This is a genomic window from Bradyrhizobium sp. F1.4.3, from assembly GCF_040548375.1.
Taxonomy (GTDB): Bacteria; Pseudomonadota; Alphaproteobacteria; order Rhizobiales; family Xanthobacteraceae; genus Bradyrhizobium.
Genome location: NZ_JBEPRN010000027.1, coordinates 1 through 48,654 on the forward strand (window position 1 = coordinate 1; position 48,654 = coordinate 48,654).

Here is a 48,654-nt window from a genome sequence, read left to right on the forward strand (position 1 = left end):
GGCGGCTATCGCGCATTGCTACGTCCTTCGTCTCGCAAGGAGTAGAGCAGGGGTGCCGAAAATCACCGCTCGATCTTCGGCATCCCCCTAGGCACGCTGACTGCGCCATCGTGACCGTCGACGCGCGGGCCGAGCCGGCCGCGCTCCAGACGACCACGGAGCCTCGCAAATGCCCGATCCGAACGCCGGCCTGCCGCCGCGATACCTGCGCACGCCCGAAGCGGCGCGCTTTCTCGGACTATCAGGCCGAACCCTGGAAAAGCACCGCACGTATGGGACAGGCCCGACCTACCGTAAGCTCGGCGGTCGCGTTGTGTATGCGCTCGAGGACCTGAAGGCGTGGGTTGACCGCGGCGCCAAAACGTCCACCAGCGATCCCGGCACAGGCACGGTCCTGCCTGCGAAACGGCACACACCCATTCCGTATGCCGGCAAGGAGCGGCGCTGACCATGCCGGACAGCAACTCCACTGCAAGCAGCAGGCGGCGACCAGAGCGCGACCAGCTCGATCTGTTTCGCGCCCTCCCGGGAGATCTGGCGCCACGGGACGCGCAAGACCTGATGGCGTATCCGTTCTTTTCGCTGGCAAAGTCGAGGCGCATTGTTCCCATCGATTTCCGCGCAGGCACCATCACCATTCGTGTCGAAGCCGTGCCGGAACATGGCGTGGCCACGATCTGGGACGCGGACGTTCTGATCTGGGCTGCCTCGCAGATTGTCGAAGCCCGTGATGCCGGCCTGAAAACGTCCCGGCTGATGGCAGCGACCCCTTACGAGATCCTGACCTTCGTCGGCCGCGGCACCAGCGTGCGCGACTACGACCGCCTGAAGGCTGCGCTCGACCGGCTGCAATCGACCACTGTGATGACATCGATCCGCCAGCCGAGCGAACGCCGGCGGCATCGGTTCTCCTGGATCAACGAATGGAAAGAGACAGCCGATCCGCACGGGCATGCCCGTGGAATCGAGCTGATCCTGCCCGATTGGTTCTACACGGGCGTTCTCGATGAAGCGCTCGTGCTGACGATTGACCGGGCCTATTTCGATCTGACCGGTGGATTGGAGCGCTGGCTCTATCGCCTCGTCCGCAAGCACGGCGGCCGTCAGAATGGCGGCTGGAGCTTCGATCTTGTGCACTTGCATGCGAAGTCCGGGAGCCTGTCGCCGTTCAAACACTTTGCCTACGACCTGCGTCAGATCGTCCTTCGTCAGACATTGCCAGGCTATCGGCTCATCATCACGCGTCATCCGAATGGCGCAGAGCGATTGAATTTCGCACCAGTCCCAATCGGCCCGTTGAGCAAGCGACTGCGCAATCGTGGCCTCGTCCTTCCTGCTGGGGATAAGCTGTGAATGCGCTCGTGCTATCGGGGACCAGAACCCTCGTGCCATCGGGGACGCGATGCTCGTGCTATCGAGGACCGGAATCAGAGCTAAGGTTCTGCGGCGCCAAGACTTCCTGCTCCCGTAACTTTACTAACGTACTGACACTAACTTCTTGTTGTGAATCAGTGCGTTGTGAACAAGTCGATCGTGCGTGCATGTCGGTTTCCCCAAATGTGTGGACTGGGGGCCGAAAATGAGTGATCGGCTCCTTAAATCGTCGACTGGTGTTCCCTTAATTGTAAACTGGTGCAACGGTCAGCTTCCTCTTCGCGAGAACCTTGCGTCGCCTCCAAGGACCGTGCATGCGCAACAGTCGATCCGCGACATAGATCGTGATCTCGACTCCAAACCGTCGCAGCGCTTCGTTCTGCACGCGATTTGTTCGCCAGCGCGGTCCGGCCGGCGGCGCATTAGCGATCCACTCAGCAAGCTGAGCGGTTTGCGGTCCCGAAAGTTGCCCGCTCGGTCGTTCGAGCGCAGCTTCAAGTCCACCCTGCGCACCACGCTTGATCCAGCGATACAAAGTTCGCGGCCGCACGTCGGCAACTTCGGCAGCAGCCTCGACGGACAAACCATCGCGCACATCGGCGATTGCCATGAGTCTGGCGCGACGATGTGGCAGCCGCTCTCGGAGCGCTTGCACGCGCAGTTCCTCTCCAGTCTGCGGCAAGTTATCGATCCAGGCACGCCAGGAGCTGCGTTCGCCGTTGTTCCGTTCGTCTGGCCAGGCTGTGAAGAACAAGGCCTCCACTTGATCGCGTATCGCAGCATCCAGGGTTGGCCAGCGCTGCATTTGCCGGCGAGGGCGTATGGCACGCAGCATTGCGAGCGCCGCCTGTGTTCGCATCGGCCACGCTTCGAACATCCATGCCAGGATCGCCAGGCCTTGATAGCCATCGGCCAGCTCTCCCAACCGGGCTGTGCCAAAATCACGAGCGATCCGCGCAAACAGCACGTCGCGAGCGGTCGGCTTGGTATCGATCCACACAGCGCCCAGCAATACGTCGAACAGAGCCACGGCCAAAGACCAGCCGATTTTACCGATCTGCGGCAAATCGACGATGCCCGCTGGCCGGCCTTCGAGTATACGCCGCTGAAATCGCAATACAGGCTCCGCCGCGACTATGCTCGTGACGCGGGCCAAGCGATGCGCGCAGCGCCGGCATCGGTCTGGCGCGAAATACGTCGCATCCGACAATCGGGGCAAGCGCAGCTTTACCCCGCACTCGGGACAGGTTCGCACCAACACCGTGCCATGTGTTGGACAGGCTGTCAGCCAGCCAATCGTCCACGTCCGCCGTACATAAGGCACTTCATCTTCGGCGAAGCAATCAGGACAGATGCCTATCCGTCGCGATTGATGCGACGGCCGTTCGGCCGTGAAACGTTGCCGACCGAACCGGTCCGGCACAGAATCAACAACTCCGTCATCATCAGGCCAGTTGACGAAGCTCAGCGATCGGATGCAGTCGCCCAATACGCCTGTGCCGCGCGCGAGCGTCGCAACGATGAGCGCATCGGGTTTGCGCCACCAGTCGGGATTGGTTGCGAGATCCATCTCGCCGTCGCCGAGCAGCAAGGCTTCCGGCGAGATACCGAACGGTTCGGCGAACCGAAGCAGCCAGGACGCCAGCGCTTCGTCCGGCAGCGGTGCAACCCGTGCCGGCAGCGATCGCGGCGCGCGCTCCGCCGCATCGAAGAACTCAACCTCGTAACTCTCAGCCGGCGACACGTCGGCGCTCCGTGGGAGGAATGAAGCCGATGTCGTCAATCCTTTCGATGCGGAGGCGCTCTTCGCCGGCGGCAACGGCCGCCACCGCGGCAGTCGTGACCAGGCTGACCACCTCTCCGAGGATGCCCTCCGCAGCGCTTAGCAGCTTTTGCGCGAAGGCTGGTTCTTCCATGCCCGACCGTTCGCGCAGCGGCAGCATCGCCTCCAGCGTGTTGAGGAGCCGCAGATACTCCGCATCGTACCGCCATGGCGGCAAGCCGAACGGCGTGAACCGGTTGGCAAGCTGGTCATCGCTCTGGATTGCGCGCAACGCCTCCGCGGTTCCGACGGCTACCAGCGGAATTTGTAGCTCGTTGCCAAGCCAGCGCAGCAGGTTGAGGAAGCGACGTTGTTGCGCCCGCGAGCCCGACAGGATGTTGTGGACCTCGTCGATGACGAGCAGCCGCACATCCGTCGCGCGCAGTATCCGCATCGCCATATCCTGCTTGACCGCCAGCCGATCATGGTTGCGATCTGGTGCGCCTAGCGCTTCCAGCACGGCAGCAAAGAACAGCCGCTCGTCCGGCGCCGGCGGCATCTGGACCTTTAAGACGGGTATCGAGATAGCCCCCTCCGAGGCATCGACGGTATCGCGCAAATGCGCGCGCTTGAACTTCTCGACGATCATGGTCTTGCCGTTGTTGCTGGGGCCGACCAGCAGCAAGTTCGGCATACGGGTCCGCTTCGGGAACGTCAGAAGATCGTCCATCGCCGCCAGGGCGGCTTCCGCCCGTGCATAGCCGATCCACCGATCTGCGCGGATGCGCTGGATGCGAATCTCGCCAGGCGCATCGGCGAGCGCGCGAATCTGCGGCAGCAGATGCGGGTAGGAGGGATTGCTCATGTCCATTCCTCCACGTTCTTGAACAACCGCTGATCGGCGGGCAGAGGCTCGATCGTTGGAGCGGATTCAGCCGTTATGGCGGCTGGACGCCGTTCTGTCACCACGCCATCAAGGCGAAGCCGCCGCTCTCGTTGACGACGCGCAGTCTTGGTCTCCGCGCTAGCGCGCTCCGCAATACCGCGCATTGCGTCAATTGCTGTGAAGATTGCGTCCTCGTTGATCTCGGCACGGCCTTCGTCCCGCAACCGCGTCAGTGCCAGTCGATGCTCCCACAGGCTGATCGCCGGCCGACGCAGATCGCGATAGCTGAGGTCATAGTAGCGTCCGTCGGGTGCGAGCAGATGGACCCGGCTGAGATCGCGTGGATCGTACCGAACGATCATCCGCTCTCGCTCGCCGATCCAGGTGCGCAGCACATCGGCCCAATAGCCGATCGAATGCAGGAACACGCCTTCGCGGCGAACAAGCCGCCGCTCCATCGGCAGAAAGTCGATCAGGAAGCGGCGCGGATCGTTGATTGCGGTTGGCATGCCCCGTCCCGAGACCTGTCCATCGCCCAGGATTCCGCGCTCCCAGGCCGCGACCGGCGTCGTGCCGATCCCGCGATGCAAATCGTGGTGATAAACACCGACGATTGCGTGGGCGAGCCAGCGTTCGATCTCGTCAAGCGTCAATGCCGCCGTGTCTTCCGGCTTCCAATCTCCCTTGGCACGAACATCCGAGAAAGTGGTGCCAGGCAAGAGATGAACCTTGCCCATCATCGTCCCGATCAGCCGTTCGATATGGCCGCCATAGTGCGGCGTCCTCACCGGACGATAGTCGACGGCGATCCCATACTGCTCGCAGCCGCGCTTCAGCGCCTCGGAATGGAACTCCTTGGCGTTGTCGAGGTGCAACCGCTCGATCAATCCCTGGACAGGCCAATCACCGGCGACACCGCGCGCCATCAGCCGGCCGGCCTTCGGCAGAACGGCATGGGCGATACACAGCGCGACCGACGTGGCGGATGGCGGTTCGAGCGCCAAATGGAACCCCGCGACACAGCGCGAGTGGACATCGATTGCAATGGTCAACCACGGCCGCTGGATCGGCTGTCGTGTGACACTGTCGACCGCGATCACGTCTACCAACGTGTGGTCGATCTGAACAAGTGCGAGTGGCCAAGGCGCCGTCAGAGAACCCGTCGCTGGTCCGAAGCGATCACGTGCGGCCTTGCGGCCGGATCGCTTTGCCAACACCTCGACCGACGCACGTTGTCCAATCCGCAAGTTGATTGCCTTGCGGCTTGGCTTCGGCAGTCCCAGCGTCCGGCAGCGCCGTTGCACCTCGGTCACCAGATCGCTGACGCGCGGTCGTTGCCGGGTCAGATAGAACTCGTCGATGGTGGCCTGCACCACCTCATCGACCTCTGCAGCCAGCAAAAGCTGGCCGTGTCGCCGTCCGCGGCGCCCCGGCAGGAGGCTCGTTACGCGCGGATCGGCAAGATAGCGCGACAGCAGTCGATAAACGACCGTGGCACTGCAGCCAAGCGCCTCGGCAGCCGCCTCGGCATCGCCTCGCGTCCGCTCCGGCGCCTTCGCCAGAACACTGATCACCTCAAAGCGACGACGCGCCTTATGCCAATCAGCAACGGGTACGTCTGCAAGATCGGGTGTGTCAGCCGCGGGGCTCATGCCAATCCCACCGGAGAATTGGGGTGTATCGGCGCGGCGAGGTCGACTTTGAAAGCGCCCCGCGCGATGAGCCGCCAAACTACACCCAGGGCCATCGCACGGTCGCAGGACATCGCGTCGACGATGCGCTCGAAAGTCGGTTCGCAGAGTGTTCGCGCTGTTCCCAAAGCGCATTCGGATATTGCCGGATCGAGCGGTGCTTTGCGTAGCGGTAGCAGCCGTCTGGCATTGTCGAGCAACGGTCCCCGGATGCCGCGTTCGGTCGCGATGCGGAAACGTCCGCCGTTCTTCCTCGCCATCGCCCGCGCCGCAACAAAGCCTGGCCGTAGTCGCGCCCACTGGGCGCGCAGATCGACGCGGTACTTTACCTCGACCAGCTCTGAGCGTCCGTTGCTCCAGATCACGCGGAAATCCGGCGTGTATCTGCGCAGCCGCGCGCCATCCTCGAACTCGATTGTGATCGGCTGCGAGGTAATCGCGGCGCCGGCGTCGAGAAAGTTCACCAGCAGCACGAAATCCCGTTCGAGCGCACTCTCGTGCTCGACCGCCTCTCCATCGACTGGCCGAAAACCTGTGATGTGCGAACGCCGACTGAGCGGGATGCGTCTCATCGATCCCTCCGACTCACCATCGTGCAAGGTGAGTCTACGCCCAGCCGCCGCAGGCAGTCCACGATTTAAGGAGCCAGTCAATGATTCAAGGGAAATCACATCATGCGGAAAGTCGTGCAAAGACTCGAAAAGCCAGCGCCGCCCAGAATCGGATTCAAGGGAAAACGACAGTGCAACGAGGATGCTGCCTCATGCGCTTACGCTGTCACGCGCAAGACCTTCCTGCAATGCGAATCCGTTCTCCAAGATCCGCGCGTGTGCGCGATCGCGCGCAAAATCACGCAATCACCAGCATCGGCAGCACCGCATCACGCTCGTCGCTTTCCCTTGCGGGAGCTCGCTCGTCGAGGAGAACTCTCTAACGTTCGTGGTTGGCCCGACGGCCACCACAGGCCGGAATCTGGAGAATGGGCGGTCAGGCTAGCCAGCCCCCGGCTTGACGGCTTCAAAGGTGTGCATCTTGCCGCCGGCAAGAAAAGTTGCGATCTCACCCACATCCCCGTCCCCTCGGGAGACGCCGCTCCGCCGTGGCGGAAGGAGAAGGCGCGTGTGGAAGCGGCACGGTCGCGGAGGCCCTTAACCCCCCGCAGCGACCCGGCCGCACTTGCCGCCGGCGCCAAACCGGAACGTGGTGCCATCGATCCAGATCCTATGCAGCAGCACGGCGAGCGCGCGCGCCACTGCGGTCGCCGCGCGCTTCAGATCCTTCTTCCTGGCCAGCCGCAGGCCCCACAAGCGAAGTTTGAAGTCTTTCGGGATGCGGGTGAGGAGCGCGATCGCCGCCTCGTACAGCAACGCTCGCGTCAGCTCATCACCGAATTTGGAGATGCTGCCAATCCAGCCGGTCTGGCCGGATTGATAGCGCCGCGGCGTCAGCCCGAAACGGGCGCCGACATTGGTCGACTTCTTGAATCGCGCCGGATCATCGACGGCGGCGCGAAAAGACAGCGCCACGCGGTGCAGTTTTGCCAACTGCTGCCGCTTGGCGCTGCGGGCGTCCAACAGCGGCGCGACGATCGCCTTCAATTCCTTCGTCCCGGCCAAGAGATCGCACACCCGCGCATCAAAACGGCCGACCGAGATCTCGCCGACCTTGAGTCCGAATGGTCGCAACAGGCCGCGGATCATGTTCTCCATGTCCAGCACTTTGCCGAGCATCGCTTTGCGCGTGACCAGCAGTCCCCACAACGTCTGTGCGCTCTCCGAGTTGACACGAACCCCGCGGAACCAGCCAGTGCGCATCATCTGCGCAATGCCTTTGGCGTCGTTGCGGGCGGTCTTGTTCAGCATCGCGTTCAGCGCCGCCTTGGCGTGCCGGGTCTCGATGCAGATCATCGGGAGCCCCTTTTCGGCAGGCGCCGTGAACAGCCGGGCGCTGAACGAGGACGCTTCCAGGCCGACGCGTTTGAGAATCTCCCATTTCGCCTACAACAGTGCGATCGCGTCCGGATCGGTGTCCAGCTTCGCCTGTCAGGCGACATTGCCGTCGCCGTCGACCACACAAATGTTCGTCGCCTCCAGCGACAGGTCCAGCTCTGCATAGAAGTCGATCATGCGCCTCGGTTGCCGACTGCCGGAACGCACTGTGCGCTCCGTTCGCGAATCGTCGCGAGGCATCATCGTCGCAATGCGACCGGCGATGGGGCACCGGTCAGTACCCCGGCAAACCTGGAATCCTTCGGACTCCTTCTGACGAATTGGAGCACTCGGCTGCAATCCTTGACAGCAGCAGGAGCGCTACAAGGCTTGGACAAGCCGATCATCGGCGCTTCATCACAACCGTTCTGCCGAAACCAAGGCTCTGACGTCGATGCGCTAGCGACAGCGCACCCGTTGGCATGTCAAAAATTCCTCTCAAAACTATGGAGCGGCCAGGTGAGCGACCTCACAACTGTTGAACTCTTGTGGCTCGAGAAGCGGATCGAGAACCGAATCCGGTTCGGCAAGCCTGTATCGGAGAAGATCATTGACCAGCACCGGCGCATTCTCTCGTTTGTGCCCGGCAGCATCTTTGCGTTCGTGCGCTGGACGTCCAATGACTTCGGAACCATCCTGTCTCGCATCGACATTCTCCGCGCGATCACGCCGGGACAGCGGTATTCGACCGTGCCTTGGGTCAGCCCCGGCGGCGAAAGCCTGCTGCGACTGGCTGGCTGGCGAAAGGTCGAGCGCGTTCTCCAGTTGATCGACGCCGTGGAGTCACTCGGCATCGATCCAGCCGATGCAGCCCCCGAGTATTGGCATCACGTCCACAACCGTCTTTCCGTCAACGAAACGCCACGACCTTATACGCGTGCGCGCCACCAGGCGTGGCTCCGCCGGCGCAGGATGGTGTTCTGATGGGACGGCTAAGGATCATCCTTGCGATATGTGGGTCCACAACGCTCGCGCTTTGGCCGGTCACCGACACCTCACTATCGTACATCTGGAACGCTTCCGAAAGTGTGCCGATCGGCCTCTACCGTTTGCAAGGGACCGCACGATTGCACATCACTGAGCTCGTGGCCGTTCGGCCACCAGAGCCGCTTGCGAGCTTCCTCGACTTCAACGGCTATTTGCCGAGCGGTCTTCCGATGCTCAAGCGCGTGCTGGCATTGCCCGGACAAACCGTCTGCAGAACGGGACTCACAATCGTCGTCGACGGCATCGAAATGGGTCAGGCACGCGAGCGCGACCGCCGTGGCAGGCCGTTGCCGGCCTGGCAGGGCTGCCGGGTCGTCGCTGAGGACGAGGTCTTTCTCATGAACTGGCAGTCGGCGGTGTCCTTTGACGGCAGATATTTCGGACCACTCCCGAGATCAGCCGTCATAGGGCAAGCGGTACCGGTGTGGACCAGGGAGGACTGACAAATGGCGGCATTCCTCCAATGGCTTGCGCTCTCTCTAGTCGGCCGATCGCACCGTCATTTCTCCATTCCGGCCGAATTGTCAGCAATCGGCGCGCGTCGCGGCCGTCTCGCGCCGTCTCAGTGCCGGCCGGGAAGAGCTCTGTCCTTGGCGGCTGTCCGCACATTGCTATCTCGAGCCGCTGCAGGTTTTTTGGGAATTCTGCTGACGTTCGGAGCGCCATCGGCCTGCAGAGCGGAGGTTGGATCGCGCGCACAAGCTGCGCGCTCCTCAAACCTGCTTCCGGGCCTTGCATACGCCGCGTTCGTGACCGAAGCCTCGCATCGGTTCGCGGTCCCGGAGCGTTGGATCCGTGCTGTCATGCAGGCTGAAAGCGGCGGTAATGCGCACTCCATATCACCTCGCGGAGCGCTCGGGTTGATGCAAATTATGCCCGCGACCTGGGTCGAGCTTAGCGTTCGTTACGATCTCGGTATCGATCCGTTTGATCCTCACGACAATATTATGGCTGGGGCAGCATACCTTCGCGAGATGCTCGATCGTTTCGGATCGGCAGGGTTTCTCGCAGCCTACAATGCTGGACCAAAACGGTACGAGGATCACCTGGCCACCGGTCGAGCGCTTCCGGATGAAACACAGATCTACATCGCTAAACTCGCACCATTGATCGGTATTGAGCAGCGCGACAGCGATGGTTTGTCTGCCAGACGCTTCGCCGCGTGGCAGCAGGCTCCACTCGTTGTTGTGCGGTCCAAGAGCTTATCGGCTGACACCAACTCGGCATCCGGTGTCCGCACAATGAATTCGTCGAAAGCAGCGCCTAGGGCGGGTGCAACTGCACTCGTCCCTCGCGCGACGGGCCTGTTTGTGCGGCGATCAGACGAGGTGCAGGCCCGATGATCGCAATCGCATTTCGTCGCATGATGTCGAAGCCAGTCGCAACGTTGAGAGTGGTCGGCAGAGAGCCGGGAGTGAGCGACCGGGGAGGGCAGGATAAAAGCCGCAAGGTGCGGCCGGTCGGTTGTGGGCGATATTGCTCAGATTTCAATGATCCGGAAAACATTGCGAATGGGCGACGCAACTTGCGATTTGCGGCAACTCCCCGTTGTCGCTCGGTTTTCGACACGTTCCGGCGGGCAAGGTGACTGGTAACGACGATTTCCGCATCCGCCCAGGCCGCATCCGTTCGACGCGCGCGCCTCGGACGAAGCCGTTCTTGGCGCAGGCGCTCAAGGCTGCTCAGAAGGCCGGCGGTCTGTCGCGGGGTAGCCGCAGCCGTGGCAGCAAGTTTGGGCGCGGTCGCGCGGCGAGCCTTGCCGCGACGCGGCTCCTCAACAACCGTGCGCGATCCGCCATGGTCAAGGCGCGGGTCGTGCGCCGGATGCGTTCGCCGGGCGCGCTGCGCGCGCATATCGGTTATCTCCAGCGCGACGGGGTCACCCGCGATGGGACACCGGGCAAGCTCTTTGACGCAGCGGGCGATGACGCCGATGGCCGCGCGTTCGCCGAGCGCTGCGAGGGCGACCGGCATCACTTCCGGTTCATCGTCTCGCCCGACAATGCGGGCGAGCTCGCGAATTTGCGCAGCTTCACGCGTGAGCTCATGGATCAGGCCTCTCGCGACCTCGGTACTGGCCTTGATTGGGTTGCGGTCGATCATTGGAACACTGAGCATCCGCACATCCATATTCTCGTGCGCGGCCGGGCCGATGATGGAGAAGACCTCGTGATCAGCCGCGACTATATCGCAACCGGCTTGCGCGCCCGCGCTGGCGATCTCGTCACGCGCGAGCTTGGCCCGCGATCGGAGCTCGAGATCCGCCAAGTCCTTGAAGCGGAGGTGACGGCCGAACGCTGGACCAGGCTTGACCGGGCGCTGGCTCGGGAAGCTGGCGCGGCGGACGGAGTGATTGATTTAAGGCCAGACCGGGATGCCGGGGGCGACCCGTTACGGGAGATTCGGATCGGGCGGTTGCGGACACTTGAGCGGCTCGGCTTGGCGGAGCCTGCGGGGCCTGCACGCTGGGTACTCCCCGGGGACGTGGAACCGCGTTTGCGTAACCTGGGCGAGCGCGGCGATATCATCAAGCGGCTTCACAAGAGCCTTGCGAAAGACGGCGCCCCGCGCGCACCATCATCCTGGGCGCTTGAAGCCGAACGCCACGGCGAGCCGATTGTCGGCCGTCTCCTCGCACGCGGCCACGATGACGAGCTGAAGGGCACAGCGTTTGCCATCGTTGACGGTGTCGACGGTCGCGTGCATCACCTGAAGCTTTCGGAGATCGAGGCGGCCGGCGATGGGCCGATCGGTGGGATTGTGGAGCTCCGGCGGTTCGAGGACGCGCGTGGCCGAACACGGATCGCGCTCGCGGTACGCTCCGAACTCGCCATTGACCAGCAGGTCGCAGCCGAAGGCGCGACGTGGCTCGACCGGCAGCTTGTGGCGCGGCAATCTGCCGATTTCTCGCGCGCTGGTTTTGGTGCCGAGGTGCGGCATGCGCTTGATCGGCGCATCGACGTGTTGGCAGGACAGGGGCTAGCACGCCGGGCGGGAGACAAGGTGACGCTCGGCCGCAACTTGATCGAGACACTCCGCCGCCGTGAACTCGAGGGGGTAGGCCGGCGTTTGGCCTCCGAGACGGGGCTAACGCACTTGCCTGCGGAGGCTGGCGAATCTGTTTCGGGAATCTATCGCCGGAGGTTATCGCTTGCGTCGGGCCGCTTTGCCATGATCGACAACGGCCTCGGCTTTCAGCTCGTGCCCTGGGTACCCAAGCTAGAGCACGAACTGGGTCGCCAGGTGAACGGTATTGCTGGTCTCGGAGGGGTGGACTGGAGCTTTGGTCGGAAGCGCGGACTTTCGATTTGATCCGCCGATCTCTGCGGGGATCCGTGATCTGGCGCGCAATGGCTCAGTTTAACATCGCTTTGAAACGCTCGACGGCACCAGTACGAGCACCAAGCTCCTCCAGGCGCGCTCTGCCGGCGTCGGTCACGCGGAAGACCTCGACCTGCCCACCACAAGCCGGATCTCTCACCTTACGCTTGAGCACGATCCAGCCTTTCCTCAACGCGCGCTCCTTGGCAGCAAGACGATTCAGATTTTTGTCCGGAACCGGGTTAGCCACCTCGTCTTCGCGCGACGCGGCCAAAAACAGCAGATCGGCCATTGCATCGTTCATTACTTTCGTCTCCGTGCTGCTTTAGGTGCGGTGGTCGCCTTCACGAGTCCTGTTTCATCTGCGATCGTCGAAGCAAGATGCGGGCCATTTTGGAACTCCTGCTCCGGCACAAAGGGCGCACCAGGAACGTCGGTTGGAGCCGCTGCTTCTGCTCCGCCAGAGTGAGAGCCGTCGTCGCATCCAGCGAGGACACCAAGATCGACAAACGATCGTGTGGCGATCGCCAGCTCAGGCAAGAGCGGCCTTTCACTTTGACGCGCTAATTCTGTGGCGCGGTGTGCGCGCCACCGCGACCCCGGGGCCGCGACCAACGAGCCATCTCGACGTTCGTCCCGGCCGAGGCCGCCGGTACCAAATGCACAACCCGATAGCCCTGGTCACGCAGGTAACGCAGGTAGCCCCGTATCATCGCGGCGGTCCAGGCCTGGGCATCGTGCAACAGAATGACGCTCTTGCAGACTCTAGCCGCTCGATCACGTTTCTTAGCTTCTGGTCTGGACTTGTGTCCTCCCAGCCGGTCAGCTCCGAGCACGTTTCACCCCGACCCGCCGAAGGCTACAGTTTTATGCGCGGGACTGCGACATCCCGGCGCTGTGGTTGCGCTCAGCTCATGGATGCCGTCCAGATCTCCACATGTCCGCGACAAAGATCATTTGGCATCAGGTCATCCTGGTCTGTCTGGTCGTGCTCGCCTTCATGTGGGCGGCGACCGAATGGACCGCTTGGCGGCTTGCCTTCCAGCCGCAGCTTGGACCCGCCTGGTTCAGTCTCGGGCGTTGGCCGATCTATCAGCCGGCTGCCTTCTTCGCCTGGTGGTTCAAATTCGATGCTTACGCGCCTGTGATCTTCCTTGAGGGCGGCGTCATCGCCGCAAGCGGCGGAATTGCGGCAATCGCGCTGGCAATGATGCTCTCGGTGCTCCGGGCCCATGAGGCGAGGGACGTCACCACCTACGGCTCAGCGCGCTGGGCCGATTCGCGCGAGGTCAGGCGCGCAGGGCTCTTGGGGCCTGATGGCGTCGTGCTCGGACGTTTTGAGGGGCGCTATCTACGGCATGACGGACCGGAGCATGTGCTCTGCTTTGCTCCGACGCGCTCGGGCAAGGGCGTGGGCCTTGTCATCCCGACTCTTCTGACCTGGCCGGCCTCCACGATCGTTCATGACATCAAGGGCGAGAACTTCCAGTTGACTGCCGGCTGGCGTGCGCGATTTGGGCCAGTGCTCCTATTCGACCCGACCAATCCGGCCAGCGCCGCCTACAACCCACTTCTCGAGATCCGTCGTGGTGATTGCGAGGTGCGAGATGCCCAAAACATCGCCGATATCCTCGTCGACCCGGAAGGGGCACTCGAACGCCGCAACCACTGGGAAAAGACCAGCCACTCTCTGCTTGTCGGCGCAATCCTGCATGTCCTGTACGCCGAAACCGACAAAACCCTCGCAGGCGTCGCCAATTTCCTGTCCGATCCCTCCCGCCCGATCGACGCTACACTCACCGCAATGCTCGCAACCCCGCATCTTGGAGGTAGCGTTCATCCCGTTGTCGCTTCGGCCGCGCGCGAGCTTCTCAACAAGAGCGAGAACGAGCGCTCCGGCGTGCTCTCAACCGCGATGAGCTTCCTGGGGCTCTATCGCGATCCGGTGGTTGCGAAGATCACCGCGCGAAGCGATTGGCGCATCCGCGACCTCGTCGACGGCGCCGAACCCGTCTCACTCTATCTCGTGGTGCCTCCATCCGACATCGTCCGCACCAAACCCTTGATGCGGCTCATCCTCAACCAGATCGGGCGGCGGTTGACCGAAAGCCTGGATCCAGACCGGCGCCGGCAAAAACTCCTTTTGATGCTCGATGAATTTGCAGCGCTGGGCCGGCTCGACTTCTTCGAGAGCCAGCTCGCCTTCATGGCAGGCTATGGCATCCGCAGCTTTCTGATCACCCAGAGCCTCAATCAGCTCGAACGCGCTTATGGGCCGAACCACGCCATTCTCGACAATTGCCACGTCCGGATCGCCTTCTCGACCAACGATGAGCGTACCGCCAAGCGCGTATCCGATGCGCTCGGAACCGCGACCGAGTTGCGCGCCATGAAGAACTATGCCGGGCACCGATTGAGCCCGTGGCTTGGACATCTCATGGTGAGCCGTCAAGAGACCTCCCGGCCGCTGCTGACGCCAGGTGAGGTCATGCAACTTTCGCCGAAAGATGCAGTCGTGATGATTTCCGGGGTGCACCCGGTGCGCGCCACCAAAGTCCGCTACTATGAGGATCCGCAGTTCCAGCGACGTGTGTTGAAGCCGCCCCGCTTCGAACCGCGTACCTTGTCCGCAGGACCGGATGACTGGTCGGCCGGCGCTCCAATTCCGCCATCAGTCGAGCTACGGACCAGACGCAAGCGCAGGAGCGACGAGGCGAACGGTGGTTTGCGTCGCGAGCCGGAATTGCCGGAACATGAGGAGATCGAGATCAAGGCGCCGCTCGGCGAACACGAGTTCGACACCGACCTCGATGAGGGTGATGCCGATGCCGTCCAGGCACAAGCTCTGAGCCGCTCGATGCAGGGCGTCGCGCGGACCGTCAGCCTCGACGCGGACGATGGGATGGATCTGTGAGCTGGGCAGCGTGAAAAAGATCCAGCTCAGCATCTATCTCGATCCGGAAACCTTCAAAACCCTCGAGGCCTTCGCACAACGCCGAGGTCAGCCCAAGTCCCTGGTCGCCGAGGCCGCGATTGCCGCCTTTCTTTCTCCCGATGATTCCGATCGACGCGAGGCCGCGATCGCCAAGCGGCTGGACCGGATCGCGCGCCTGCTTGAGCGCCTCGATCGCAATGATGGCATCACGCTTGAGACCATCGCGCTCTTCATCCGTTTCTGGCTGACCTCAACGCCGGCGCTCCCCGAACATTCGACGCCCGCCGCACGCGCCAAGGGCGCGGAACGTTACGATCGCTTTGTTGAGGCGCTCGGACGGCGGCTTGCAAGCGGATCCACCGTCCTGAAAGAGGTGAGCATCGACATGCACGCCTCTGAGAAGCCCGAGTAATCAGTACGCGCGCCCCAATGCGCCCTGGCAGCTCCTGGCGATGGGTGCAGCGCTGAGTCAGATAAGTCGACCCGCAGATCGGCAGCATGCCACGAAGCGCGCAAGCGATGGGCGCGTCACTCAAGGCGCCCGGGCCCGCTGCAACAGACCGTTAGCTGCCCGCGAATGACACAGGCTTACAAATCCCGCTCTTCTTGAGACCGCCTTGTCTTTCTTTGGCTACGCCAGACTACGACGCAGATGTCGGTGCGGTTGAAGTGACGTTCGGATTGGCCCTTGTGTCAAGTCCATCATCGCTGGGGGCGATTCAGTCGTTTCGATTCCGAAATCGACGCTGCGCGTGCCGCGGTGCGCGGGCAGGTCCCGGCCGCAAATTGGGAGTGAACAAGCAGTGCAAGTCGATGGAGAGCTTGGAGGCCAGCCCATCTCGATTGTGAATCAAGCCGACAGCGATGCGCAGCCGAGCCCAAACGAAGGAGCGCGAACCAAGAAGGTCACCGTTCAGCTCTCCGAGACCATGTTACAGCGACTTGAAGTTGCGACCGAACGCCCGGGGCTCGGCAAGAGCATGGTCGTCGAGACGGCGCTTGACCGATTCCTGAATCCAGCACCGCCCATCGAGGGGCGCGTTCATGAGGCTCTGGACCGGATAAGTGGCCAGATGGCCAGGCTCGAGCACGAGATCGCGATCATCGCCGAGACCGTAGCCCTGCATGCGCGCTATCACCTCACCGTGACGCCGCCCATGCTGCCATCCGGGCAGCGGGAGGCGTGCCTGCTCGGGCAGCAGCGTTTCAAGGTATTGGCGGAGCAAGTCGAACGGCGGGTACGGCTCGGTCAGCCATTGATCCGGGAGACGATCGATCGGCTATGCAAGGGTAGTCGACCGGGCGGTGAAGCTCTTGGCGGCGCATCACAGCGCGCGGCAGAGCAACAGTCGAGTCAGGAAGGTCTGTCAGCAGTCGCGGCGGATGGAAACTCCGAGCCGAGCGCTGCCGCCGTGGAGGGCGGCAGCGCTCCAAACTTTCGAAACCTGCCCAACTCCTTTTGTTAGGCCGGCCGCCAGAAGCGTGCGGAAGGAGCTTGGGTCTCAAATATTGCCGGTGGCACGAGTTGAGCCAGTTCCTGTGTGGCGGCTCATCGCGTGCGTGTTTCTTCCCTTCGCGGCCGGGTACTACCTTTCGTACCTGTTCCGGACCATCAATACGCTCATTGCTGGCCGCCTCGCCTCTGATCTCGGCCTTGGCGCTGCCGATATCGGGCTGCTCACGTCAATCTATTTTCTGGTCGTTATGGCGGCCCAGATTCCGATCGGCATGTTACTTGATCGCTTTGGGCCGCGCCGGGTCCAGAGCGTGCTCTTGGCTGTTGCTGCAGGGGGTGCCGCGCTCTTTGGGCTATCGACGGGATTCCTGTCGCTTCTTTTTGCTCGCGCGATTGTCGGACTTGGCAGTGCAGCAGCCCTGATGTCCGGGCTGAAAATCATCGTCCTCTGGTTTCCAAGAGAACGAATGGCCCTCATCAATGGCTATATGATCATGCTGGGCTCATTGGGGGCCGTTACCGCAACGGCTCCTGCCGAGGTGCTGCTGGACTGGATCGGATGGCGGGGTCTATTCGGCGTGCTGGGCGCCGCAAGCGCGCTTGCTGCCATTTTGATCTATCTCGTGGTTCCCGAACGAACCACTGGGCCACAGGGTAACAGGACGCCCGCCACTCTGAAAACCGTCTACTCGGATGCGCGGTTCTGGAGAATGGCGCCCTTATCGGCGACCTGCATCGGGTCCGCTTGGGCACTGCAATCCTTATGGGCGGCGCCCTGGCTTTCCGATGTGGAGCGGCTGGATCGAACGAGACTCGTCAACGAATTGTTCGTGATGGCGGTCGCTCTGAGTCTCGGCGCTCTGGTCTTGGGCGTCCTTGCCAACTGGGTGCGCCGCCGGGCTAAGAAGAGCGAGGCTCTGTTTGGCTTGGTCGCGGCGATGTTGATTGTGGCGGAGCTTGTACTGATCCTGCATCCGCCCTTGCCATCACTCCTGCCGTGGTGCGTGCTGTCGATGGCCGGATCAGCCACTGCTCTGACCTACGCCATCATAGCGGATTATTTCCCGGCCGAGCTGGTTGCGCGCGCCAATGGCGGTCTGAATGTCCTGCAATTTGGCTGGGCTTTCATCGTGCAGTATGGGACGGGACTGATTCTGGAGCAATGGCCTCTGGAGGCGGGGCATTATCCTTTAACGGCCTATCAGACCGCGTTCGGTGTGAACGTTTTGCTGCAGGTGGCAGCGCTGGTCTGGTTCGCCGCCGTCCCCTGGCTCGAGCGGCGGAAACGGAAGGCTGGCGCTTCGGTCACACGTCAACCGGCGGGGGGTTGGAACTCGGTTGAGGTCGTTATTCCACCAGCCGAGCTTGCCATCCTGGAGGCGGACGACCATGCGGAATGGTGAAGCCGGGCTGGTGTCCCGGGTCACGATGGTCGGCGCGTGAAAGCGTTCGTCCCTAATCTTTCTTCTTCTACGCCAGACTACGATCTCGAAGTCCCGTGATCGTTTGCGCTGCCGATTGTTGGGTCACAGGTTGGCTGATCCGTGACATCCGCCGACCGCGGGGAGCCGGCCCTGCCTTCCCGACAGCGCTCGCACCGCTCAAAAGTCGTCCTTTCACCTCGGCTATGGTTCGAAAGGCCAAACAATAGGCACGATGAAATCCGACAAAAAATGGCGCTTCGGCACGGCATTTGGGCGTCTGCGCGTCACTCCTTGCATTAATCACTTTCGATATACCGGGTACTGTGCGCGGGAAAAATGCATAAATTGGAAGACAATGACTTGCTTGAACCGTTTCAATTAGAAGAAACGGAATAGGAACCGGGCATGGCAAACATTCCTAGCGAATACGCTTGGCATGTACAGTCGAAGAAGGTTGATCAGTGGTGACTTCGACCGGAGGACGTTGAGATCGCGATAGAGCCCCAGGAAGCTCGGCACGCTTCAATCCCACCCTAAATGAGTCAGATAGCCGCTTACGTCAGCGCCAAGAAAGCAGCTTCGATTTAGAATCCAAATCGCTGCCGCCTTCAGAGAAGCGCGCTTGGGTGCGATGTTCGATTTATTAAACACCCGCGATAAACTTCAAGGACTTACGGCATCGAAGAAAACGTCTGTTCAATGATAGCGGAAGTGATAGGCGTGTGTGTCGTTGACTTAAGGCGAGCTGGACAGCAACACAGTAGAGGCATGTATGGCTCGCAAACGTTTTGTATACCGCAGCTGGCTTTAGCCTGCTCGCTTCTGCAGTGATGCGAGCTCAGCCGAAGAAGTTTGATTAGGATAAGTCGGGTTATGCGATCCTCCACGCCTGCTGTCGACGATGTTGTCACGGTCCTCCTCTATGCTTTCGGCGCAGATGACCATGCCGCCTTCATCCACAAGCGCTTCCCCCACGTTCGCGTGCTGACAGCTAAGGATGCGGCGTCGCTCAACAAGCATGTAGCGGAGGCAGACGTTCTCGTCGCACACAGCTTTCCTGTCGCAGCCTTCGACAAAGCGCGGAGGTTGCGCTGGTTCCAGTGCGGCAGCGCAGGCGTCGACTCGGTCATGCCGCTCCGCGACCGCATCGGTGACCTCGTCGTCACCAACGTCCGAGGTATGCACGGCGAAGTCATCGCCGACTTCGTTATGGCGGGCATGACCATGATGCATTGGGACTTCTCGCGGTTCATGCGCGACCAGTCACTCAAGGAATGGCATCCGCGATCGATCGCACCGCTCGCGGAGCGGACGCTCGGCGTGGTCGGTCTCGGATCGATTGGCGCCGCCATCGCCCGCCGAGGCAAGAGCGCGGGTATGACCGTGATCGGCTCGAAACGCGATGTGAGCGAGCCGGTTCAGGGCGTCGACAGGCTCTTCCCGCCGGAGGGACTCGCCGAGCTCATGCGGCTCTCCGACTTCGTCGTCCTTGCTGTTCCGCATGTTCCGGAAACCGCCCAGCTAATCGGTCGCGAGCAGCTTCAGTTCATGCGGCGCGACGCCTTTCTGATCAACATCGCCCGCGGCGCGGTAATTGCGGAACGCGAGCTCATCGAGGCACTCGAGGCGGGCACTATTGCCGGAGCCCTCCTCGACGTATTCGAGCGAGAACCACTTCCAGCGGACAGCCCGCTCTGGACGATGCCCAACGTCATCGTCACTCCACATGTCGCCGGTTGGCTGAGCGACTACAACACTCGCGTTTTGGAGATCTTCAGCGACAATCTCCAGCGGTTCCTCGACAAGAAGCCGCTACGGAACGTGGTCGACCTGAAGCGAGGGTACTGACCAGCGCGCTCGGTGCTTCGAGACGATCGTGGTTTGGCGCAAGGGAAAAAGAGGAGATGAATATGCGTAACGTCGCCCCCCAAGAATGGGAGATCCGCTGCGATCTGGCTGCAGCCTATCGCCTGATTGCACACTTCGGCATGGACGACCTGATTTATACCCATTTGTCAGCACGCCTGCCTGGCAATGAGCATCGTTTCCTGCTCAATCGGTACGGCATGATGTTCGACGAAATCACGGCGTCAAGCCTGGTCGTCGTCGACCCCGAGGGACATGCGCTCGATAAGGAGCGAGTGTCCGAAATCAATAGCGCGGGTTTCACGATCCATTCTGCCGTGCACATGAGCCGTAATGACGCCCAGTGCGTCATGCACACACACACACACACTGGCCGGCATGGCGGTGGCCGCGCAGGAGCAGGGCCTGCTGCCGTTGAACCAAATGTCAATGGAGCTCTACGGCCGCATCGCCTATCACGATTTCGAGGGTATCGCGGATGATCTAGACGAGCGTGAAAGGCTGGCGCGTGATCTAGGCGACGCCGACGTGATGATTCTAAGACATCACGGCTTGCTCACGGTCGGGCGCACCGTGGCTGAGGCGTTCCACAATATGTACTACCTGGAGCAATCCTGCAGCATCCAGATCGCGGCCATGCAAGGCGGGCAAAAGATCACCCTGCCGCCTGATGAGGTCGTCGCTCACACGGCGGCGCAGAGCAGCCGGTATCGCGAGAGCAAGAGCTATGGTTCGCGCAGTTGGGCGGCGCTCAAACGCCGCCTCGATCGCATCAGTCCCGACTACGCGACTTGACGCGTCCTTGGAGGCGCGCTGCTGTAAAGGCCCTATAGTGCGAGCTCGACCGAAGAAATTTGGGGGCATCCTGCTCGGATCAGCGGTTCTGATGGCAACTTCAATCGACTGTTGAATTGGAGAACGACATGACTGCGCCGAACATCTAGCATCTGCCGATCGCGGACACCCACCATCTGTCCGCTAGCGCAGGCCGGTTGAGTTTCGTCGGCGGCGCGGGCGACTTCGACGCGGCGGGACGGATTCGCAATCCGGGCGATCTCGACAAACAGATCAAAGGCGCAATGACAAACGTGGCGGAGGCGCTTGCCAGCCAATCCGGCACGCTCGACGATGTGGTAAGCCTCAAGGCGCATTACACCTCCGATCGCGACGACTGGGAGGTGATCGCGGCACTGGCGCGCTTCTTCAAAATGGATCCCATGCCTGCGATCAGCACGGTGCCGGAGCCCTTGCAGCCTTTCTCCGGCCAGACGATCCAGATCCAGGCCATCGCAGCAGCGCAGTTGGCGGACGCATTCTGACGTCCGAGCGGTGCCGGGTCCGGTGTCGCCGCAGAGACAGGCTCTCTTCGGCGGCCGAATGGTCACAGGGGGCCTGCGCGCGGGCGAGTTCATCGCCGTTGCCAACCGAACGGCGGAGGACGCCGATGGCGTGGTGAACCATCCCGAGGACGGAGTGACCCAGAGCCATTTCATCATGGAGCGACACGCGGACACGCTGGCCGCGCTCGGTGCCTCGCTCCAGCACAGCGTCAAGCTGGAGGGCTACTACTTCGGCAACACACGCGAGCAATGGGCGCCGCTCTCCAAGGCGCGGGCGAGCCACTTCCGTGAGCCGGGGCCCGCCGGGACCGTGGTCCCCTGCCAACGCCGCAATCCAAAGGGCGCCTTGACCAAGGTTGAGGTCATGGCCATGCGTGAGCTACGAAACGGGTACGACAAGTACATCCCGCGTGAGGACCATTGGCCCGCGCGCGTGTGGGAGGCGCTTCGGTCACACGTCAACCGGCGGAAGGCTGGAACTCGGATGAGGTCGTTATTGCACCAGCCGAGCTCGCCATCCTGGAGGCGGACAATCATGCGGAGTGGTGAAGCCGGCCTGTCGCTGGGCTGATGTCCCGGGTGATGATGTTCGGCGCGTCGGAAGCGTTCGTCCCGAATCTTTCTTCTTCTACGCCAGACTACGATCCATTTGGTCCCATTGTTGCTGTCGCGCAGGTTCTGCTTTTTCTAGTTGTCCTCATGTGAGGCGGCTAGACGCTAGCTGCCTCACTCAACTAGGGGGCAGTCGTGGCGATCCATTCATTTCATTCGGAAGCCGAGTTGCGCGGAGCGCGCATGCTCCGCACGGCGCTGGGCTCGGCCATCGCAGGTTTTCTGGAAGATCCGTCGATCGTTGAGGTGATGCTGAACCCCGATGGCCGGCTGTGGATCGATCGGCTGTCGAGCGGCCTTACCGATACCGGCGAGAGTCTATCAGCTGCCGACGGCGAGCGAATTGTCCGGCTCGTCGCGCACTATGTGGGCGCCGAGGTTCACGCCGGCTCGCCCCGAATCTCGGCTGAGTTGCCGGAGACCGGGGAACGCTTCGAAGGCCTGCTGCCGCCGGTGGTTGCCGCGCCCGCCTTCGCGATCCGCAAACCCGCGGTCGCTGTCTTCGGTCTGGACGACTATGTCGCTGCCGGCATCATGGACTCGGCGCAGGCGAACGCGCTTCGTGATGCGGTTGCCGCGCGAAAGAACATCCTGGTCGCGGGCGGCACATCGACGGGCAAGACGACGCTGACGAATGCGCTTCTGGCGGAAGTGGCCAAAGGTTCGGATCGCGTCGTTCTCATTGAAGATACGCGGGAGCTTCAGTGCAGGGCACCGAACCTCGTGGCGCTGCGGACCAAGGATGGCGTCATCTCGCTGTCCGAACTTGTGCGCTCGTCGCTTCGTCTGCGCCCTGATCGTATCCCGATTGGCGAGGTGCGCGGGGCCGAGGCGCTCGACCTGCTCAAGGCCTGGGGGACGGGACATCCGGGCGGGATCGGCACGATCCACGCCGGCACCGCGCATGGCGCGCTCCGCCGGCTCGAGCAGCTCATCCAGGAGGCCGTCGTCACGGTCCCGCGCGCGCTGATCGCCGAGACCATCAACGTCATCGCCGTGCTCTCTGGCCGTGGTGCCGAACGGCGTTTGAGCGAACTCGCTTCTGTCACCGGGCTTGGACCATCAGGCGACTACAGCCTTTCGAAAATCGGAGATCAATCATGAACGCACCATCCACTCTCGGGCGAGGTTTCACATCAGTTGCGGCATTCGCTTGTCTGTACCTGGCCAGCGTGCCGGCCTGGGCCGCCGGCTCGAACATGCCCTGGGAACAGCCCCTCAACCAGATCCTGCAATCTGTCGAAGGACCCGTCGCCAAGATCATCGCGGTCATCATCATCATCGTGACGGGTCTCTCGCTCGCATTCGGCGACACGTCGGGCGGCTTCCGGCGGCTGATCCAAATCGTGTTTGGTCTGTCTATCGCATTTGCCGCCTCGAGCTTCTTCCTGTCGTTCTTCTCGTTCGGCGGCGGGGTGGTGATCTGATGGATGAGCCAGTCCCGGGTTTTATCGCCCCTGTCCACCGTGCGCTGACCGAGCCGATCCTGATGGGCGGGGCACCGCGATCGGTTGCCATTCTCAACGGCACATTGGCTGCAGCACTCGGCCTCGGTCTGCGCTTGTGGCTGGCCGGCCTTCTGCTGGCGTTCATCGGCCACATGGCCGCGGTCTGGGCCGCAAAACGCGATCCGGAATTCGTCGAAGTCGTGCGCCGGCACGTTCGTGTTCCCGGTCACCTCAGCGCTTGAGAATAGTCCCATGATGAATCTTGCCGAATACCGCCATTCAAACACGCGCCTTGCTGATTTCCTGCCCTGGGCTGCTCTGGTCGACGAGGGAATTATATTGAACAAGGACGGCTCGCTTCAGCGGACGGCGCGGTTCAGGGGGCCGGATCTCGACAGTTCCGTGCCGGCTGAGCTTGTTGCGGTCGCAAGCCGGCTGAACAACGCGCTCCGGCGTCTCGGATCGGGCTGGGCGGTTTTCGTCGAGGCGCAACGGCATTCGGCAGGGCGCTATCCGCCCGACACATTCCCGGATGTCGCATCCGCCTTGGTGGATGCGGAGCGCAAAGCGCAATTCGAGGAGGCCGGCAGCCATTATGAATCAAGCTACTACCTGACCTTCCTTTATCTGCCGCCTGCAGAGAGTGCAGCTGTGGCAGAGCGTCTCCTGTACGAGGGCGGCCATCGCAGCGCGGGAGCGGATGCGCGCGAGGTGCTGAGTGGCTTCGTCGACCGGACCAACCGCGTGCTGCAGCTCGTTGAGGGCTTTATGCCGGAATGCGGCTGGCTCGATGACGAGGCAACGCTCACCTACCTGCACTCGACGGTGTCGACCAAGCGGCATCGTGTTCGGGTGCCGGAAATCCCGATGTATCTCGATGCGCTGCTTGCCGATCAGCCGCTGACAGGCGGGCTTGAGCCGATGCTGGGTGACGCGCATGTGCGCGTCCTGACGGTTGTGGGGTTTCCGAGCGCGACCACGCCCGGAATTCTCGACGATCTGAACCGGCTGGCATTCCCGTACCGCTGGTCGACGCGGGCGATCATGCTCGACAAGACGGATGCTCTAAAGCTCCTGACCAGGATCAGGCGGCAATGGTTTGCCAAGCGCAAGTCGATTGCCGCGATCCTGAAGGAGGTGATGACGAACGAGGCGTCCACGCTTCTGGATACCGATGCCCACAACAAGGCGATGGATGCAGATAGCGCACTCCAGGAGCTCGGCTCGGATCAGATCGGAGAGGCCTTTGTGACGGCAACCGTCACGGTCTGGGACAGGGATCCGCACGCGGCGGACGAAAAGCTACGCCTCGTTGAAAAGGTGATCCAGGGCCGGGACTTTACCTCCATGACCGAGACAGTGAATGCCATTGAGGCCTGGCTCGGCAGCCTGCCGGGACAGGTCTATGCAAACGTGCGCCAGCCGCCGGTGTCGACGCTAAATCTCGCCCACATGATCCCGCTCTCTGCGGTCTGGGCGGGAGAGGTGAGGGACGACCATTTCAAGGCGCCTCCACTGTTCTTCGGCAAGACGGAAGGATCGACCCCTTTCCGCTTCTCGCTCCATGTCGGCGATGTCGGACACACTCTGATCGTTGGACCGACCGGCGCCGGGAAGTCGGTGCTGCTCGCGCTGATGGCGCTGCAGTTCCGGCGATATCCGCAAGCGCAGATCTTTGCATTCGATTTCGGTGGGTCGATCCGCGCGGCGGCGATCGCCATGGGAGGCGACTGGCATGATCTTGGCGGCGCGGTTGGCGGAGACTCGGCAGAATTCGTGGCGCTCCAGCCGCTTGCGCGCATCGATGATGTCGCGGAGCGCGGTTGGGCTGCCGATTGGATCGCATCGATTCTTGCGCGCGAGCGCATCGAGGTCACGCCCGAGACCAAGGATCATGTCTGGTCGGCCCTGACCTCCCTCGCCTCGGCGCCAGTTCGGGAGCGGACGCTGACCGGCTTGTCCGTTCTTCTGCAATCCAATGCCTTGAAGCGCGCGCTGCAACCCTATTGCCTCGGCGGTCCGTTTGAGCGGCTGCTGGATGCCGAAGGTGAGCGGCTGGGAGAGACTTCCGTCCAGGTGTTTGAGACTGACGGGTTGATCGGGACAGGTGTCGCGCCGGCGGTTCTCTCCTATTTGTTCTACCGGATTGAGGATCGCTTCGACGGCCGTCCGACCCTTCTCATCATCGATGAGGGCTGGCTTGCGCTGGACGATGCCGATTTTGCCGGCAAGCTCCGCGAATGGCTAAAGACGCTGCGCAAGAAGAACGCCTCCGTCGTGTTTGCGACCCAGTCGCTGGCCGATATCGATGGCTCCGCAATTGCGCCCGCAATTATCGAGAGCTGCCCGACCCGGATCCTGCTTCCCAATGACCGCGCGATCGAGCCGCAAATCATGGCGATCTACCGGCGCTTTGGACTGAATGACCGGCAGATCGAGATCCTTGCTCGTGCGACGCCCAAGCGCGACTACTACTGCCAGTCGCGCCGGGGCAACCGGCTGTTCGAGCTCGGCCTTGGTGAGATCGCGCTGGCTTTTGCGGCCGCGTCGTCCAAGACCGACCAGACTCTCATCGAGCGGGTTCTTGAGGAGCACGGACGAGACGATTTCGTCGCCGGCTGGCTCAAGACGCGCGACCTCGGCTGGGCCTGCAATCTCATTCCGCAGCTTGCCAAGGAAGGTGGCTTGTCATGAAACGTCTCCGTCCGCTTTTGGCAGTGAGTATCGTCGCCGTGGCGCTGGCCCAGGCGCCCCGGGAAGGAAAGGCACAGTGGATCGTGTTCGATCCCAACAACTACGTGCAAAATGTGCTGACCGCCGCGCGCGAGCTGCAGCAGATCAACAACCAGATCACATCGCTGCAAAACGAAGCGCAGATGTTGATCAATCAGGCGAAGAACCTGGCGAGCCTGCCGTATTCGTCGTTGCAGCAGCTCGAGCAATCGATTCAGCGCACGCAGCAGCTGCTCAGTCAAACGCAGCGCATTGCCTACGATGTCCAGCAGATCGATCGCGCGTTCTCGACAACTTATGCGCCGGCATCCGCGAGCATGTCCAATGGGCTCCTCGTCGCCAACGCCCAGACACGCTGGCAGAATGCGGTTGCCGGGCTGCAGGACGCCATGCGGGTGCAGGCAACCGTCGTCGGCAATCTCGATACCAACCGCACCCAGATGTCGGCCCTGGTCACGGCGAGCCAGGGCGCCTCAGGTGCTCTGCAGGCAAGTCAGGCCGGCAACCAGCTCCTTGCGCTTCAAGCCCAGCAGCTTGCTGATCTCACCGCGACCGTGGCCGCGCAGGGGCGCGCACAAACGCTCGAAGCCGCGCAGAGAGCAAGTGCCCAGGATCAGGGGAGGGAGCAGATGCGGCGCTTTCTGACCCAGGGTCAGGGCTATCAACCGACAACCGTGCAGATGTTCCACTGATGATGAACAACAGATTTGAACGGCTGCCGATGGCGGTGGCAGTTAGCCTCACAGTCCTGGTCGTCGCCGCCTGCGCCATTCGCCTGCGCGGCGACGACAGCGCGACCCAATCTTCCGCGTCGCTCGCTGCGAAGCCCGATCCGGCGGCGGCAAAGCTCGAGCAATGCCGCACCGTCACCTACGAGCAGAGTGATGCTCTGCTCGAATGCCAGAGGATCTGGGCGGAACGGCGCAGCCAGTTCCTGGGGAAAAGCGGATCGGCAAACGGTTCGGATAGCAATGCGGGCACGGCGCCATTTTCCTCGCCTGTGCCGCGCAAAAGCCGCCTGCCGTCCCTCTCACCCTCCATTCCAAGCCAAAGCGAGTGAGCAATGGGCGGCACCTCCGTCATCGACCAGTTTCTGGAAACCTTCACCCGCTACATCGATTCCGGATTTGGCCTGGTCGGGGGCGAAGTCGGATATCTCGCCACGACGTTAGCTGCAATCGACCTCACGCTTGCGGGCCTGTTCTGGTCCCTCGGAAGTGATGAGGAGATTCTTGCCCGGCTCGTCAAGAAAACCTTGTTTGTCGGTGTCTTCGCCTACCTGATTGGTAACTGGAACAGCCTTGCCCGCATCGTCTTCGAGAGCTTTGCTGGTCTTGGCCTCAAGGCCTCGGGCACGAGCCTGTCATCGGCAGATTTCTTGCGGCCTGGTCGCATCGCGCAAGTGGGGCTCGATGCCGGCCGTCCAATCCTGGACTCCATCTCGGGCCTGATGGGGTATGTCAGCTTCTTCGAAAATTTCGTCCAGATCGCCGTCCTGCTGTTCGCCTGGATCGTGGTGCTGCTCGCCTTCTTTATCCTCGCCATCCAGCTCTTCGTCACGCTGATCGAGTTCAAGCTGACGACGCTTGCAGGTTTCGTCCTGATCCCCTTCGGCCTGTTCGGCAAGACCGCCTTTGCGGCCGAACGGGTGCTGGGCAACGTCATCTCCTCCGGCATCAAGGTTTTGGTCCTTGCCGTCATCGTCGGCATTGGATCGACGTTATTCTCGCAGTTCACGGCAGGTTTCGGCGGCAACCAGCCGAGCATCGAGAACGCGATGGCGCTGGTGCTCGGCGCGCTCGCCTTGTTGGGCCTCGGCATTTTCGGACCCGGGATTGCCAACGGCATCGTCTCCGGAGGTCCGCAGCTCGGTGCAGGCAGCGCCGTCGGGACGGGACTTGCCGCCGGTGGAGTCGTTGCGGCTGGCGCTGGCATTGCGGCCGGCGCTGCCGGTCTCGCCGGCGGCGCGATTGCAGGCTCGCTACGAGGTGGAAGCGCGATTGCAAGCGGCACCATGAGCGTGTTTCGGGCGGGGAGTCAGTCCGGCTCCGAGGCCAGCGCGTCCGGCGCCGCAAGTCCCTTGCGTTCGGTCGCAGCTGGTCTTGGTGGACCGACGAGCGATGCCGGTAAGGGGGAGGGGGATTCCTCGAGAGCTTCCGACAGTGCGCCCGCCTGGGTTCGGCGCATGAAGCGAGCGCAGACGATCAGCCATGGCGCATCAGCGGTAACCCACGCGGTCCGTTCGGGTGATCACGGAGGCGGCGGCGGATCTGTCGACCTCTCGCAAGAGGATCGCTGAGGTTTCTGATCGGCCAATTCCGTTTTCTCACCCGTCACTTGAGGTTCAAGCAATGTTCAAACGATCGGCCGTTCACTATGGCCGCACCCCAGAAGCCGTCACACCCTATCAACGCGCAGCCCAGGTCTGGGATGATCGCATTGGGTCTGCGCGCGTGCAGGCCAAGAACTGGCGCCTGATGGCCTTTGGCTGCCTCTTCTTATCAGCCGGCTTTGCCGGCGCCCTGGTCTGGCAATCCGCTCACGGGACGATCACGCCCTGGGTGGTCGAGGTCGATCAATTGGGGGAGGCGAAAGCCGTTGCTCCGGCAAACGCCAGCTATCAACCGACCGATCCGCAACTAGCCTTTCACCTGGCGCGCTTCATCGAGCATGTGCGCGGCCTGCCGATGGACGCCATCGTCCTACGCGAAAACTGGCTCCGCGCCTACGACTTTACAACCGATCGCGGCGCGGCCGCACTGAATGACTACGCCCGCAACAACGATCCCTTCGCCAAGCTCGGCAAGACGCAAATTGCGATCGAGGTCTCGAGCGTCATCCGGGCTTCGCCTGAGAGCTTTCGCCTCGCCTGGGTCGAGCGGCGCTACGACAACGGTCAGCTTGCCGCAACCGAGCGGTGGAGCGCGATCGTTAGCGTCATCGTGGAGATGCCGCGCGATCTCGATCGCCTCCGCAAGAATCCGCTTGGTATCTATGTCAACGCCATCAACTGGTCGAAGGAGCTGGGCTAGTCATGCTGTCAGGTCTCATTGCGTCACAGAGGGTCCGCCCGAGCCTGGCTCTGGCTCTCGCTATTGGTGTGTCCACCCTTGGCGGGTGCACCACGTTCAAGCCGCCGCAAATCAGCTATGATAGCGATGTCCCGCCGGCTCCAGATCTGCCGGCGCTTGCCGACGATCGGTCGCGGCCGCTGCACGTCCCACCGGCCTGGAAGGCGGCGCGCGGCGGCAAGAACGCGGAAGCCAAGGAGCCGATTGAACGGATTGAGACCGCGAATGACGCCGCACGTGTGCAGCCGCGGAAGGCTGGCTACTTCAATGCGGTGCAGGTGTTTTCGTATAGTCCGGGCGCTCTCTATCAGGTCTATGCCGCGCCGGGGCAGATCACCGACATCGCCTTGGAGCCGGGCGAGCAACTGATCGGGTCGGGACCAGTTGCCGCGGGTGATACCGTGCGCTGGGTGGTCGGCGACACCGAAAGCGGCAGCGGCGACACGCGACGTGTGCACATCATGGTGAAGCCGACACGACCGGCGATCGAGACCAATCTCGTCGTCAACACGGACCGGCGCACTTACCTGATCGAGCTCCGCTCCCGGGAAAAGCCCTACATGCCACAGGTCGCGTGGTTCTATCCGGAGGATCGGACCGCGCGTGGTCGAGCTCTGCCGCCCACACCCGTCATCCCGGACCAGGCGCAGCGCCGTTACCGCTACGCCATCGAGGGAGACAGCCCGCCCTGGCGTCCTGTCAATGCCTATGACGATGGGCGCAAGGTCTACATCGAGTTTTCGCCCGGCGTCGGCCAAGGCGAGATGCCGCCGCTGTTCGTGATCGGGCCTGATGGCAAGACCGAGCTCGTCAACTATCGCGCTTACGGCAATGTGCTGATCGTCGACCGGCTGTTCGCGGCCGCGGAACTGAGGCTCGGCGAGGAGCACCAGCAGAAGGTCAGGATCGTCCGAACCGACGGGAGGTCGCTGTGACAGAGACCGGCCAGCCGAATGACACACCCAAGGACGCTCCTCGGGTTAAGCCGCCGGAAAATATCGCCGAAACCCTTCGGCTCCGGCCAGATCGGCCGCAAGTTACGCGCCTATCGCGCAAGGTGCTTGCGGGCGGCAGCGCTCTTTTGCTGGTGCTCATCTCTGGTGCGGTGTTCTGGGCTCTGCAGGAGAAGCGATCACGCACGCCGGCCACCGAGGAGCTTTACGCGACCGACCACCACAATGTCGCCGATCAGCTTGCAACCTTGCCGAAGGATTATACCGAGATCCCGAAGGAGGTGCCGCGTCTTGGACCACCTTTACCCGGCGATCTTGGCCGGCCGATCGTTGCAGCACAGGGCGCGTCGACGTCGAGCCCGCTCGGTGTTGACGCTGAACAGCAGCGCGTCAATCAGGAGAGCGAGGCGGCACGCACCAGCAAGGTGTTTGCCAGCACGAACGTCCGCGCACAGGCCGCTGTCACATCGGCAAGTGAAGCCCCATCAAATGCAGCGCCATCAAATGCAGCGCCATCATCCGACGAAGCATTTGCCCAGAATGGCCAGGATCGAAAACTTGCGTTCGTCAGTGCTTCCGTTGACCGTCGAACCACCAGTCCCGATCGCCTGGCAAGACCGGTCTCTCCCTTTGTGGTCCAGGCGGGAACGGCCATTCCGGCTGCTCTTATCACGGGGATTCGGTCCGACCTGCCTGGGCAGATCACGGCCCAAGTCACAGAAGCGGTATATGATTCTCCTACCGGGCGAGCTCGCCTTATCCCGCAAGGAGCCCGGTTGATCGGGACGTATGATAGTCAAGTCGCATTTGGCCAATCGCGCGTGCTCCTGGTGTGGACGCGCCTCATCATGCCAAACGGACGGTCGATCGTCCTGGAGCGGCAGCCGGGCGCAGATGTCGCGGGCTACTCTGGGCTTGAGGATGAGGTCGACAACCATTGGAAGGAGCTGTTGGGGGCCGCTGCGCTTTCGACGCTGCTCGCCGTCGGCACCGAGGTGAATTCCGGATCGGATACGGGGAGCACCAACAGCGACCTCATCGCTGCGCTCCGCCGTGGCGCGGGGGACTCGATGAACCAGACGGGCCAGCAGGTGGTCCGCCGCAATCTCAACATCCAGCCGACCTTGACGATTCGTCCGGGATTTCCGGTGCGGGTGATAGTCAATCGCGACCTGATGCTCGAACCATATAGAGGGTGAGGTACTATGGCCAAGCTTAAACTTGGAGCGCTCGAGGACGATAAGCCGATCAAGATTACGCATGAACTCCCGGCGAGCGTCCACAGGGATCTCGTAGCGTATTGCGAAATTCTGGCACAGGAAACGGGGCAACCGGTCCAGGATCCGGCCAAACTGATTGCACCGATGTTGGCGCGGTTCATGGCGGCGGACCGGAATTTCCGCAAGGCTCGACGCGCGCGTCAACGTCCGAGCGGAGGCGAGGGGTAGCGCTCAGAAAGCAAGTTCAAGAAGGCAGCCAACGCGGGGTTTTCGTTGTCGTGTCGCCAGTATGCCGAAAAGTCGAATCGGCTCGGGCCGGCTCCGTCGCGCAATTCGCGGTAGACGAGGCCTGCATAGTTGATGCCCATGTCGGATTCCAGCACCAGGCTGATTCCTGTGTTCATCCTGATCAGGCTCTTGATGATACCGCGGCTGACGTCGTGGCGCTCGAGTTTAGGACGGTCCTCAGGCGACACGAGCTTGGAAATCAGAAGATCTTCAAACTCTTTTCCCGGATCGTAATGGCTCAGCAGGACCGTCTCGCCGCGCAGGTCAGTCCAATAGACTGTGTCGCGCGCGGTGAGGGGATGATCATGGGGTAAGGCGACCAGAACACGTTCGCTCCACAGCGGCATCACTCGGTTGTCGAGTAACGGCAGGTTCCCTGTGACGATCAAGATATCGAGAACGCCGTTGCGAAGTGCCGTCGCGAGGCGTGTTCGTGATTTCTCGATCGTCACAAGCTCGATTTGCGGGAATCGCTGCTTGAAATCCAGCAAGGACGTCTGCAGGTTGCCAATGGAAAGTGAGGTGCAGAGCCCGACACTCAGCCGGCCAGCCTCGCTGTTCCGTACAGCCCTCGCGGTCGCGATGAGAGCATCGAACTCCTCCAGAATTGTCCTTGCCAGGCGAAGAACACTGCGGCCTGCCTGCGTGGGGCGCACACCACCGCTGAAGCGCTCAAAAACCGCAATTCCCAGGTGATATTCGATCTCGCTGATTCTGCGGCTGAGACTCGATTGTTGGGTTCTCAGCAATTCCGCCGCTTGACGGAGGCTGCCACAATCAGCCGCAGCCACGACCGATTGCAGGTGTTTCAGTTCGATTGCCTTGCTGGCTTGAAGGGAGGGCGTTGATCGACGTGGTTTGTGCATCGTAAGTCTTAAGCAGATGGGCTTTCCGCTCCAATGCGCAGCGATGCCCCGGATTGTACTTGCTTCCAGATCCTAGGCGGCCGCTCGGATGACTGGAGCCCAGAGCACCGGACCTGAGATGTGTCCCGCTTTGCGGATGCGATGCAACGCTTCGGGCGAGACCTCCAGGTACCCAGCAATGGCCGTGGTGTTTCCGAGAGGACGAGCTTTTCCGATTTTGCGGAGCGGCCAGCCCGCGCGCCGAAGAATGCGTTCCATCCGGGCGTCAGTGACGGTAATGATTTCGGTCAATTCAATCGAAAGGCCGAATTCAATCATGCCCGCAAACAACTCGTAAGTAGCAGCAGCAAGTCCACCACTTGCCTTCGGCGCATCCGGAGGAACATCGAGCGCGAATCGACTGCTCTCCCAGATCCGGTCGCTTCGTGGCGCCGGCTGGCCGTCCAGAAGGATCGGGAAGGTGTCTCTCAGCATGGTTGGGCCGGTCGAAGGCAGAAGCCGGACGCAACCCTGAAGACGTCCAGCGTTCGAGCGGTTCAGGAGGTGCACGGGTCGAAGGACATCAAACTCGTCGACTTCCATCTCGCCGCTGACCTCGACGTTCCAGTCCAGGCGCTGTTTGAAAACGCGATACCGCAGCCGGTGCATCTCGGTGAGATCGTCGACGAATTCGCCGTAGTACTCCGGCGTGATGAGCTGCATCATTCTTGCCTCCTTGCCTTGCTTCAGGCAAGCAAGCAGAGAGGGCAGGAGAGCACATCCTGTGGAGTTGCACAGGTACTTGCAGCTTGTGGTTGATCTATTTTCGAGATTTTGACTCGGTCAACAGCACGATCGCTTGACGAAGCGAGCTGACGCCAAGCTTCGCGCGCGCGTTATCCAGGTGAAATCCCGCGGTTCGCTCTGCGATGCTGAGAATGATCCCAATCTCCCCAGCTGATTTGCCGCGCGCGGACCATTCGAGACACTGGTACTCGCGAGGAGACAGCACCACCCCACCGACCATGCGATCTATCGTCCAGAAGCGTTTTGCATGTGCATGGAAAAACGTTGCGATTAACCGCAGGCTCTGGGCGTGCTCGATCAGCGAGCGCTCGAAACCAGTTCGACGATCGTCGCTTGCAAAGCTCAGCGCGGCGATCGCGCCCTTGTCATCGTGGATAGGGAATGTAAATCCGCAGCGAATCCCAAATTTGGCGGCTTCTTCGAATAGAGCGCGTTCTGCCTCCGACCGATTTCCCGCTTCCAATCCAAGGCCCCATTGGAAGGGCTTAGGCTGGCGCATCGCCCGACGTACCACCGGATCGACGGATTCGTAGCCGCGCTGCAGATAGATGGCGGTCCAGGAGGGTGGATATGTTGAGATCAGATTGGGAGCACTGCCCGGCCTACGGGAAAAAGCGAGATATGCGAAGCACGACAGTTCGAGCGCAGCGGCCACCTCTGCCATGCTCTGCTGAGCTGCGTCTCGATGCGTGCTTTCGGTCAATTGTTCAGCAAATCTTTGAAAAACTCGATCCATGGCGCACGAGCCCACGGGCGTCCCTCGTAGGCGCTCCTTGCATTATCGGATCGAGCATCACTGCGAATGGGGCGAAACAACGAAGAAGTCGATCTATTTCGGCTTCGATCGATCTTGATCGCGAACCCTACATCGGGTGGTTGAGGCGTATCGGGTTGGCCGAGTACTCGCGCTCAAGTTGTGATATCATCGCGACCAAGTCCGCGAGCTCCGTCGTCTGTCTGAAATCCTGCAAGAAGGCGCCGAAGATCGCCGGATTACTGCGTTCTTTGCGTTCCAAGTAGGAGATTCGTACGGCACTTCTGATCTGATCGTCACGCCGCAACTCAGTAACCGTGCGTCTTCTTGGGTAACGCGAAATTGGATCCGGAAATCAACGCCCCGGCCCCCTCGGCGGCAAGAGCGTGCAAGACTTCATACGGCCGCGAAGTCAGGAAGGCGGCGCTCGGACCAAGCCTTCAGTCCTTCCTGAGCATCGGCGCAAGAGAGACTTTTAAAGAACCTCGCGTTGATCTCTGCGGGATCGGCGGTGCCTCGGCAAATTGAATTGAGCGACGCCTTGAGGCCGCGGAGCGAAGCCGGAGAACGCTGAGCGAGCATTCCGGCAACGACCTCCAATCGCGCTTCGAACCTCTCGGGCGCACAGGTTTCGGTGAGAAAGCCGATCCGCAACATCGTGGCGGTGTCAATCTGCTCCCCCATTAGAAACAACCGCTTGGCCTCGGGCAAGCCGAGCCTCTCTACGTATCGGCGGAGACCGGAATGGTAGTACTGGATGCCTAGCCGTGCAGGAGACATCTGCAAACGACAACCTTCGACCCCGATGCGGAAGTCGCACGCGAGCGCGAAGTCGGTGGCTCCCCCGTAGACATTCCCATTAAGCCCGCACACCGTCGGGATCGGCAACGCTTCGAGCAAATCGCACATAGCCGCAAACGCGGCGGTGCACTCCACCGCTCGCTCGCTTGACAGCGTGTCGAGATCAAATCCCGCGCTGAAGCTCGGCCCGCTAGCCGTGAGGATTAGAACCCGCAGCCCCTTGTGTCCCGCCAATTCTCTTAGCATCGCCGAAAGCGCTTCGATGTCCGCCGGCTCGAACCGATTGTGCTGCTGCGGCCTGTTCAAAAGGATCCACGCGCTCGTTTCAGACACACGCAACGTCGGCAGTCCCGACCGCTCAACTGCTTTCTCCTGATCCATAGGTGTTTTATTGTTATTAAAAAAATATCTGTCAAGATGGAAATGTCCGGGCTTACTGCCAGGGTCGCTTTCATGGGGAGATGGTCGTGGATTCCGCTTTGCTGACCAAGAAGCCATACCGAACAGAGGAGATCGCGCAGTGGATTCGCCACGAGATCGAGTCAGGCGCCTTTCCGCCAGGCTCGCGTTTGGAGGAGCGGCCACTCTCGGAACGGTTCGGCGTCTCGAAAACGCCGGTGCGCGAGGCCCTTATCCAGCTTTCTTCGATCGGCCTGGTTGAGTTGCGTCAGCGTCGTGGCGCTATCGTTACGCTGCTTAGTGTCGAGCAGGTGATCTCGATGTTCGAGGTCATGACCGAGCTCGAAAGCATGGCGGCCAGGCTCGCCGCGTCGCGGATCTCGCCTGACCACCGGGAGGAGCTGGCCGAGATTCACCGGCGCAGCGCGGCATTCATTCCGACCCAAGATTTCGAGAAGTACGACGCGATCAACAGGGAATTTCACGAGCTGATCTATCGCTGTTCGTGCAACGATTATCTCGAAACGAGCATCAAGGACGTCCGCGGTCGCTTACGCGTGTATCGTAGGTACCCCTTTCAGAAGCCAGGTCGCATCCGCCGCTCGTTCGCTGATCACGCCCAGATCCTCGAGGCCATATTGAGGGGCGACGAGGAGACGGCCGGGAGCGCGATGCGAGATCACATCAGCGTTGGCGGCCGCGTGTTCGCAGACCTAATTGTCGAAATGGGACGGCGCTCCTGACAAAGGACTGATCTGGAGGCCTAACAGCTCAACCCGCTGATTAGAATGGGGTCACCTCCGAGCTGCATTGAATCAAGTGTGGGCCAGCTTTCATCACCTCTCGACGCACAGCTACGTAAGGTGGCGTCACAACGCTGAGTGCAAGTGGACGCACCGACGAAAAGCTGCATGAAGCGCCTCGCGCGCCGCAAAAGCCCCGAACCGTGTGTAGCCCCTCCTGGCGGGAGAGGGCCGACTCGATCTCTGACAAATCCATTGCGGAAAGTTCGGCTTATTCCCTTCCCTTTGAGGACGCACACAAGGCTGCCACCAAAGCTGTCATATTGTTTTCCTCTTGAAAGATATTTTTTTTGATCGTATTAAAACATCAAAATTCGTTGAGAAGGCAATTAGGGGCTGCCCCACCACCTAGCGCGGGTTGCGCCCCGGAGACCCAAAACGAAGACGGCTCAAATCATGACTGATGCAAATTTCTACCGGTTGTTCGAGACCTGGCTGCAGCTGGAGCCAACCGGCGCGGTCTTCGAGCTCGAGACCGGCCAGACGCTCACGCGTGAATGGCTTCACGTCCTGTCAGGACGTTATGCGAATGCATTGCGGCGATCCGGATGCGCAACCGGTGATCGCGTCGCGGTCCAACTGGAAAAGTCGGCGCACGCGTTCGCCCTGTACCTCGCCTGCTTGCGTGCAGGATTTTGCTATTTGCCGATGAACACCGCCTACCGGCCAGCCGAATTGGCTTATCTCCTGCAGGATGCTCAGCCGGCGGTATTCTTCACTGGGCTAACCGCGGAAGCTCCTGCGGCGGAGATCGTGCCAGCGACAACGAAGGCCTTCACCTTCGGTCCACAAGGAGAAGGGACGTTCGCGGCTATCGTTGAGTTGGTAGATTCAACATACCGGACGATCGAGCTGACTGAAAGCGCCCCGGCCGCGCTTCTCTATACGTCCGGTACCACCGGACGCCCTAAAGGTGCTCTCATCAGCCATGGTGCGCTCTCGTACTCTGCGCAGACCTTGAGCGAGCTCTGGGGCTTCTCCGCATCGGACGTTCTCCTCCACACTCTGCCGATCTTCCACAGCCACGGACTTTTCATTTCGTTCAACGTAGCTCTGGCAAGCGGCGCGCGGCTGCTTCTTCAAAGCAAGTTCGATGCTGCCGACGTACTCAAGGCCCTTCCGCGTTCGACCGTATTCATGGGCGTGCCGACCTATTACCATCGATTGTTGTCGAGCCCGTTACTAAACAGTGATAGGTGCAGACGAGTTCGGCTGTTCGTATCGGGGTCCGCACCTCTTTCCGCGGATGTGCATGGCCAATTCGAAGCCCGCACCGGTCATCGTATTCTGGAACGTTATGGTTCGACGGAAGCAATGATCCTCTGCTCGAATCCCTTGGAAGGCGAGCGCAAGCCAAGTTCAGTAGGGCTTCCGATTCCTGGAGTCGATCTGCGCATCAGTGCAAGTAGCGATGAGGTTTTGAAAGCGGGAACTATCGGAATGATTCAAGCGCGAGGGCCAGGCCTGTTTTCCGGTTACTGGAATAGGCCGGACCAGACCCGCGAGGAATTCACAGCCGACGGCTTCTTCCGCACTGGCGATCTGGGATTTGTCGATGACCAAGGATACGTATCGATCACCGGCCGAGCCAAGGATCTCATTATCAGCGGCGGCTACAATGTCTATCCCGCCGAGATAGAAGCAGTGATCGACGAAATGCCCTCTGTTCAAGAGTCAGCAGTCGTCGGTGCCCCGCATCCCGACTTCGGCGAGTGTGTCGTGGCTTTCGTCATCCCTTCAGACAAAGAGCTCCCGCCGGTCGCCGACGAAGTGATTCAGCGTGTCAAGGATCGTCTCGCAAACTACAAGGTCCCTAAGCAGGTGATCGTTGTCAATGAACTGCCGCGGAATACGATGGGCAAGGTTATGAAGAAAGAGCTTCGGAGCTCGCTCGCTGAGCCATCGCGACGCCTCGTCACCGGGGCCCAATAACACACTTCAATCGTTCAGCGCGGTTGGAGCAATCCTGTCTTTAGCTCGTCCAGCAACTCAACTCCGAGGATAATCCGTTGTCCGCCCAATATAGCCCCGCTGACTTTCAGCCTCTCACATTCCACGATGCGGTGCCGGCCTTTAAGGACGGTACGGACAACCCCCGCAAATACCTCGAGAGATGTCTTGAAACCATCGAGACCCGCGAACCAGTTGTCCGAGCTTGGGTCGAGATGAACATCCCGGCATCGAGATCCGCTGCCGATGCCTCGACGAAGCGGTATCAGGCCGGACGTGAGCTATCGACCATCGATGGTATGCCAGTCGGCATAAAAGACATGCTGATGACTAAAGACATGCCCACTCGCATGGGCTCGCCCTTATTCGAAGGCAATTACACCAAACAGGATTCTGCTTGCGTACAAGCACTCAGGGCAGCCGGCGCTATTGTCCTCGGAAAGACGGTTACAACCGAGCTCGGTATGTCTCACCCGGGACCGACCACCAACCCGTTTGATCCGCTTCGTACCCCAGGGGGATCATCCAGCGGGTCCGCGGCGGTGGTTGGTGCCCGCATGGTCCCTGCGGCGATCGGAACACAGGTCGTCGGCTCAGTGATCAGGCCGGCGAGCTTTTGTGCGAACTACGCGATTAAGCCCACTCTCGGCGCTCTTAATCGCGGGGAGCGGCTGGGTTTCAGCCAGAGCCATATAGGCATTCATGCTGGCGATCTTCAGGATATGTGGCAAGTTTCGATAGAAGTCGCCAAGAGGTCGGGAGGAGACCCCGGTTTTCCGGGCCTCTACGGCGGAACAGTGCTCCACGCCGCGGCGCGCCCAGCGAGGCTCATTGTGATGGAAGCGGAAGGAGCGCCAGAGCTGGATGAAGCCACTAAGGGAGCATTCGATCGTCTTCTGTCGGATCTCCACCGCGCCGGCGTCGAGATTATCGGCAGAACAGATCACCCACTCGTGGAGGCTTTTGAGCAGGCAATTGGCGAGTCTCTGGCGATAAGTCGGGACGTTTGCGCATACGAAATGCGTTGGTCGCTTGAGAACCTTCTCGAACAGTTCGGTGGAGGCTTGAGCGAGAGCCTTAGGTCGCGTCTCGATATCGCACGCAAGATGACGCTCGATGACTACCGTCTGGTACTCTCAAAACGTGACGCGGCAAGAGCAGCCCACCACGCAATCTCGAACGTCGCCGATGCCATCATTTCTCCGTCTTCCGTCGGTCCCGCGCCAAATTTGAACAATAAGGGCGTTGATTCCGGTGTCATACACACGACCGGCTTGCCAAACTACAATGCCGTGACCTCTGTGCTTGGTGCTCCAACCATCACAATGCCACTCCTCGCTATCCATGAGCTTCCCGTCGGGGTTCAGGTGATAGGGCAGCAGCATACAGACGACGGTCTAGCGGGAATTGCTCGATGGATAAGCCAGACCATTCACGAGCGGCCCGTATGAGCTCCAATGCTCTTTTAAAAGGCGGCTGACGAGGCGAGAACGCGGTGGACGGTTCGCGAGGCGCGAGCTGCCGGAGTTGATGGACCATGCATCCAGTTGGCGGCAAGAAGCGCGAAACGGCTTTTGCGCTTGGAGACCCTGCGCCGAGCCCGTCGAGATCGGATGAGGCCGACCTTGTAGTCACGCCCATTTCAACCGGCCGAGACCCGGTGCCAAGAAGAAGGCGGGTCCTAAGTCAGTCCATGCTGGGCGACACACTGCTGCAGCGCGCAAGTATTGAATGCACGCCACAAGCGTCCTTGCATAGTGATTCCTACTGCCTGAAAATGATCCTCCATCGGCGGCACAGGTCGATTTTGAGAGGGGTGAGGGTCACCTAGCCCGGTCCTCTGGATTCCTGCACTAACGAACAAAAATAGCTGAATTTCTGCGCCACTTCGTCATGTCCGCTGCAGGTTAGTACGGCTGTTCCGTCTACAAAGAGTTATCCAAACGCGGAGATTGCAAATGAAGGTCGGTGTTCCCAAGGAAATCAAGACACACGAATATCGCGTGGGTCTGACGCCTGGAGCCGTCCGCGAGTATGTTGCCGCCGGTCATAGCGTAGCGGTTGAGACGAATGCAGGGGCTGGCATTGGTGCAACAGACGAAACCTATCGCAAGGCTGGAGCAACGATCCTAGGCTCCGCTCGCGAGGTATTTGGGGCGAGCGAACTGATCGTGAAGGTCAAGGAGCCCCAGCCTTCCGAATGGACCCAGTTGCGAGAGAATCAGATTCTGTTCACGTATCTCCACTTGGCGCCCGACCCTGAGCAAGCGAAGGGCCTCTTGAAATCTGGATGTACCGCAATCGCCTACGAAACGGTCACTGATGCATATGGCGGACTTCCATTGCTTGCGCCCATGAGTGAGGTTGCAGGTAGACTTTCGATTGAGGCAGCCGGTGCGGCGCTGAAGCGGTATGCAGGCGGTCGCGGGCTGTTGATCGGCGGTGTGCCTGGTGTTCAGGCGGCGCGCATTGTGGTGATCGGAGGCGGTGTTGTCGGCACCCACGCAGCTCGAATGGCGGTTGGCTTGGGAGCCGAGGTTACAATCCTTGATAGATCGATTCCCCGGCTTCGTGAACTTGATGAACTGTTCGAAGGGCGGGCTCGTACTAGATTCTCGACCATAGATGCTGTTGAGGAAGAGGTCTTTGCTGCGGACGTCGTAATCGGAGCTGTGCTGGTTCCCGGAGCGAGCGCGCCGAAGCTCGTCAGCCGCAAGATGTTGAGCTCGATGCGAAAGGGCTCGGTGATCGTTGACGTTGCGATTGATCAGGGCGGGTGCTTCGAAACGTCTCGTCCAACCACACACGCCGATCCAACCTATGAGGTAGATGGGGTCATTCACTACTGCGTCGCCAATATGCCCGGGGCTGTCCCGCTCACCTCGAGCCAGGCTCTGAATAACGCCACGCTGCCCTTTGGACTGGCTCTCGCCAACAAGGGATTTGCAGCCGTGCTCGAGAACCAGCATCTGCGAGCGGGCCTCAATGTCTATCGTGGCCGTCTAACTTACAAGGCCGTGGCCGAGAGTCTCGGCCTGCCATACTCACCGATCGATCAGGCTGCGGCCTGATCCCCGAGGCCTCCCATGGGGGCATTTCCTCCCTGACTTGGCGGGCCACTCCTTCGGGGGTGGCCCCTTTTTTTGTCGAAGCCGTCAACCGTGAGCTCCGGAATCATCCGTTGTCGCCTTGCCACGTTTAGCCATCAACTCGTTGACCTCGCGCGTGTGCTCGCGGGCGTTCGTCGACGCAAACGCTCGGCGACCGCGGCACGAAGGTGATCAGGGGCTGCAGGCAACGGAACGACCGGCGAGCCTTCAGCCTCTTTACCCGACCGATGCCGGGGCACGGCAGACAAACTAGCTTGGCAAGCGCAACAGACGCCCGTCAAGAACGCCAGGCCGGAAGGGAAGAGATCATCCGCCAGATTGCCGAGCAAACCGACCTGTTCATCCAGAGTCACAACTTCGGCGATCTCAGGCGACATAATGGCCAGCAGCGCCCGACTCTACCGACAACGAATGGATGTTGCTGGTCAGTGATTATACGGTTCGAGCGTAATTTTCCCTGCTCGTCCTCCGAGCTCACCAGACCGAAATTCGTCAAGCGCAACGACCGAGTTGCCAACGGTAAGGAGATCCTTTTGAGGCACGCGGATCAAGCGAAGTTGCGCGGCCACTCCAATGAACAGTCGTAACTATCTGGACCGGTGGCGCCAACCGAACTCACACTGGACATCAGATCCGGATGCAGGCGTCTAGCTACGGGCGCCTTTGCGCAAATGCGGCGCTGTCGTGCGGCCTGTCTGCGTTGGGCTCAGGCATGCCTTGCTTCTCAGCTCCAAGCAGTCCCTGGGCGCGGCATGACGTCCTTCGCGGCCCGTTCACGTTCATCTTCCCTCCGGCGCACCGATCCGAACGGACGCTCGAGCATGCGGCGAACCCGCATGGGCTGAGGACCAATGTGGAAAGCCGCCGCCGCTTCATCCAGAGCGCGCTCTGACTTAGTCGAGCGATTGCGCTGCCGCAGATAATCAAGCCACGTCGGGCAGTGATAGCGCTCGGTCCAAAGCTCGGGATCGGCGACGTCGCGCGCGATGGACCACCCATAAGCACCGCTGCGCTGGCGAAACAGCTGTACATCCTGCATCACATTGTGAAACGCGCGCGCATCCTCCGAGGCGATACGATATTCGATTTCGACCACAAGCGGCCCACTGCGTGCGGAAAGTGCAACACGCACCTCGGGATCGGCCAACATCTCGGCATCTTCCTCACGAGTACTTACGCGTGGCATGCGTAGCCAGAACCCCAAGAGCGGGGAGGCTAACATTAGACCGGCCGATATCAGAAGCGTGGTCTGCACACCAGTGGCGTCAGCCAGAGAGCCCCACACCCAACTGCCAACAGCAATCCCACCCGATCCCGCCGCCTGATAGGCTGCAAGCGCGCGCCCCGCGACCCAGCGCGGCGCCGATAGCTGGACCCCAATGTTGAACAACGCCCATGCGATCATCCACACAGCTCCGGCGAGGAACAACGCAATGGCCGTTAATATCGGCTCGCGGCTCAGCGCGACCGCGGTGATCGCGCCGCCCATCGAAAGCGCACAGGCACGGATTGCCGCTTCGCCGCTCAGGCGTTTACGCACCTGCGTAATATTAAGCGCGCCAATCACAGCGCCTAGACCAAAGGCACTGAGCATGGTCCCATAAGTCTGTGCGCCACCTTGCAGCAGATCGCGAGCGACGAGAGGCATAAGCGCGACGATCCCTCCGCCGATCACGCCCGTCACCATGGTGCGACCGAGCACGACCTTGATAGAGGGCGAGTTAACGATGTAGCGGATCCCGGTAACGATAGCGCGATTCAGCGTCTCGGGAGGTAGATGCGAGGGTTCGGGGATGCGCTTCCACAGAAATAGCGCCAACATCAGCGGCAGATAGAGCAGCGCATTGACGGCGAACGAAGCGGCCGCGCCAGCGGTGGCAACGAGGATACCGCCGATCGCGGGGCCCACGCTGCGAGCAATATTGTAACTGATACTGTTCAGCGCGATGGCCGCGGGGAGCGTTTTTAGAGGAACTTGCTCACTGACCGAGGACTGCCAAGCTGGATCCATCAGCGCCATTCCGCTGCCGACGACGAAACACAGGGCCAGCAACATGTTCGGCGTGACTAGGCCGACCCACGCCAACGTCGTCAGCGCGGTCGCGCCAGCGAACGAAATCGCAACGGAGATGAGGGTTACCACGCGACGGTCGTACATATCGGCGATCGCGCCGGCAGGCACCGATATCAGCATGACTGGTAGCAATAGAGCAGTCTGCACCAGCGCCACTTTATCTGCCGACGAGGTCATCTGCGTCATCGCCCAAGCTGCTCCAACGCTCCGGATTAGAGCCCCGAGATTGGCGAGCACGCTCGCAATCCAGATGCGCCGAAACGTGACATGCTGGAGCGGTGCGGTGATCCCGTCGGCGCGGAAGATGCGCGAGTTCCGCGAATCAGTCATCTCGTGCCTGCTGCGCGTCTGGGGGCTGGTCGGATGAGGGGCGTTCTAAGCTCAGATATATTCGGCGCTGGCAACGACTGACCTAATACGGTCAGCTCAAATGCAACGAGCTTCCACGCGACAAGACGGTCCTGAGATCGCTTGGAAACCCGGTCCTTGGGACATTGCGCGCAAGCCGCACCGAGTCGTTGCAAGCGGGACAAGCACCAGGCCAGTTGCCATGTCAATTTGTTTGAGGTCGCGGAAAGCTCGCGGAGTTCCGCCAGACTCCCCGGCCAGCTCTTAGCGTCAGCTCGGAGATGTTCTGATCTCAGCGATCTCGATGTCGCATGCTGTGATGATCGAACACGAGGGCAGAGGAGCGGGACGTTCGAGCGAGGCCACACTAGCTCGTCTACCGTACCGTCGTTAAATCTCCACCGCGTTCTTTCAATTTGCATCGTCTCGCCAGAGCGAACGTATCAAGCCACCGCATGAGACGTCTTATCGGTAAAGCTGCAATTGCCTTCAAAAAGCTGAAACAACTTCAGCTAAGGGCTTGGCAGATTCATAAAATAGTGGATCAACGGTGAGGTTTTTGAGCATTGTATGCGAATGCGTGAGGAAAAAATGCGCGGCATGGGAACGATGCGAGGGCTGCTCAGTCTTCGTCCGGCATCTCGATCGGAACGGCGAAACCGGTTTTTACCCGGTCCATTATAACCATCGTCTTGAAACCCTTGATGTCCGGGTTCTCATAGAAGAACCGTCGAGTGAACTGCTCATATTCCTCCATGCTACGGGCGGTAAGGTAGAGAACAAAGTCAGCATCGCCGGTTACGTAAAATCCGTTCACGACTTCAGCTGACGACTTGATAGCTTTCTTGAACCTGTCGATGATGTCTGAACGCTCGCGCTCCAGGCTCACTAGGACGAGCATCTGGATCGGTCGTCCGACCGCCCTTGCCGAGACGATCGAGACATCGGCCTCGATGATACCTTCTGAGCGAAGTCGCTTTAGCCTGCGTTGACACGCGGTAGCAGACAGCCCAGCCATCTCGCCGATCACCTCGGACGTCAGGCGGTTGTTCTTCTGCACAATCTCGAGGATGCGCGCGTCTATCCGGTCGTATCGCATGTTTAAGCTCCAGCCCTCAGGTGTATTCCGTCTCCGAACGCACGTCCGTTGCAGGAAATCGTTAGCGCATCGAAGAAATGCGCCGCAAATCTCTTGAGATTACCAGTATCCTGAATGCACAACAAATTTCAACAATTGACGGTGTCGGACCCGCAAATGGCCCTTCAAACTCTTCGGCAGGAAAATCGCGAGTTGGTCGGTCTTGCTAAGGAGCGTCTGCAGACTTTGCGCAAAGAGTTTGTGGCAGGGGCTGCGCTGCTGGACGGCCGGTGGATTTCGGGCCACCGAAGAGACGTCGTCGTCGATCCGGCGACCGGCGAACAGATTGCAGAGGTTGCGCGTTGCAGCGCGGCTGACATGAATGCCGCGATCGCGGCGGCTGACCGGTCTTTCTCGGCGTGGCGCGAATTGTTGCCAGCAAAACGGGGGGCGATCCTTCGGTCTTGGGCGTCCTTAATACTCGAACATGCTGATGAACTCGCTGTCGTCGTCACGAGCGAGCAGGGTAAGCCTCTTGCGGAGGCGCGGCATGAAATCCAGTACGGGGCAGGATTTCTTGAGTGGTTCGCAGCCGAAGGAGAACGAGCGTACGGAGAGACCATCCCAAGCCACAAGCCCGGCAGTCTCCTTCACGTCCGAATGCAGCCAATTGGTGTTGCGGCTGCGATTACGCCTTGGAATTTCCCTGTCGCCATGATTACGCGAAAAGCCGGGGCCGCGCTCGCCGCTGGCTGCCCCATCATTGTAAAGCCTGCTCCAGAGACACCGCTCTCTGCGCTCGCCATTGCGCGGTTGGCCGAACAGGCCGGACTCCCTGCCGGCGTGTTTCAAGTTCTGGTGGGCGATCCAATCGAACTGGCGACGCCTCTATTGCACGATACGAGAGTGCGGGCCCTGTCGTTCACAGGTTCTACAGAGGTCGGCCGCCATCTCCTTCAAGGGGCGGCGGACACGGTGAAGAAGGTCTCGATGGAATTAGGCGGCCATGCCCCGTTTATCATCTTTGATGACGTGGACCTCAAGAAGGCAGTTAAGGGCGCGATGGCCGCCAAATTCGCGACGTCAGGTCAGGACTGTCTGGCAGCTAACCGCATCTACGTTCAAAAGGGCACCTATAGGGCCTTTGTCGAGGCGTTTGCTGCAGAAATGGCTCGACTGCGAGTCGGTCATGGACTGGACCCGACAACAGATATCGGGCCTATGACCAAGCTATCTGTTGCCAACAAGTGCAGGGCCCAAGTCGATGATGCGGTGAAAAAGGGAGCCACCGTTGTGTCGGCCCATCAGGGCGCCACTGCCGGCCCCAACTTCGTTCCTCCGACACTGCTCACTGAAGTTTCCGAGAATATGCTCATTGCCTCTGAGGAAACATTTGGCCCAATCGCAGCAGTCCTTCCGTTTGACACCGAAGAAGAGGTCGTCGCTAGAGCCAACGCCAGCGAAATGGGCTTAGCCGGGTACGTCTACACCGACAGCTTGCGTCGGGCGCTTCGGGCTTCTGAGCGGCTCGAGTGCGGTATGGTCGGCATCAACACAGCCTCATTCACAGGGCCACCTATTCCGTTCGGCGGCTGGAAGCAATCTGGCCTTGGTCGAGAAGGCTCGCGACACGGCTTAGCCGAATTTATGGAACTCAAGTACGTCTGTTTCGGCGATCTGGCATCTTAGGAGAAGTGACATGATTGATATCAAGGCCATCGCCGAACGAGATCGCTCCAGTGTTCTGCATCCTTTCACTCACCTCAAGGACTTCGCCAGCGGCAAAATGGGCGATCCCACGATCGTTACGGGCGGCAAAGGTATTCGCATAAACGACGCCGAGGGTCGAAACTACATCGACGGCTTTGCGGGGCTGTACTGCGTCAACATCGGTTACGGTCGGACCGAAGTCGCAGAAGCTATTGCGCGGCAGGCATATCAATTGGCTTACTACCACACGTACGCGGCGCACACGACGGAAGAGCTGGCGACTCTTTCGGATCGTCTCGTGCGAATGGCACCGGGCAAGCCAAGCAAAGTCTTCTACGGGCTGTCCGGATCGGACGCTAACGAAACGCAAGCAAAGCTCGTCTGGTACTACAACAATCTACGCGGCCAGCCCAGGAAGAAGAAGATTATCTCGCGCGAGCGAGGGTACCATGGTTGCTCGGTTATTTCTGGTTCGATGACCGGCATGTCATTTTACCACGATCACATGGATCTTCCTTTCCCTGGTATTCTGCACACTGGAACGCCGCATCATTATTGGGGTGCTGAGCCGGGCGAGACGGAAGAGGCCTTTTCTCGCCGGCGTGCAGCGGAGCTTGAACAACTAATCTTGCGAGAGGGTCCAGAGACAGTCGGCGGCTTCATCGCAGAGCCGGTGCTCGGCACGGGCGGTATTACGCCGCCTCCTGCTGGGTACTGGCAAGAAATCCAAACCGTGCTCAGTCGCTACGACGTTCTTCTGATCGCTGACGAGGTTATCTGTGGGTTTGGCCGAACCGGTGCCGACTTCGGCAGCACACTCTATGGAATCGAGCCAGATCTGGTGACTGTGGCCAAGGGGCTGACCTCCGGATATGTACCACTCTCTGCCGCCATTGTCGGCGAGAAGGTATATAAGGTGATGGAAGAAGGAGCCGATCGCGTTGGGGCTTTTTCGCATGGATATACGTACTCCGGCCATCCGATTGCGGCCGCAGCAGCAAATGCAGTTCTCGACATTGTTGAGAAAGAGGCGCTAAGCGACCGCGCTAAGACCGTCGGCACGCACTTGCAACGACGGCTTAAGGAGCGGTTTGCGCAGCTCGAGATCGTTGGAGAAGTCAGAGGCGTAGGCTTGCTTGGCGCTGTGGAATTTGTCGCGGATCGTCAGACCAAACGGAGATTTGATCCGGAGCTAAAAGTAGGTGCTCGCATTTCAAAGGCTGCCCGTGATCGAGGACTTATCGCGCGAGCGATGCCGCACGGAGACATACTTGGTTTTGCTCCACCGCTCGTTGTGTCCGAGGCAGAGATCGATGAAATAGTCGATCTTGCATATCAGGCGACCAAGCAAGTAATGGACGAACTTACAAAGGAATCGGGTCTGTCTTGAGAAGTGGGCAGCATGTGCTGCATGAGCGTCGTCGGGAACTTACTACTAGCGCCAGGCGTCAGACATGATCACGGAAGCGCAGCCGAGACGCAAAACTGGTTAATGACTGAAGCAAGGAGCATAAGCGCCTGCGCGGCGTCCCGCGTTAAGCGTCGCGCCAACATATCAACGCACCGGCCCCATTGCATTTGCTGACCACCGTCTCTTCGCGATCGCATCTGCTGCACTTCCAAAAGTCGATGGGATCGTCATTTTTGCAGCGAATTCCTGGTTACTTAGCGAGTGGGGGACATGATAGGCTCGTCACCCACGCGGATGGCTCGCTTTTATTCGTTCGATCCGACGCAGCTGCTAATGAGGGTCGAGTCCGGCGAGTGATCTTCACCTCGGCTGCAATCGTCTCCAGGCCACATTCGATTGACCGAAGGTCTTTTCCGGCAAGGTTCACAAATCATTTGAAATTTGACGGTGTGCGCGCTTCACCAACCTGATATGGTTCGCCGCGCTTTCGAATGGCTTCAGACCAGCCGGGGTGCAGCGCGGCGTCACAGCTTGGGTTCGAGCAGCCTGTGACAAATTGCGGCGCTAAATGTCACGAACTGAATGTGCCCGCCCGGGGCGACAGCCCTCTCTTAATCGTCTTGACGCGGGATGCGACGGTCGAGGGCGAGGGCCGCCTGTGCTTCGCGCGTATAAATGGTCTATTTCCGCGCCGAGTGAGCGCGTGCGATTGGAATGGCGCTGACGTCTATCGGCATGCATCTGGGCAGCCGCAAGGCGAAGTCCGCCGGGTGCGGGAAAGCCGGATGCCCGGTTCTGTGAGGACAAAGCAGTCACTCAGCTACTTGACGAAGATCGCGAATACCTCGCCCCATCTTGCAGGCGGAACGACATACATCATTAGATCCGTGAGGAGCTTGCTTTCGGGTACATCCGAAGAGCGATTGAGGAAACCTAAAGTGAGTATCCAATCCGCTTTGGAACGGCAGAGATGTTCTATACTGGCCTCAAGAAAAGGCGGGCTGAAACCCTCACTAAAGATAAACAGCGGTGCTTTTGTTCGCCAAGAAGAGCCGGCTCCGCAAATTTGAACAGGTCGATAAGTGGAGTTTCTGCCTGACAGCGGGCACGCTGATGCCTGCGAATCAGGAGCGACGATGAGCAGACGAGCACGCCGGAACCACACACCGGCCTTCAAGGCGAAGGTGGCGCTTGCCGCCGTCAAGGGCG

At 60.7% G+C, this 48,654-nt stretch carries 42 protein-coding genes and 2 pseudogenes; 31 read left to right on the plus strand and 13 right to left on the minus strand.

What is annotated here, in order from left to right; translation table 11 throughout:
* Positions 1-169 precede the first annotated feature (169 nt).
* Both ABIB73_RS35810 and ABIB73_RS35815 read left to right on the plus strand, forming a co-directional pair.
* Positions 170-448: a helix-turn-helix transcriptional regulator gene (locus ABIB73_RS35810; protein ID WP_354062539.1), complete on the plus strand. Its 279-nt coding sequence runs from the start codon at positions 170-172 to the stop codon at positions 446-448.
* A gap of 2 nt (positions 449-450) precedes the next feature.
* The gene (locus ABIB73_RS35815) at positions 451-1,353 is read left to right on the plus strand and encodes a replication initiator protein A (RefSeq protein WP_354231973.1); all 903 of its coding nucleotides are present in this window, start codon (positions 451-453) and stop codon (positions 1,351-1,353) included.
* A gap of 265 nt (positions 1,354-1,618) precedes the next feature.
* Here ABIB73_RS35815 and ABIB73_RS35820 read toward each other — a convergent pair whose 3' ends face one another.
* The 5 genes and pseudogenes from ABIB73_RS35820 to ABIB73_RS35840 all read right to left on the minus strand — a co-directional run bounded on the left by ABIB73_RS35820 (position 1,619) and on the right by ABIB73_RS35840 (position 7,839).
* Positions 1,619-3,118, minus strand: coding sequence for a TniQ family protein (locus ABIB73_RS35820; RefSeq protein WP_354231975.1), 1,500 nt, complete (start codon positions 3,116-3,118; stop codon positions 1,619-1,621).
* Entirely contained in the window at positions 3,105-4,007 is a 903-nt protein-coding gene (locus ABIB73_RS35825; RefSeq protein ID WP_354231977.1) for a TniB family NTP-binding protein, read from the minus strand. The genes ABIB73_RS35820 and ABIB73_RS35825 overlap by 14 nt, the downstream gene beginning before the upstream one ends.
* Entirely contained in the window at positions 3,998-5,674 is a 1,677-nt protein-coding gene (locus ABIB73_RS35830) for a TnsB C-terminal domain-containing protein (RefSeq protein WP_354232039.1), read from the minus strand. Before ABIB73_RS35830 ends, ABIB73_RS35825 begins: the two co-directional genes overlap by 10 nt.
* Entirely contained in the window at positions 5,671-6,186 is a 516-nt protein-coding gene (locus ABIB73_RS35835) for a TnsA endonuclease N-terminal domain-containing protein (RefSeq protein WP_354231979.1), read from the minus strand. The genes ABIB73_RS35830 and ABIB73_RS35835 overlap by 4 nt, the downstream gene beginning before the upstream one ends.
* A gap of 675 nt (positions 6,187-6,861) precedes the next feature.
* Positions 6,862-7,839: pseudogene (locus tag ABIB73_RS35840) on the minus strand (IS110 family RNA-guided transposase).
* Positions 7,840-8,160: 321 nt separating this feature from the next.
* On the opposite strand from ABIB73_RS35840, the gene ABIB73_RS35845 reads away from it, so the two are divergent.
* The 4 genes from ABIB73_RS35845 (at position 8,161) to ABIB73_RS35860 (ending at position 12,000) form a co-directional block, all read left to right on the plus strand.
* Positions 8,161-8,625, plus strand: coding sequence for a DUF2840 domain-containing protein (locus ABIB73_RS35845; protein ID WP_317243001.1), 465 nt, complete (start codon positions 8,161-8,163; stop codon positions 8,623-8,625).
* On the plus strand, positions 8,625-9,131 hold the full coding sequence (locus tag ABIB73_RS35850) for a S26 family signal peptidase (protein WP_354231981.1): 507 nt from the start codon (positions 8,625-8,627) through the stop codon (positions 9,129-9,131). Before ABIB73_RS35845 ends, ABIB73_RS35850 begins: the two co-directional genes overlap by 1 nt.
* A gap of 3 nt (positions 9,132-9,134) precedes the next feature.
* On the plus strand, positions 9,135-10,031 hold the full coding sequence (locus ABIB73_RS35855) for a lytic transglycosylase domain-containing protein (protein ID WP_354231983.1): 897 nt from the start codon (positions 9,135-9,137) through the stop codon (positions 10,029-10,031).
* A 241-nt stretch (positions 10,032-10,272) separates the two neighbouring features.
* Complete coding sequence (locus tag ABIB73_RS35860) at positions 10,273-12,000, plus strand: relaxase/mobilization nuclease domain-containing protein (protein ID WP_354232041.1); 1,728 nt, start codon at positions 10,273-10,275, stop codon at positions 11,998-12,000.
* A gap of 43 nt (positions 12,001-12,043) precedes the next feature.
* Here the strand turns inward: ABIB73_RS35860 and ABIB73_RS35865 are convergent, their stop codons facing one another.
* Entirely contained in the window at positions 12,044-12,313 is a 270-nt protein-coding gene (locus ABIB73_RS35865) for a hypothetical protein (RefSeq protein ID WP_354231985.1), read from the minus strand.
* Between the two features lie 633 nt (positions 12,314-12,946).
* On the opposite strand from ABIB73_RS35865, the gene ABIB73_RS35870 reads away from it, so the two are divergent.
* From ABIB73_RS35870 to ABIB73_RS35965, 19 genes and pseudogenes are all read left to right on the plus strand, one after another.
* Entirely contained in the window at positions 12,947-14,923 is a 1,977-nt protein-coding gene (locus tag ABIB73_RS35870) for a conjugal transfer protein TraG (RefSeq protein WP_354231986.1), read from the plus strand.
* A gap of 10 nt (positions 14,924-14,933) precedes the next feature.
* On the plus strand, positions 14,934-15,356 hold the full coding sequence (locus ABIB73_RS35875; protein ID WP_354231988.1) for a CopG family transcriptional regulator: 423 nt from the start codon (positions 14,934-14,936) through the stop codon (positions 15,354-15,356).
* Positions 15,357-15,747: 391 nt separating this feature from the next.
* Positions 15,748-16,410 carry a ribbon-helix-helix domain-containing protein gene (locus ABIB73_RS35880; RefSeq protein WP_354231990.1) on the plus strand — a complete coding sequence of 221 codons (663 nt, stop codon included), beginning with the start codon at positions 15,748-15,750 and terminating at the stop codon, positions 16,408-16,410.
* A gap of 73 nt (positions 16,411-16,483) precedes the next feature.
* Positions 16,484-17,803: an MFS transporter gene (locus tag ABIB73_RS35885; RefSeq protein ID WP_354231992.1), complete on the plus strand. Its 1,320-nt coding sequence runs from the start codon at positions 16,484-16,486 to the stop codon at positions 17,801-17,803.
* 894 nt (positions 17,804-18,697) lie between these two features.
* A complete protein-coding gene (locus ABIB73_RS35890; protein WP_354231994.1) occupies positions 18,698-19,672 on the plus strand; it encodes a D-2-hydroxyacid dehydrogenase in 975 nt (324 codons plus the stop codon).
* A 56-nt stretch (positions 19,673-19,728) separates the two neighbouring features.
* A pseudogene (locus tag ABIB73_RS37675) lies at positions 19,729-20,485 on the plus strand (class II aldolase/adducin family protein).
* Between the two features lie 197 nt (positions 20,486-20,682).
* A complete protein-coding gene (locus ABIB73_RS35905; RefSeq protein WP_354231998.1) occupies positions 20,683-21,009 on the plus strand; it encodes a RidA family protein in 327 nt (108 codons plus the stop codon).
* 58 nt (positions 21,010-21,067) lie between these two features.
* Positions 21,068-21,601, plus strand: a complete 534-nt coding sequence (locus ABIB73_RS35910) for a RidA family protein (protein ID WP_354232000.1) — start codon at positions 21,068-21,070, stop codon at positions 21,599-21,601.
* 224 nt (positions 21,602-21,825) lie between these two features.
* Positions 21,826-22,746: a P-type conjugative transfer ATPase TrbB gene (gene trbB, locus ABIB73_RS35915; protein WP_354232002.1), complete on the plus strand. Its 921-nt coding sequence runs from the start codon at positions 21,826-21,828 to the stop codon at positions 22,744-22,746.
* Complete coding sequence (locus tag ABIB73_RS35920; protein WP_354232004.1) at positions 22,743-23,069, plus strand: TrbC/VirB2 family type IV secretion system protein; 327 nt, start codon at positions 22,743-22,745, stop codon at positions 23,067-23,069. Before trbB ends, ABIB73_RS35920 begins: the two co-directional genes overlap by 4 nt.
* Complete coding sequence (locus tag ABIB73_RS35925; RefSeq protein WP_354232006.1) at positions 23,069-23,332, plus strand: VirB3 family type IV secretion system protein; 264 nt, start codon at positions 23,069-23,071, stop codon at positions 23,330-23,332. Before ABIB73_RS35920 ends, ABIB73_RS35925 begins: the two co-directional genes overlap by 1 nt.
* Before the next feature lie 10 nt (positions 23,333-23,342).
* On the plus strand, positions 23,343-25,784 hold the full coding sequence (gene trbE / locus ABIB73_RS35930; protein ID WP_354232008.1) for a conjugal transfer protein TrbE: 2,442 nt from the start codon (positions 23,343-23,345) through the stop codon (positions 25,782-25,784).
* Positions 25,781-26,515 carry a P-type conjugative transfer protein TrbJ gene (trbJ, locus tag ABIB73_RS35935; RefSeq protein ID WP_354232010.1) on the plus strand — a complete coding sequence of 245 codons (735 nt, stop codon included), beginning with the start codon at positions 25,781-25,783 and terminating at the stop codon, positions 26,513-26,515. The genes trbE and trbJ overlap by 4 nt, the downstream gene beginning before the upstream one ends.
* On the plus strand, positions 26,515-26,883 hold the full coding sequence (trbK-alt, locus tag ABIB73_RS35940) for a putative entry exclusion protein TrbK-alt (RefSeq protein ID WP_354232012.1): 369 nt from the start codon (positions 26,515-26,517) through the stop codon (positions 26,881-26,883). Before trbJ ends, trbK-alt begins: the two co-directional genes overlap by 1 nt.
* Positions 26,884-26,886: 3 nt before the next feature.
* Positions 26,887-28,122 carry a P-type conjugative transfer protein TrbL gene (trbL, locus tag ABIB73_RS35945; RefSeq protein WP_354232014.1) on the plus strand — a complete coding sequence of 412 codons (1,236 nt, stop codon included), beginning with the start codon at positions 26,887-26,889 and terminating at the stop codon, positions 28,120-28,122.
* Positions 28,123-28,174: 52 nt separating this feature from the next.
* Positions 28,175-28,855 carry a conjugal transfer protein TrbF gene (gene trbF, locus ABIB73_RS35950; protein ID WP_354232045.1) on the plus strand — a complete coding sequence of 227 codons (681 nt, stop codon included), beginning with the start codon at positions 28,175-28,177 and terminating at the stop codon, positions 28,853-28,855.
* A 2-nt stretch (positions 28,856-28,857) separates the two neighbouring features.
* On the plus strand, positions 28,858-29,829 hold the full coding sequence (trbG, locus tag ABIB73_RS35955; protein ID WP_354232016.1) for a P-type conjugative transfer protein TrbG: 972 nt from the start codon (positions 28,858-28,860) through the stop codon (positions 29,827-29,829).
* Positions 29,826-31,046 carry a TraB/TrbI/VirB10 family type IV secretion system protein gene (locus tag ABIB73_RS35960; RefSeq protein ID WP_354232018.1) on the plus strand — a complete coding sequence of 407 codons (1,221 nt, stop codon included), beginning with the start codon at positions 29,826-29,828 and terminating at the stop codon, positions 31,044-31,046. Before trbG ends, ABIB73_RS35960 begins: the two co-directional genes overlap by 4 nt.
* A 6-nt stretch (positions 31,047-31,052) precedes the next feature.
* Complete coding sequence (locus ABIB73_RS35965) at positions 31,053-31,295, plus strand: DUF2274 domain-containing protein (protein WP_354232020.1); 243 nt, start codon at positions 31,053-31,055, stop codon at positions 31,293-31,295.
* Here ABIB73_RS35965 and ABIB73_RS35970 read toward each other — a convergent pair.
* From ABIB73_RS35970 to ABIB73_RS35985, 4 genes are all read right to left on the minus strand, one after another.
* On the minus strand, positions 31,268-32,221 hold the full coding sequence (locus ABIB73_RS35970; protein ID WP_354232021.1) for a LysR family transcriptional regulator: 954 nt from the start codon (positions 32,219-32,221) through the stop codon (positions 31,268-31,270). The two genes, ABIB73_RS35965 and ABIB73_RS35970, sit on opposite strands and share 28 nt — an antisense overlap.
* Before the next feature lie 72 nt (positions 32,222-32,293).
* On the minus strand, positions 32,294-32,926 hold the full coding sequence (locus ABIB73_RS35975; RefSeq protein ID WP_354232023.1) for an acyl-homoserine-lactone synthase: 633 nt from the start codon (positions 32,924-32,926) through the stop codon (positions 32,294-32,296).
* A 94-nt stretch (positions 32,927-33,020) separates the two neighbouring features.
* Positions 33,021-33,743 carry a helix-turn-helix transcriptional regulator gene (locus tag ABIB73_RS35980; RefSeq protein WP_231144076.1) on the minus strand — a complete coding sequence of 241 codons (723 nt, stop codon included), beginning with the start codon at positions 33,741-33,743 and terminating at the stop codon, positions 33,021-33,023.
* 414 nt (positions 33,744-34,157) lie between these two features.
* Positions 34,158-34,943, minus strand: coding sequence for an enoyl-CoA hydratase/isomerase family protein (locus tag ABIB73_RS35985; protein ID WP_354232025.1), 786 nt, complete (start codon positions 34,941-34,943; stop codon positions 34,158-34,160).
* Positions 34,944-35,029: 86 nt separating this feature from the next.
* On the opposite strand from ABIB73_RS35985, the gene ABIB73_RS35990 reads away from it, so the two are divergent.
* The 4 genes from ABIB73_RS35990 (at position 35,030) to ald (ending at position 40,785) form a co-directional block, all read left to right on the plus strand.
* Positions 35,030-35,704, plus strand: a complete 675-nt coding sequence (locus ABIB73_RS35990) for a GntR family transcriptional regulator (protein WP_354232027.1) — start codon at positions 35,030-35,032, stop codon at positions 35,702-35,704.
* A 456-nt stretch (positions 35,705-36,160) separates the two neighbouring features.
* Complete coding sequence (locus ABIB73_RS35995; protein WP_354232029.1) at positions 36,161-37,696, plus strand: AMP-binding protein; 1,536 nt, start codon at positions 36,161-36,163, stop codon at positions 37,694-37,696.
* A gap of 77 nt (positions 37,697-37,773) precedes the next feature.
* Entirely contained in the window at positions 37,774-39,165 is a 1,392-nt protein-coding gene (locus ABIB73_RS36000) for an amidase (RefSeq protein WP_354232031.1), read from the plus strand.
* Between the two features lie 507 nt (positions 39,166-39,672).
* Complete coding sequence (gene ald, locus ABIB73_RS36005; RefSeq protein ID WP_354232033.1) at positions 39,673-40,785, plus strand: alanine dehydrogenase; 1,113 nt, start codon at positions 39,673-39,675, stop codon at positions 40,783-40,785.
* 763 nt (positions 40,786-41,548) lie between these two features.
* Here the strand turns inward: ald and ABIB73_RS36010 are convergent.
* Both ABIB73_RS36010 and ABIB73_RS36015 read right to left on the minus strand, forming a co-directional pair.
* Positions 41,549-43,228, minus strand: a complete 1,680-nt coding sequence (locus ABIB73_RS36010) for an MFS transporter (protein ID WP_354232035.1) — start codon at positions 43,226-43,228, stop codon at positions 41,549-41,551.
* A 640-nt stretch (positions 43,229-43,868) separates the two neighbouring features.
* Positions 43,869-44,345 (minus strand): Lrp/AsnC family transcriptional regulator, encoded by a 477-nt coding sequence (locus tag ABIB73_RS36015; RefSeq protein ID WP_231144083.1) that lies wholly within the window; start codon positions 44,343-44,345, stop codon positions 43,869-43,871.
* A 156-nt stretch (positions 44,346-44,501) separates the two neighbouring features.
* Here ABIB73_RS36015 and ABIB73_RS36020 point away from each other — a divergent pair, with 156 nt between their 5' ends.
* Entirely contained in the window at positions 44,502-46,013 is a 1,512-nt protein-coding gene (locus ABIB73_RS36020; RefSeq protein WP_502918482.1) for an NAD-dependent succinate-semialdehyde dehydrogenase, read from the plus strand.
* A 10-nt stretch (positions 46,014-46,023) separates the two neighbouring features.
* Positions 46,024-47,424 (plus strand): aminotransferase, encoded by a 1,401-nt coding sequence (locus ABIB73_RS36025; RefSeq protein ID WP_354232037.1) that lies wholly within the window; start codon positions 46,024-46,026, stop codon positions 47,422-47,424.
* A gap of 841 nt (positions 47,425-48,265) precedes the next feature.
* On the opposite strand, the gene ABIB73_RS36030 is transcribed toward ABIB73_RS36025, so the two are convergent.
* A partial coding sequence (locus tag ABIB73_RS36030) for a hypothetical protein (protein ID WP_354232049.1) occupies positions 48,266-48,654 on the minus strand: 389 nt, incomplete at its 5' end.

Coding starts and splice junctions, on each gene's coding strand:
- ABIB73_RS35810 (WP_354062539.1), top strand. CDS start 170: ATGCCCGATCCGAACGCCGGCCTGCCGCCGCGATACCTGCGCACGCCC.
- ABIB73_RS35815 (WP_354231973.1), top strand. CDS start 451: ATGCCGGACAGCAACTCCACTGCAAGCAGCAGGCGGCGACCAGAGCGC.
- ABIB73_RS35825 (WP_354231977.1), bottom strand. CDS start 4,007: ATGGACATGAGCAATCCCTCCTACCCGCATCTGCTGCCGCAGATTCGC.
- ABIB73_RS35830 (WP_354232039.1), bottom strand. CDS start 5,674: ATGAGCCCCGCGGCTGACACACCCGATCTTGCAGACGTACCCGTTGCT.
- ABIB73_RS35850 (WP_354231981.1), top strand. CDS start 8,625: ATGGGACGGCTAAGGATCATCCTTGCGATATGTGGGTCCACAACGCTC.
- ABIB73_RS35855 (WP_354231983.1), top strand. CDS start 9,135: ATGGCGGCATTCCTCCAATGGCTTGCGCTCTCTCTAGTCGGCCGATCG.
- ABIB73_RS35865 (WP_354231985.1), bottom strand. CDS start 12,313: ATGAACGATGCAATGGCCGATCTGCTGTTTTTGGCCGCGTCGCGCGAA.
- ABIB73_RS35870 (WP_354231986.1), top strand. CDS start 12,947: ATGTCCGCGACAAAGATCATTTGGCATCAGGTCATCCTGGTCTGTCTG.
- ABIB73_RS35890 (WP_354231994.1), top strand. CDS start 18,698: ATGCGATCCTCCACGCCTGCTGTCGACGATGTTGTCACGGTCCTCCTC.
- ABIB73_RS35910 (WP_354232000.1), top strand. CDS start 21,068: ATGGTCACAGGGGGCCTGCGCGCGGGCGAGTTCATCGCCGTTGCCAAC.
- trbB (WP_354232002.1), top strand. CDS start 21,826: ATGCTCCGCACGGCGCTGGGCTCGGCCATCGCAGGTTTTCTGGAAGAT.
- ABIB73_RS35920 (WP_354232004.1), top strand. CDS start 22,743: ATGAACGCACCATCCACTCTCGGGCGAGGTTTCACATCAGTTGCGGCA.
- ABIB73_RS35925 (WP_354232006.1), top strand. CDS start 23,069: ATGGATGAGCCAGTCCCGGGTTTTATCGCCCCTGTCCACCGTGCGCTG.
- trbE (WP_354232008.1), top strand. CDS start 23,343: ATGATGAATCTTGCCGAATACCGCCATTCAAACACGCGCCTTGCTGAT.
- trbJ (WP_354232010.1), top strand. CDS start 25,781: ATGAAACGTCTCCGTCCGCTTTTGGCAGTGAGTATCGTCGCCGTGGCG.
- trbK-alt (WP_354232012.1), top strand. CDS start 26,515: ATGATGAACAACAGATTTGAACGGCTGCCGATGGCGGTGGCAGTTAGC.
- trbL (WP_354232014.1), top strand. CDS start 26,887: ATGGGCGGCACCTCCGTCATCGACCAGTTTCTGGAAACCTTCACCCGC.
- trbF (WP_354232045.1), top strand. CDS start 28,175: ATGTTCAAACGATCGGCCGTTCACTATGGCCGCACCCCAGAAGCCGTC.
- trbG (WP_354232016.1), top strand. CDS start 28,858: ATGCTGTCAGGTCTCATTGCGTCACAGAGGGTCCGCCCGAGCCTGGCT.
- ABIB73_RS35965 (WP_354232020.1), top strand. CDS start 31,053: ATGGCCAAGCTTAAACTTGGAGCGCTCGAGGACGATAAGCCGATCAAG.
- ABIB73_RS35970 (WP_354232021.1), bottom strand. CDS start 32,221: ATGCACAAACCACGTCGATCAACGCCCTCCCTTCAAGCCAGCAAGGCA.
- ABIB73_RS35975 (WP_354232023.1), bottom strand. CDS start 32,926: ATGATGCAGCTCATCACGCCGGAGTACTACGGCGAATTCGTCGACGAT.
- ABIB73_RS35980 (WP_231144076.1), bottom strand. CDS start 33,743: ATGGATCGAGTTTTTCAAAGATTTGCTGAACAATTGACCGAAAGCACG.
- ABIB73_RS35985 (WP_354232025.1), bottom strand. CDS start 34,943: ATGGATCAGGAGAAAGCAGTTGAGCGGTCGGGACTGCCGACGTTGCGT.
- ABIB73_RS35995 (WP_354232029.1), top strand. CDS start 36,161: ATGACTGATGCAAATTTCTACCGGTTGTTCGAGACCTGGCTGCAGCTG.
- ald (WP_354232033.1), top strand. CDS start 39,673: ATGAAGGTCGGTGTTCCCAAGGAAATCAAGACACACGAATATCGCGTG.
- ABIB73_RS36010 (WP_354232035.1), bottom strand. CDS start 43,228: ATGACTGATTCGCGGAACTCGCGCATCTTCCGCGCCGACGGGATCACC.
- ABIB73_RS36015 (WP_231144083.1), bottom strand. CDS start 44,345: ATGCGATACGACCGGATAGACGCGCGCATCCTCGAGATTGTGCAGAAG.
- ABIB73_RS36020 (WP_502918482.1), top strand. CDS start 44,502: ATGGCCCTTCAAACTCTTCGGCAGGAAAATCGCGAGTTGGTCGGTCTT.
- ABIB73_RS36025 (WP_354232037.1), top strand. CDS start 46,024: ATGATTGATATCAAGGCCATCGCCGAACGAGATCGCTCCAGTGTTCTG.